Origin of the sequence: Rheinheimera sp. SA_1 (assembly GCF_001669775.1) — a bacterium.
Taxonomy (GTDB): domain Bacteria; phylum Pseudomonadota; class Gammaproteobacteria; order Enterobacterales; family Alteromonadaceae; genus Pararheinheimera.
The window spans coordinates 1-57,671 of the sequence record NZ_LXWK01000016.1 but is presented as its reverse complement, the minus strand read 5'-3'; the positions used below and the strand labels follow the sequence as shown (position 1 = coordinate 57,671).

Below are 57,671 nucleotides of genomic sequence, written 5' to 3'. Positions count from 1 at the left end.
GGCTTGCGCATATCGGCATCAATCAACAGAATTTTTTCCAGCTGACCAAAAGCAAAAGCAATATTGCTGGAAACGGTCGACTTGCCTTCTTCCGGAATAGAAGAAGTTACTTCAATGATTTGCAGCGGTTTATCCAGCGCCAGCAATGAAATACTGGTGCGGATACTGCGGATAGACTCACTGAATTGTCGCTGCTCGGCATTAAAAAACATGGTGTTAATGTCTTTTAACGCCATTTTTCCAGGCACTTTTGGCACTACACCCAACGCACGTTGTTGCAGTACCTGCTCAACGTCATTGGTAGTTTTGATGGTGTCGTTTAAAGACTCCATCACAAATGCCACAATGACCCCAAAACCGAGCGCCGCAATAAAGGCCAGGATCACTATCAATTTGCGTTTTGGCTTCATCGGCTCGGTGGCCGGCATAGCGCGGTCAGTAAAGCGGGCAATGGCAGAGTTAAAATCACCGGCCACTTCAGTTTCTTTTTGCCGTGCCATAAAGGTATCAAACAGCTGGCGATTGGTTTCGACTTCACGCTGCAGACGCTGGTATTCGGTCTCTTTGCCGCTTAAATCCTGATACTGTACTTTAGCGCGGGCCATTTCGGTTTCCAGTGATTGTAAATTTTCAGAAGCGGTTTGCGCTTCATTTTCAATACCGGAAATTAATTTACGAATTTGGTCGCGCAAATTGTCCTGCACTGTCGTCAGCTCCGATTTTGCTGCCAACAGTTTTGGATGCTTAGGACCATAAATTTTGCTGAGCTCGGACACTTTACGCTCGGCTGAAATCACTTCTTTTTTGACGTTTTGCACCCCTGGGTGCGCGGTGATTTCCGGTAAGGATTCCAACCGGTCAATTTTGTCGGTGCCGTATTGCGAGATCACCCGGATAAAACCATCAACCTGGGCTTTTTTCGCCCGCGACTGGGTAATTTCCACGCCGAGCCGCTCCAGCTCCTGACTACCCAAACTACGCACCCCCGCCACATCAATCAGGCCTTCGCGAACCCGGAATTGTTGCAACGCCAGCTCAGACTCATCCAGACGTAACCGCAGTTCGCCTAAACGCCCGCCTAACCAGGCATTGGCTTTTTGGGTGATGCCCATTTTGGCTTCAAGCTGGCTCTCGATATAAGCATCACCTACCGCATTGGCAACAGCAGCGGCCAGCTTGGCATCATGCGATTCGAAAGTAATGTTTACCAGCTGAGTTTTTCGCACCGGATCAATACTTAATTTCGCGACGAATTTTTCTACCAGCTTTTCTTTAATCCGGGCAGCTTTGTCTTCTTCCGACAATAAATCTGCGGCGTCATCCGGTAAAAACGGCAGTTGTTTTTTCAGTTCAGTCATCAGCGATGTTTCAGCGATAAAATCACTGTGCTTGCCAAGTTGCAGGCGTTCAATCACGGTTTCAGCGATACTGCGCGATTTAAGGATCTCAAATTGCGTCAGGTAATATTCCTGCTGCGCCGAATTCATGCCGTACACTTCTTCAATTTTCACCGCTTTGGCTTGCTGCGCTTCGATCAACAAGGTGGCACGGGAACTGAACACCGGTTTGAGGTTCAGCACAATAAATACCGTCAGCGCAGAAACCAGCATTGCCAATAACAGAATGCGCCATTTAGCCCTATTGATGACTGAAAAATACTTTCTCAGATCAATGACTTCTTCATTCACCTGACCGACGCCCTGAGGTTCAACAGCTAAAGACATTAGAAAAATCTCTGTTCTATGGTAATGGTGTCACCGGCACTAATCCGACTCGCTAACGAGCCGGTTTGTGTATTGCTTTTATCACCTTCGCGGGAAATAAAAATTTTATCGCGCGATGCCCGCTCGGTCATCCCGCCAGCTAATGCAATGGCCTGGTTGACCGTCATACCCGGCTGATACGGATATCCGCCGGGCTGTTTCACTTCACCGTGAATGTAGAATGGCCGGTATTGCACAATTCCGACAAACACATTGGGCTCGACAAAATAATCGCCTTTAAGTCCTTGATATACATGCTGTTCAACTTGTTTGATGGTCATGCCGGTGACTTTGATAGTCCCCAAAAATGGATAGTTCACCGTGCCACTATCAGTCAGTTGCGTTTCCAGTTTCAGCTCATCTTCACCAAAAACCTGGATCACAATCACATCACCAGGCCCAAGCGTATAGTTGTCCGCTTCCTGCGCCTGGGCACAAGTTGCGGCAAACCAAAACAACAAAATCGTCAGCAGGTACTTCATGGCTTATCCTCAGAGCGTAAATTCAGCATTTAAACCAATGACATTACGGTCAAATTCAATCACACCCAAGGTTGAGGTACGATCTTCAATATTGGCAAAGGCTTTAATTTTTACCCAGCGCAGTAATTGTTTATTCAGCTCCAGCGTCAGTACTTTGCCGGTATCTTTACGATTCGACAAGTTGTACTCGTTGGTCTGATATTCGTAAGCAATTTTGCTGTCCCAGCTGTCACTCCACTGGTGATTCCAGCCTAGGCCATACGTGGTTTCGATGATGTAATCGCCTAATACGTTAACAGCATCAACATCTTTTGCCCGACGACCGGTGGCAATATCAAAGCCTGAATAAGTCAGTGGCTGCCACACCAAAATCGCTTCCCAGGCAAAACCGCTGAAATCTTCCCGTTGCGAGCGGTCAAAGTTTTTGTCCTGATAACCAAGTTTCAGCTCACCCGAAGTGATGCTGCTGATTTCCCACTCAACGCCGACGCGGTAGTTATTGTCGGTGTTATTCCGATCACCACTTAAATCCAGCACTTTAAAATCAATTTCAGCAGTCGTTGCCGAAGCGACCAGCTTAATCGAGCCATTGGTCTGATATAAAAATGCACCACCGAATAAGGTTGAATCGTAATCACGATATTGGGTGACATCGCGGAAGTTATCGTATTTTTTGTTGTAGAATCTTGAATTTACGCGAATTTTACCAGTTGAGCTTGGTGCGCCATACATGTACTCACCATCAAATAACTGGCTGTTGTACTTCGTCACGTCATCAAGCAATAAACCACGGCCTTCGGATACACCGGTACCACGGTCTTCATGTAACCAGCTGCTGTTGGCTTTTAATTTAAAATTGTGGTGGCTGGCCGGAGAAATACGCGCCTCACCTTCCAAATAACCATCGGTAAAATCATCAAGATGGCTGCTGAAGTAACGGGCATTATTTAATGCCGCTGTCACAGTGTAACTATCGGCACCATCGACCAGTGTTGCTTTCAGCGCTGGTGCTATGGTGTTGACCCAACTGTTAATTTCATTTGTGCTTGACCGGACAACGTTGTCGTCATGCTTCAGACCAACCTGCAAACTTGGCACCAGGTCAATTCCCGATGAAGTTTTAATAACACCAGAAGCCGGTGCTGTTGACTGCGCAGCAACCGATGCTACAGAAGTGAGTAATGCTGTGCTGATAATAACGCCTTGTGCAAATTTCATAGATATCCCTTTGTTTTCAGTACACATTTTTCCCACCAAAGCCTTTGAATAATGTTTTGATAATTATTTTCACATCCCACCACAACGACCAATTGCGAATGTAATGCAAATCAAACTCGACCCTCTTTTCCATTTTGTCGAGCGTATCGGTTTCGCCACGCCAGCCATTAATTTGCGCCCAACCGGTAATACCTGGTTTGACTTTATGACGCAGCATGTAAAAAGCGACCCGATTCCGGTAATGTTCATTGTGAGCAACTGCATGAGGTCGTGGTCCGACGACCGACATTTCTCCGCGCAAAACATTAAAAAATTGCGGTAGTTCATCCAGGGATGTCCGGCGCAAGAAGGCACCCAGTGGTGTAATTCGTTGATCACCTTTGGTTGCTTGTACTACGTTATCAGAATTTTCAAGCACTTTCATGCTTCGAAACTTGTAAACGCCAATTTGTTTGCCATCTAATCCGTACCGATCTTGTTTAAAAATAGCCGGACCTTTTGAGGTCAGTCGTACCGCTATGGCAATCAATATCAATATCGGCGCTAATAACAACAAAGCCGTTGCACTGAACAGAATGTCAAAGGTACGTTTCAGATAGGTTTGCACGCCATAATGCGGCGATTCAAACACGCTGATGGCGTCAATATCGCCAACGTTGCTTAATCGGCCGTGCATCATATTAATAATGAGTAATTCAGGAACGAGGTAGACATTCAGCGTGGTATCGCCCAGTTGCTGTACGATCTGCTGGATACGCCGATCGGCACTCAAAGGTAAACAGATATAGAGGCGGCTGATAATGCCGGATTGCGCCGTGATCACTGAGTCGTTGACGGTTCCCAACAACAAAGCCCGGAATTCTTCAGGAAAACGATCCGGTTCCCGGTCATCAAAAAAGCCAATACATTCAAAGCCAAGCTCAGGGTGGGTTTTGATTTCCTGGTAAAGTTCGATGCCCCGCGGCGTCAGGCCGACAATCGCGACCCGTTGCAGGTTAATACCGTTTTCTAATTGAATTTTACGGATTGTCCGGTAGATCAGCCGCCAGCCCAGCATCAACGTCGCTGAACCAACAAACCACAGGCCAATTACAACGCGGGAATAAACAGCACCGGATTTAAATAAGAACAACACGCTTAGCATCAATGCAAAAGAAATGCAGAGGATGATCAACACCAGCCATAACATTTTACCAAAACGGCCGACCCGCCAGAACCGGTATAAATCCAGAGCTTCAGCGATATAAGAAAACACCACAATTTGCGACAGTAATAACAGAAGGTCGTTTTTATCAAAACCACGACGGTAAAATTCACTGCTGACAATCAGCACTAAGATCAGAATACAGAGGTCGAACAGACGATGTAAAAAAGCAAAACCGTTCCCGGTCACTTCGAGGGTGCTGGATTTATTCAAACGTTATCTCTTCCATGAATAACAATTACATATACAAGACTTTGAGTCACGGCGCGATGATACCTGCAGTTGGTTGATGATTCCAGCGCTTATCTCACCATAATTCAACGACAATGGCGAGCCAGGTTGGCATTGTTGTAATATAACACCAATAATTTGCTAATGTTTGCCGCAGTTTCTGTGGTTGTGGCTACAGTCACACCTCGTCTGCCTGGGAGTACCAAAACTCGTGATTGACCAAAGCCCCCGCCGTTTTTTCCGGATATTATCGCTGATAGCGTTGCTGCAACTGTTTGGCCTTAGCGTTACAGCTTGTAGCTCGCAGCCAACACCGGCTCCGTCTGATGCAACCAATCCACCCGCGACCATGGCATCTGCAGAACCTGGTTCAGAAGCCGAATTACCAACCATTGTTGTTGAAAGCTCAGGCTTAGTTTGTCAGGCTGACGGTACTTTTCTGACCATCAATGATTCTGGCAACAGCGCCACGGTTTATCAACTGAACGCCAGTGGCGATGTGCTTGCCAACTACAGGATGGATGCGATCAATCTGGACTGGGAAGCGTTGACGCTGCATCAGGGTGAATTGTGGATAGGCGATATCGGCAACAACAGTGGCGCCCGCCAGGGAGGTGACTTGTACCGGGCGTCGTTAAACTTAGGCAATGACCAACTGAATCCAACCCGCAAAACCAGTTTTGTCTATCCGGATCTGCCACTGCCACCATTACAGCTGTATCAACATGATTTTGATGCCGAGGCTTTAGTCAGCGCCGGGCAGCAACTGTTGCTTTTTAACAAAGCCTGGCAAAGTGCCCACAGCACCGTCTATCAGTTAACAGCCGATACCAGCGCTGGCAACACCAAAGCAGTGAAAATAGCCACAGTCGACGGCCTGCCGGGCGTGATCACCGGCGGTGCATTCAGTCAGGAGCAGCAATTATTTGTGTTAACCGGTTACGCCAGATTTCGCGAAAACGTGCTGAACATGGCTTTATACAATGATTACCGGCCATTTCTGGCGGTGTTGGACCGGCAGTTTAAACTGCAAAAAGTTATACCTGTGCCACAAGGCGGCCAATTGGAAGCAATTTGCATTGATCCCCAACAACAAATTTGGTTAACCCAGGAAAAATCTAAGCGTCGCCCGGCATTATTATGGCGTTGGGGCAGTATGGCGCAATTGAAACAGCAGATTAACAGTAAATCTTCACAATTTAATTGATGCTTTTATCCAATTCACTGGTTACTATAAATGTGCAGTACGGGGAAAAGTAATGTAGTCAGGTGACAGGACGTCATATTCGTCAGTTTTGTTTACATCCCGAAAAATGGCACTAAGCATCGCCATATATAAATCAATGAGTTACATGTGCTGGCATAATTATTGCCAGTAAACTATTAGTGAAGTTTCAGATGCCATGGGAGTGTCGATGTTGAATAAAAGTTTGTTAAAATCAGTGGTATTGCTGGCTGGTTTAATGTCAGTTCAGGCAAATGCTTCTTTGATTACCAACGGTAGCTTCGAGCAAGCACCTGCAGGCACTTCAATCACCTTCGGTGGTGAACAACCTGCTCTCTCTTTCGGCGATTTAGCCACTAAACCACAAGATTTCAGCTGGGGCGTTTTTTCTGGATTACCAGGCTGGTCACACATCGCAGGTTACGGTCCAGGTGTTGAAGTTCATCACAATGGCACCCTGAGCTCAGCTGGCGGTACTATCAACAATAACGCTGCTGACGGTGAACACTACCTGGAGATGGATACCCACTTCGGTTACAAAACACCAGGCAACAGCAACACCGGTATTTTCCAGTTACTCACTGGTTTAAATGTTGGTCAAACCTACGAATTATCTTTTTGGTATCGCGCTCGTGATACCGCCAGCAACAACAACGGTCTGAATGTGTATTGGAAAGCCAATGGTTCTGTCATCGACAAAACTAACGCTGACTACACCTACGACTACAGTGCTGGTGAAAACAACAACGCTAACTGGGTGAAATACAAACAAAAAGTAGTCGCCACTTCAACAGAAATGCTGATTGGTTTTGGCGGTGCTGGTGAACAAGTATACAACCCGTCGAAAAACACCACTGCTGGTGGTAACGGTAAAGGCGCTTTACTCGACATGGTAGAACTGGTTGAAGTTCCGGCGCCAGCCACTATCGCGCTGTTTGGCTTAGCAGGTCTTGCTCTGCTGTCACGCCGCCGTAAAGTTTAACTTGTAACATGTACAAAAAAACCGTCGTTAGACGGTTTTTTTTCGTTTAAAAATCAATGACCCAGATATCTTAGGGCATGCATCCAACCGTAGGGCGCGACTCGCCGAAGGCAGTCCACCATTCAACAACAACTGAATTTATATCGAACAATGGCGCACTACCGCTAATGCGGTGAGTGACGCCCTACTCTTAAATACCGGTATGGTATTGTTTTAAAGATAAAAATGCGTAGGGCGTTACTCACCGCGTCAGCGGTAGTACGCCGATTGCCTACTTTTTGCTGCTACGTTTAAGCCGTCAACAACGCCGCAAGCTCAGCTGTTTTTTGCTGCATCAACGTTATATCGCCACGGCTTTCCACATTTAGCCGCACCAAAGGTTCGGTATTCGAGCTACGCAAATTAAACCGCCAGTCACCAAACTCCAGACTGATGCCATCAGTGTGATCTACAACTGAAGCCTGCGGCTGGTACAACGCCAGAATTTTTTCCAGCATCAACTTCGGCTCGGCAATAGTGAAGTTAATTTCACCGGAGGAAGGGAAAGCCGCGATCCGTTGTTGTACTAACTCGGACAAAGCTAAGCCTTTGACACACATCAATTCTGCCACCAGCAACCATGGGATCATGCCGCTATCGCAGTAAGCAAAATCACGGAAGTAATGGTGCGCGCTCATTTCGCCACCATACACAGCATCCTCGAGGCGCATCCGCTCTTTAATAAAAGCATGACCGGTTTTCGACTGCACAGCCTGACCGCCCGCTTGTTGCACTAAATCGACAGTATTCCAGGTTAAACGTGGATCATGGATGATCCGCGCGCCCGGGTTTTTCTGCAAAAATGCTTCGGCCAGCAAGCCAACGATGTAATAACCTTCGATAAAACCGCCCTTTTCATCAAACAAAAAGCAGCGGTCAAAATCGCCGTCCCATGCCACACCAAAATCGGCATGATGGGCCAATACCGCCGCCGCCGTGTCTGCACGGTTTTCAGGTAACAAGGGGTTTGGGATCCCATTTGGAAAGGTCGCATCCGGCTGATGATGTACTTTAATAAATTCAACCGGTAACGTCACTGCGGCAAAGGCTTGCTCTAATGCATCGACCACATGGCCTGCAGCACCATTACCGGAATTCACCACAATTTTAAGTGGTTTGAAATTTAACGGATTAATGTAGCCCATCAAATGTTCAGTAAATTCCGCCAACACCGATTGCTGACGATAACTGCCGCGTTTTGCCACTGTTTTAAAGTTGCCAGCTTCGGCCAGTTTTTGGATATCAAACAGGCCGGTATCACCGCTGATCGGGCGCGAGCCTTGTTGCACCAGCTTCATACCGTTGTAATCTAAAGGATTGTGGCTGGCAGTCACTTCAATACCGCCACAGACATTTAAATGAAAGGTACCGAAATACACTTCTTCAGTGCCGGTCATGCCAAGGTCAATCACATCAACACCGGCATCCATCAAACCATCGGCCAGCGCCAGTTTTAGTGCTTCGGACGTTTCGCGCACATCACCGCCCACCACCACCGTTTTGGCCTGCAAAAATTCACCAAAAGCACGGCCAATGCGGTACGCCACGTCGTTATCAAGCTGTTCGCCTAATTTGCCGCGGATATCGTAGGCTTTTACACAGCTAATTTTGCGGTACATGTTCTCTTCCATTAATAGCGCTCTGCCATGAATTACGCTCTGCCATAACGGTCTTCAAACCGCACAATATCGTCTTCACCTAAATACGAACCGGATTGAACTTCAATCAGTTCCAGCGGCACTTTGCCCGGATTTTCCAGCGCATGCACTGCCGTAATTGGAATATACACCGACTGGTTTTCGGTCAGGTATTGATCAACACCATCAATACTGACTTTGGCGGTCCCGGACACTACAATCCAGTGTTCAGCCCGGTGATGGTGCATTTGCACTGATAATTTCGCGCCCGGTTTCACCGTAATACGTTTGACCTGAAAGCGTTCGCCCTGATCCACTGAATCGTATTTACCCCAAGGGCGGTACACTTCGCGGTGGAACGTTACTTCCGGCCGACCCGCGGCTTTAAGCTGATTGACAATAGCTTTGACGTTTTGCGCTTGATCTTTATGCGCCACCAACACCGCATCTTTGGTGCTGATCACCACTAAGTCTGACACGCCAACAGTTGCAATCAGTTGCTGCTCGGAGCGCACAAAACAGTTCTGGCTGTTTTCAGTCAGCACATCCCCTTGTAATACATTGCCATTGGCGTCTTTGTCCGCCACTTCCCATAAAGCGGCAAAACCACCGACATCATTCCAACCCGCGTCCAGCGGCACCACGACCACGGAATCGGTCGCTTGGGCTGTCAGTGGTTCCATGATGGCGTAATCGATAGAATCGTCCGGGCAGGCCATAAACGCGGCTTTATTAATCCGGATAAAATCTAAGTCCGGCGTTTGTTCGGTCAGCGCCGCGACACAGGCCTGATAAATATCCGGCCGAAATGCCTGCAACTGCTGTAAATAAGCCGAAGCTTTAAACATAAACATGCCGCTGTTCCAGTAATATTCACCGGTTTGCAGATATTGTTCGGCCGTTGCTGCATTGGGTTTTTCCACAAACGACTGCACATAATAAGCATCAGCGGCGCTGCCACCACGGCGAATATAGCCATAGCCGGTTTCGGCGTGGGTGGGCACGATACCAAAAGTCACCAGCTTGCCGCTGTTGGCAAAATTCTCTGCTTGTAACACCGCCGATTGAAATGCTGCAGTGTCATTAATGACATGATCAGCCGCCAACACCAGTAATAACGGGTCATCGCCCTGTTGTACTGCTTTTAATGCAGCCAGCGCGATGGCCGGTGCGGTGTTGCGACCGACCGGTTCCAATAATATGGCTGCATCATTAATATGCAGTTGTCTGAGCTGTTCGGCGGCGATAAAACGATGATCTTCATTACAAATGAGTAATGGCGCGCTATGCGCAATGCCTTTGAGGCGCAGCAATGTTTGCTGCAGCATGGAATGAGCGCCGGTTAGCGCCAGAAATTGTTTTGGATAATTGCCGCGCGACAGCGGCCACAAACGAGTCCCTGATCCACCAGCCATAATTACGGGCATGAACATTAGTAAAGTCCTGTTTCAGCATAAGTTCTAAGGCGTTAGTCTGACCAAGGGGCCAAGGCATGTCAACTGTGGTTTTTGGGAACTTCCCGCAGCCCTGCCGCCAGGCAACCACTTGGATGAAGCACATAAACTCAGCGCTGGCGGGTAGGTAAAAACAACAGCTGCCATAAACAATACCAAACCAACACCGCCAGGCTCCAGCCAGTCATCGACATCTGAAAATCCGACCAGGTAGCGCTACGAAACGGCAACAACGATTGCATGGTTTCATCAACCGCATACAGCAGCGCTACCAGCACAAAAAAGCCTATTTGGTAGCGACGTTGCCGGCGATACAACCGCATTAACCAGCCGATCCCCAGCGGTAATAAAAAGCCCAGCGTAAAATGCATCGGCTCGTCACTGCCAATCCAGGCCTCAATGGTTAACAGCAACGGTGCACCGGCCAACAAATACTTTGCGCCCCATAACCCAAGCATCAGACAGAGCACTATCCACACCAGCACGTCCACCAGCAAGCGCACCGTATTGATCCAGTATTTTTTTCGGTTATCCGCCAAGGGTGTTCCTTTTTTCTCGCTAACACTCATAAAAACTGCATCATTGAAGTTCTGCGGTTCGTAACTGTTGTTGTAATCGCAGCAGCAACCATCCCAACATTAATTCGCCGGCGAGCACGCCAATTAAACTTGCCACGGGTCCCGCCAGCCACCAGCTTACCAGCACCGCCGGAACGGTCAGTATGGCTGACGCATATGTCACCCGCGCCAAAGGTGCAAATTGATTAGCGGCCTGTAGCAATGCGGTCAGCGGCGCACGTAATGCCCTTAACAATGCGATCAGACTCCACAAAAATAACGCATCGCGAAAATCGGTGTTACCTGAAGTATCCGGCCATAACCAGACAGGTGCCCAGTGAAAAATGACCAACAGCACCAGCAAATTCAGCAGAAAAGCGCCAATGGCGGTGCGTCGCAAGATGTTGGCCAGTTGTTGGATCCCAGCGTAATTTTTCGCCGCCAGCGCCTTGACCAACAACGGACGTTCGCTTTGTTGCAGACTGCTAAGCACCACTGTCAAAGGCCGGAAAAACAACATTGCCGCCGCCAATGGTGCAAATGCATTGCTACCGGAAAGGGCAATCACCAGATAACAGTGAAAATTTGCGGTGGCTTCAACCGTCAGCACACCAAACAAAGCGGGTTTCCCCTGCTGGGTAAAACCTTGTTGCACTGCGCGCCAATCAGCAGTCGTGCGCAGCACATTGCGAAAACCTGCGACAAATGGCTGCAGTGCAACAACGGACGCCATCAGTAATAGCCAGCCGACATTTTGCAGTGTGACACGTTCAAACCACCACAGCAGCGCCGCCGCGAAAAACACCAACAGACTTAAGAACAAATCGGAACGCAGCAGCACCCTGACCTCACGGTTTTGCCATTCGCTGCGGCCATACCAGCGTAATAACTGCAGCCAGCTTGCCACAGCCAGACTCAGACTCAGCCAGCAATCTTCAGTGACGTGCCACAAATAACCTGCCTGAAGCAGCGCAATCAGACTGTTGATTAATAGCGCCAGCAGCAAAAACCCTTTAAGGGCAGCCGGCAATACCAGTTTGGACTCTGTGCCGGTATTCGCCGCGGTTGCGTCAGCTACATGAGCCGAGCCTGGCGTATTCATCAGAATTAATAACGGCGCTGCAACCAACGCATTTTGCAGCGCCATGCCAAAAGCCTGCAACACCAACATAAACGCAAAAATGCCGTACTGACCGGCAGGTGCCAGCTGCAACAACAAATAGGCTAACAAGAACGAAGATGCTGCCAACAACAGCGTGGCGACCAGTTGCTGGTGACGAAGGTTCAGCCAGTTCAGCACGAGGCACCACGCGCGACGTCATCAGGTCTGCTGCTGGCGTCCATCACAGCTTCCTCAACGGCGTAAATCCGGTTGATGCTGCAAAAACCACTGATAGGTTTCCGTTAAACCTTGTTGTAAGGAAATTGCAGGTTGCCAGCCCAGTGCCTGTATTTTGCTGATATCCAGCAGTTTTTGCGGTGTCCCTTCAGGTTTGTCAGCATCAAACCGCAACTCTCCCTGATATCCAACCACTTGGGCAAGCAAAGTCGCCAGATCGCTGATCCGCAGGTCTTCACCACAACCAATATTGATATAACGTTGCCGTTCGCTGGTTAATAGCTGATAGGCTGCCGGGCTTTGTTGCATCACTTGCCAGACTGCAGTTGCCAAATCATCAACATGCAAAAACTCGCGGCGCACCTGGCCACTACCCCAAATATCGACACTGGCGGCATTCGACTGCACAGCCTGATGTAACCGGAACATCAACCCGGGCACCACATGACTGTGCTCTGGATTAAAATTATCCCAGGGGCCATATAAGTTGGTCGGCATCACCGCACGAAAATCAACACCATACTGACGGTAGTAGCTTTCACAGAGTTTGATACCGGCAATTTTGGCGATGGCATAAGGCTCATTCGTTGGTTCCAGCGCACCGGTTAATAGTGCTTGTTCCGTCATTGGCTGCGCCGCCAATTTTGGATAAATGCAGCTAGAACCCAGCATCATCAATTGCTGCACACCGGATTGCCAGGCACTGTGGATCAGGTTCGATTCAATCATTAAATTTTGATAAATAAACTCGGCCGGTAATTGCTGATTCGCAGCAATACCGCCAACTTTAGCCGCAGCAATAATGACCCAATCCGGTCGCACCTTGGCAAAAAACTGTTCTACATCGGCCTGACGGGTTAAGTCCAGTTCGGCTTTGCTACGAACGAGTACTTCGATACCGGGTTGATTAAGCAGCAACCGGTGCAGTGCCCTGCCGACCATGCCGAGATGTCCGGCCAGATAAATACGCAAGGGTGACAACGGCTCAGGCATGGTCATGACCGTACCCATGCTGTTGTAAAAACTGCTGTTTTTTTGCTTCTTGCCAATCCGCCAGCATCATTTGCTGACACAACTCGCTGAAGCTACAGCTGGGCTGCCAGCCTAGTTGGCGCTGCGCCTTACTGGCATCACCTTGCAGCGCATCAACTTCTGCCGGCCGGAAATACCTGGGGTCAACCCGCACAATAATGGCATTTTGCTGCAGGTTTGGCGTTTTGGCCGGGTCAAATCCCACCACCCGCGCAACTTCATCTACGCCGCTTCCGGAAAACTGCAGTTCAATACCCAGCACGCTAGCTGCCTGACAAACAAACTCACGCACCGAATGTTGCTCGCCGGTCGCAATCACATAATCTTCGGCCTGACTTTGTTGCAACATGGCCCAGACCATTTCCATATAGTCCCGCGCATGACCCCAATCACGTTTGGCATCGAGGTTGCCAAGATATAGACATGGCTGTAACCCGGTCGCGATTGCGGCCAGTGCTCTGGTAATTTTACGGGTGACAAAGGTTTCGCCCCGACGTGGCGATTCATGATTAAATAAAATGCCGTTACAGGCATATAAACCATAAGATTCGCGGTAATTTACCGTGATCCAATAGGCATATAATTTGGCGACAGCATAAGGGGAACGTGGATAAAAAGCGGTGGTTTCAGATTGCAGTGGGCTTTGCACCAGCCCATACAATTCGGAAGTCGACGCCTGAAAAAACCGCGTGCTTGTCGTAAGACCGGCCTGGCGAATGGCCTCAAGTAAGCGTAACGTGCCAAGCGCATCGACATCGGCGGTATACTCCGGTGCTTCAAACGACACTGCAACATGGCTTTGCGCCGCCAGATGATACACTTCATCCGGGCGAATTTTAGCGACCAGCGCCGTCAGGTTGCAGCCATCGGTCATATCGCCATAATGTAAAATCAGCCGTGGAGATGGATCATGCGGATCCTGATAAATATGGTCAATGCGGCTGGTGTTTAACGAGGATGACCGACGTTTGATGCCATGCACAATATAATTTTTTGCCAGCAAAATTTCTGCCAGATAAGACCCATCCTGGCCAGTGATCCCGGTAATTAAAGCGACCTTTTGTTGCATCTGTTCCCTTGCCTGTGGTTGATATTAGTTGCCGGACAGCCGGCTGATGATACTGCGGAAGTACTGCACGCCAAAGCGTAATATAAACCTGGGATTGTGTTTTAAATAGCGGCCAGACAATCTGCGCGGCTCATGCAACAACCGGAACAACCATTCCAGCCCCAGCAACTGCATCAGCCTTGGTGCATGTGCTTTGCGCCCGGCGATAAAATCAAAAGCTGCGCCGACGCCAAGCATCACTGCCGACAGCTGTGACTGATGGGCGGCCATCCACCATTCCTGTTTTGGACAGCCCAAACCAACCAATAAAATATCGACACGGGCATCTTCGATCAGCGCGACTTGTTGTTGATCTTCGGCAGCGGTTAATGGGCGAAACGGTGGCGGATAAGCATACACAATCTGCAATTCCGGAAATTGCCGCAGTAGCCGTACTTTTAACTGAGCCAGGACCGCATCGTCCTGACCGCCATAAATCCCCAATCGCAAACCTTGTTGCTGCATGCTCAGGCAAAGTGCCATCACTAAATCCAGCCCCCGCACCTGTTTGGCTTGAGTTGCACCCAGCAATCGCTGCGCCCAAAACACCGGACGACCATCCGCAAGCACCAGCGCTGCTTGTTTCAGCACCCGGCTAAAAGTCGGATCATCAATGGCTTCCATGCACATATGCACATTGGCGAGGCAGATATACCCCCCTTGCCGCTGCTGCGCCCGCTGCACAACGGCCGCCACCGCCTGCGGCACCGAACTTATCTGGACCTGGCAGTCAACAATGGCAATCTGCTGTAAATTTTCGTTAACCACCCACTACTTTTCCTTGTTCCGCCAGCACTTGCTGATAACAGGCCAACAGCGCCTGCTGATTGTGCTGCGGTAAATAGTACGTCTTATACAGTTGCTGTGCTTGTTGTGACATTTGCAGCAACAACCCTGGGTTATTCAATAATGCCTGAACTTTCATGCAAAAATCGGCAGCGTTTCCGGCAGCAAAAACCTGACCGGCGCTGCCTGGCTCAGGCTCATGCCCCAATTTCTCTGCATTGTGCCTCGGCCACAGCAGTTCCGGCAAGCCACCGATGTCGCTGACCAGACAAGGGGTGCCATGGGAAAACGCTTCAATCACCACATTGCCAAAGGTTTCCGCCACTAACGACGGGACCAGTAACAATGTTGCCCGCTGATAAAGCCCACCTAACGCGGATTGCGGTTGTGCGCCTAAAAAACGCACCCAAGGATTAGGCTTATACCCTGACCACTGCGCTGCCTGTTGTTCGCTAACCCCGACAATCCATAGCGGATAAGCCAGTTGTTGCCAGGCATCCAGTAAAAAATACAGCCCTTTTGCCGCATCGGCACGTCCAACAAATAATGCGTAACCGGCAGTTGCGGCCTTGTTGCCAACGCCGCTAACTTGGTCGTTAGCAATATGGTTATCAGCAATGTCTGGGGCTACCGAATGTGGTTTTAGCTGCAGCAGCTGCTTATTAAAACCGGCCTGTAATAACGCATTGACGACAAATTGCGACGGGCATAGCAGCCGCGCACAGAGCTTATAAGTGCCAAACCACTGATGGAGTTGTATGTTTACCAGCAGCAACGCTGTGGCGAAACGGGAGTTTCGATACACAGGCTGCCCCAGATACCGCCAAGGGCATGTTCCTACATCCGCCAGACTTTGAATACAACCGGATGGATGACACCAGCGAAAGTTATGCACGGTCAAAACCAACGGCACACCGAGCGCGTGTGCCGTCTGAATAAGCGCCGGCGACAACAACGGAAACGTGTTATGCAGATGAATAATATCCACCGGTTGTGCCTGCAATCTGGCACGTAGCTGTTGTTGCGCTTGCCGGTTCCAGCATAAATCAATGGCAAACTGCAGCTTCGACCACCAATGGCTGTGCGTTGGGATCGAAGCGCTGTCGACGTACCAGGTTTGCAGCGCCACCCCGGCTTGTTGCAGCAACAAGGCTTCATTTTGCACCACCACATCTTCACCACCAGGTTGCTGGTAAAAGTTATGGATCTGCAGCACCCGCAGCGGCCGCGACGAGACCGAAGCGGCTGACATCGCCAGATCTGGCGCAGGAACGGTGCTGATTGCTGCGGTATCGTCGCCCTCTCGCAACGCTTGGCGCACACCAGCGGCAAACGCCTGTACCATCGCCGGTAAACTGTATGTTGCCGCGCTTTGTGCAGCACCTTGCGCCAAATGGGCTAATTCCGCCGGTGTTTGCAACAGTTGCAGCACCCGTGCCGCTAATCCTTTTTCTTCAATGATCAAGCCATTGCTGCCGTGTTCCAGATACGCCAACTCCGGGCTATGACCACTAAAATTAGTCGTGACCAGTGGCAATCCGGCAGCAAATGCATCCAGCACGGCCAGCCCTAACAAACCTGGATGCAACACCAAATCGGCTTGTGCATAAGCCGCGGCTTTGTCGTCGCCAAAACAGGGGCCGCGGTAATCCAGCCAGGGTGGTGTTGGCCCGTTTAGCAACAAATTACGATCCGGCCCATCGCCAAGCACGATCAACCGCTTTAGCAGTTTGTGGTCGGCCAGAACCCGGGCTGTTTGCAACAACAACGGAATTTTCTTATCCGGATATAAAGCGCCACAAAACAATAAGGTAAAACCCGGGCTGTCGTCGAAAGGCAGTTGTTGGCGCATTTGTAAACGCAGCGTGCGTACTTGCGCGGCAAAAGCAGCGGTGTCGATGCTGTTATTCAGCACCGTGATCCGATGCGCGGCCACACCTTGCGTTTGTGCATAACGTGCCACCGGTGCGGTGTACGCAAAAAAGCCATCGGCATGGCGCAACAGCGTTTTTTTATAGCGCTCTTTTAGCGAAGACCAAATACCTGCCGGTGCCTGATGATTAAAACCATGGCCCCAAAAAATCAGCTTCGGGCTTGGCCGAAGCAGCCGTCGCAGCAACAGCAGGTAATTCAGCAGATGGCGATTAGCTTGCTCGACAATCACCAGATCAAATTCCGTTACCTGCGGCACCTGTTGCCACACCAGTGGCCCAAACTGACGTAGTGGGACCAGCTGTGCATAACTCCCTGGCGGTGCAGTGACATTGTCAGCTTTGGCGACATCGGCTGCTTGTGGCAAGCTAAAACACAGGGTGAGTTCAATGCCATCCGCGGCCAGTTGCTCAGCTAATTGCTGATAAAAAGCCAGTCGATATTGCTTCAATACCTGCTGGATAATCAGCAGTCGCCTGGTTGGCGTTGGATTGAGGTTCATCAGGCTGCCCTTCGCTGGCGCAGCCGTAGCCATAATGCCGGAAACAATTGGCGCCCCCACGACTTCAGCCATAACAACGGCCATACCCAGCCACCATGACAACGTACAAAATATCGCCACTCGGCGTCAGGCGGCAGCACATTGGGTCGTTGCATCATCAGAAGGCGCTGCGCCAACGGCAGAGTTTCATCAAATACCGAGCCTATTTTTGGGTTCACCGCACATTCGCCATAAAAACCCGGCGCGACATAGGTGGCAAAACCGGCTTGTTGCAGACGCAAACCATAGTCAAAATCACCCAGGCCATGGCTGAAATGTTCTGATAACACCCCAATCTTTTGTACCGCCGCTTGTGGGATCAGGCATAAATTGCCATTGATAAATGTACATAGCTGCGGCTGCGGGGTTGGCAGCATGACCGGGCCAAACGCCAGCGGATTCAAGCGCGACTTTCGCTGTCGGCCACCGTAGCTGGGAACAGGTTGCTGGTTAGAACCAGATGTGGCGGAAGCTGTTGTAGCCGAAGATGGCGCCGCCATAGACCCAATCAAGGCACCGGCAGTTGGCGTAGACCGCAGATAGTTTTGCAGCAGACGGTAAATTGCATCCGGCGCTAAACTGACATCATCATTGAGCCAGAGGTAAAAATCGAATGGCGGTGTTGTTGCAGAATGGCTCAGCGCCTGCAGCCAAACCCGGCGCATACCGCTGTTCCAATATAAATCGGCATGGCCACGACTTAATTGCACCCAGGGAAATTGGGCAGCTACAGCTGCAAAAGTGCCGTCGTTGCCGTTATCCAGCAAATAGACAGTGCACTCTGCAGCTACTGCGGGTTGATTGTCATGCGACGAATGCACAGAACATTGCACAGAACATTGCACAGAAAAATGTAATTGCGACGCCAACATTTGCAGGCATTGTAGGGTTTTCTGCTGCCGGTTAAAACAGGTGATTAGAACCGCAATCCGCAGCACCGCACTCATGCTTGATCCTTGACCCAGCCAACGACTTTGGCGGGCACTCCAGCAGCAATAGCACCAGCTGGAATATCCGAACTGACCAACGCATTCGCAGCAATCACCGCACCAGCACCGATAGTAACCCCTTTGAGTACAACCACATTCATGCCAAGCCAGACATCGTCGCCAATCAGCACCGGCGCAGTAGCTCCAGGCTCTCCGGCAGCACGCAATGTGGCATCCAGCGGATGATGGTCACCGTCACAAATCAGCACATTGGCGCCACAAAGTACCCGGTCACCAAGCTCAATGCGCTGCTGCGCTATTAACGTGGCGCCGCTAAAGCCGCAGTGGTCGCCAATCTGAATGTGGGCATTTTTGCCAGCCGATAACGCACAAGGCCCTGCTTGCAGCAACGGATTCGACATTTTTATGGAACGAAAAGTGGCGTGACGACCAATCTGAATTTGCCCCAACGGATGTCGGCGCAGTTGTAATAAACCAAAATAGCGGGCACCGCTACCGACTTTAGTCCGCCACCACCAACAGCGCAGCACCATCAGCGGCCAGCAACACCATGGCAGCAACGCCAGCAGGCATTGATGCACGGCATAAGGCAGCCAGTCGCGGATATTGGATAAAGATAAAGATGCTTTCAACAGCAGTTCCCTGTGTGGTGTGACAGCGATTATTGATGATACATCATAAGGTTGCAATCAAAGGTCTACTATCGCATTAAAGCGCGCAGACTGTCACCATGAACTGTATCGCAGTCACTGTTCACACCACATTTGGTTCCTTTAAGAACCAGAATTGCTGCCTCCTTTAAACAGACTGATGTTGTTAAAAATAACCGGAATAATACCCAGCATAGTCGCCATCAGCGCCATCAATGATTGTAAAGAATCGGTCGCGGTATAAGCTAACAACCCAAGCAAGAGTAATAGCCCGATAAACAGCGGGATCCGTGCATATTTCCACAAGCTTTCTGACACTTCGCGCATCCAGCGCCGCACAGTATCAGGATCTTCCGCAGTGGCGATAAAACGGGAAAAACTTTCGTTGACGATATGCCAGCCTTGATCGTAAAAAATATAACCACGCCGCACTAAATGCTCCAACGGCACCGAATTCCGTGGATTCGGCAAGTCTCCATTAATCATACTAATCAGCAGTACTTTTTCTTTAATGGTGCACAACTGCCACTTAGCTTCATAACGGGTGGCTGCTGTGGAGTTAAAGAAATCGATAATTTGTTCTTTGGTCCAGTGTTTGTTGATTGAAGCGTAAACCATTGGCAGTGGGTCGAGAACAGTACTGTCACTATCTTTGTCATCGAACAGTTTTTTCAGATTTTTATATTCCAGACTGAATTTCTGCCAGCATTTGGCCAATTCTGCACAGTAGTTGTTTGAAGTTTTAACAGTTAACTTAAGCTGTTTTTCCAAATCAGGATCTTTAACTGCGCAGTGATAAGCCAAAAACTGAATCGCAACATGTTCCAACTCCGGCCAGCTATTTGCTTCATACCAAAGCACATCTGTGGGTTTCTCCAACTGAGGTTTATGCCGTAATTTCGGCACCCAGTCATAAATTTTGATAAAGCGTACAAAAAATTTCACCCAAGCATCACGCTCAGCGGCGTCAGCTTGTTGTTCAAGCGGAAATTTTTCATCATAGGCTATTGGCTGCGTCAAACGGTATAGCGGCGACATTTCCATCATCAATACCAGATTGACCTTACCATTGCTGACCAGTTGTTGTAGTTTTTTCAACACCTTCAATCGCAAAGCTTTATTCCAAATCAACGGCTCGAAACCGGTTAACACCATTGTCGGCATTTTATCCGCTTGTGCACTTGAGTCGCTGGTTTTATTGGGCAGTAACAGATCACAAACATCAACTGGACTAATACCGGCAATCAGGCATTCGTCTTTGCGTTTGCCCGTATCATCTGCTGTCTGTATATTGTTCGGGTGATAACTAACTAAAGTTTGCGCAGCAACTGAAGGGCGAATCAGCTGCAGGTAAACAGCCTTACCCGAACCGCCTTGATGTGGGTACAATATTCTGCACAGTGCATCAGCAGCCTGATATTTGGAAGCTTTGATGTTTTCTGGATTAATCCTGAAGTTTTCAACCCGATCAAGACCCATCATCCGGCGACATAGCCAATAGCGGATTAGCAACAGCAGCAGTAGCAATGCGAGCATTGTTGCTACACCAGTCCAGAACACTTGTGTGCCTGAAGCAACATTCAATATTTTACTAATGTCTGCTCGATTTTCTCTTTGATGTTTCTTTTCGGCGGGATTTTGTTGCAACGCCCAAATATGACTAAACAACGGCAATTTAACATCTGTCAGCGCCCACGGGATTTTGCCAAAAAATACGTTGTTTGCAGCATTGCTATTAAACATTATTGCAGCATTTTCAAATATTTCAGTCTTTATGTTGCTGCCATTTCTTTGATCGTCGCATCGATCTTTATCGATACTTGCAAAAAGCATCGTTGGATAACAATTTACAGTGGCCTTTTGTAATACTTCATTTTTATCCGTTTGGGTGAAGATTTCAGTATCATAAAATTCATCAATATACTCACGCATTTCTATTTGCCGCTCAGTTAAAGAATGCTCCAAATATTGCTGATTCAGCTCGGACTGACGAAACACCAAATACTCAGACGACTGATAGGAAAACACCGCAGAAGGAATGCCACAGAAATTCAACAGAAGCAATAAAATGAACATTGAATACACCAACAATGGGTGCCGAAAAATGAAATCAGGCTGGCCTTTGCTGTATGAAAATGCATCCGAAATAGTTTTGTTTTTAATATTAGCTCCTGCTGACTTCGCCGTTGGCTTGATGGCTATATTCTCTTGTTTTCGTACTGGTTCAGCCCATTTCTTGCTACTTGCAACCCAGAAATAACTAAAACCAATCATCCATGCAGTGATTACCGTAAACAAAAGTAAATCTGATGCAAACAAGAACAAAATAGCAGCAAGGATCAAGTTAATCATGAGAGCAACAATAGCATATGAATAAATACCGCCCCGGTCCGCGCGAAACCATATGAGGCTATTTACCTTATGTTGCAGCCGGAGAGGCAACACCCGCCAAATGATATAAACTAGCAACAAGTAGAAAAAACTCAAAGTCCAGGACGAAAACGCGCTAAGCAGATTTAGCAATCGATATGGGCTCTTGTCATACATGACGACTAAAGTCCATGGCACGTTTTCAGCAATCGCACCTAAGTGAAAAACAGTGTCTTTCCCTTTATATTGGGTTTCAAATTTTTTTGATTGGTCATGTTTTGATTTGACTAAATTTTGCAAATGCAAGTCATTATCAGTATCAGCGAATATATTATCAATTTTGCTTAACCATTCGTCTGAATGATACAACACTTCGCCGCTATCACTATCAAACACCAAAAAGCGGAAATCTTTAGGCATTACAGTCAAAAATAATGTTTTTAACTGGCCGCCAAAAATAATAATTTCCTCCTTATCAGTTCCGTCGTTTTTTGAATATATTTTTTCAAACTGCGGCATGCCAACCCAGGTATTTAGCCGCAAATCGATTTTATTTCGTAATCGTTCTACAAAAAATGTGTTGCGGCAATCTTTATTTTCATCAAACTTTTCATCAAACTTTTCATCAAACTTTTCATCAAGCGGCCAATGCCATCCAGTACAATTGGCAGAATGAGTCACATAATGCCTATCACTTACACTGTAGACGTTTTTCCGTTTCTGAACTTTTGTAGCAATAGCTCCTAATTTGTCTACCTTTTTGCCATCTCTGCCTATTTCATATAATCCTTCAATAAAGTCTATCTGAGCACCTGAATAGGAAAATAAACAATCTATTTGATTTGCCGTACCAAACATGTTGCAACGCTGTTCATTATCAAAACTGTCGTCACTTTTGTTTTTTATATTTATATCATTTACGAAATTACCTGACCTTGACTTTAATTCTTGCAATCTGTTTTTAGCATTGCCTTCCCAAACTTTAAGCTCATAACTGAAAGATGATTTTATTTCATCAAATGCAGACTGAGCAACCTGATCAACAGAGGTTTTCACTCCGTTGTAAAATATATACTGAAATGCCGAAACGCTAACTAGCACAGAAATAATTGCCAATGACAGAGGAACTACTTTTAAATCGTTAGAACTAAAACCTTGCTGGGTTGATACAAGCCTAACTTTCAGCAAAGGCAAGAGCGCTATTACCCCAATTAGAAATAATGAAAAAACAAGCACAAGACTGTTGCTGACCGAAAGTTTATCTCCTAGCATCGCCGATCTAGACTGAAAACCAATCAAATAAAGTATTTCTGTTCCAGATGACGCATCATCGGCGATGCCGGCCCATGGCTGCAGGAATATTCTATATTCAGTACCCGCAATAGCAGTATCGATAAAACCACTTCCTCCTTGATTTTTTATAGGTGGAATATCATGTACCGAAATTTTATCTTTGTGGCTTGCTTGAGACAGTGCGAAATCGCGCAAGACTTGCTCAACCTGTTCAAATCGCAGACCATGCAGTGAAGAATCGCTCAATAAACTCTCGGTTTTATGTAACACCGTTCCGGTGCTGTCTACAAAAAGAATGAGCGGTATAAGATTAGAGCTTTTTAATATTTCTGAAAATTTCCTCGGTTTAATATCGTCACCAATGATGCCAGACTGAATGTATCTCTCACGTTTATTCAAGCATGCTTTAACGTTTTTAAGACACGCCGAATGCGTTGCTTTCCCTGATTCAGAAGATCCATCACCGCCTGAAGAATCATCGTCAGCAGAACCACTTTCTTTACCCCCTTTAGAACCTCGACATCGATGAATGCCACTTACACTATCACTTATATTGTCGTGTTCAAAAATACATTTCATGACATCATTTAAGATATCCACGTTGTAAGAAAATTCGAAATGTACAGTGTCGGAAATTTCACGCCTTAATTTCGATTCCAAATTATTTTTTGCATTATATAATTCATCCAATTTATCAATTAACACTGAGCTACAATCTTGACCTTTGCACTCTAATATTTGACTGCTTAGAAACTTTTTTTCAATTGACTGTCTAGACTTTTCAACTTCTTTCAGCTGAGAATCGTATTCAAATACAAGACCATAATTTGCCTGACTGTAAATTTTGTAAGCATCATAAGCCGCCTCCAAAGACTGCTTATTCTGCTCCAATGATTCAACATAACGATTGAGCTCGCGAAAATGCAGTTGGTTTTGGTAATGCTCGTTTTGCTGGATTTTCAGAAAGTAGAAGAGTGCCGCGACTGCTAGTGCGGCAAGCAGACTGATAAACAACACCAGTAGCCCGGTTAGTCTGTTGCCTTTAACGTCCATTGTTGCCACCTTGGTGCTGTGGTTTAGTTGTACCTGAAAGAGCTTAGAACTAAATATACAATTTTCAAGTCAGCGCATTTTTATACCGCCAGCTGCCGGCTTGCACCTAAACCAGGCGAAATACCACCGGTCAGCAGCCTCTGGTTTGTGCTATTGCTGCCATTAGCAATAACCCTGCTCTTTGGCCTATGCTTTGACCTGCTGCCATTTATCAGAGCGAGGCCACGATGCTGTACCCGTAGCATCCCATGTAATTGATCACAGCTAAGGAGCACAGCAATGGACATCCCAAGTTTTATCGTTTCCGCACTGCCTGCTGTGCTTGGCGCTGTCGGCGCCTGGTTTTTGGTGAACGAAGTGAATCATGCACATCAGTTTGAAGAGATAAGCCGCGAGCTTAACGACATTGAGCGGTTGCAGACGCTGTCCCGCAGCAATCCGCGTGAGTTCTGGCTGCGCTCGGCAATGATTTCATTTAAATGTGATCGTGCCAAAGCCGAAGAACTTGCCAGCGCGCTCAGTGACGCCGACATTGATGCCGCCATTGCTAAAAACAATGATTTATGGGAGCGGCAGATCAGCGCGGGACTTGAGCGCTGGAATAGCAAAACGGTGCGCAGCCAGTTGCAAAAACGGCGCCGCATGTTATGGCTGGGCTTTTGGTTGCTAATGGCGTCGGCGGCAGCTCAGGTACTGTTTGCGCTGTTAAAGCTATTTTGCTGCTAGCAGTGCTCGCGCTGATTTATCAGCAAAGCTCAAAACAACACGTTCGTTAAGACATTCAGCAAGCCAGCGCCCTTATATTTAACGGTAGCGTAACGGCCGGTTAAATATTAATATGCAGTCTACTTTATTTGCCCGGTGCCATGGTGCATCCCTGCGCAGTTCTGCAACGGAGATGGAAGGTTTTGGAATTAATCAATTACCTGAATAGCTACTTTTTAACCACGCAACAGCTCCTTGAACAGGCTAAAGTGTCGACAGACCAGCTGGCACATTTTCAGCGTCAGGGCGTCATGCCTCAATGTTCATACAAATTAAATCTGCAGCTAAGCAGCGATTCATTTTTTGGTTTGCACTCCGAACAGCAAACAATTGAATATTATGCAAAAGGTTATGTGTCCTGGCTGGCAGTTCTGCAAAGTGAGCCTGCCGTCGATGCCGTCTTTGCGATATTTTCTGACCGTTACCGCCACACTATTGAGCAGCTTAAAACTCAGGGCCACCGTACCGAAAATACCAAATTAACTTCAGAATTTGCCAGTCATCTCCAACAGGAATGGCTACACTTCCTGGCCGGGATCTATGGGTTATGCACCAAAACCGGTTTGCCTGAAGATATCGCCGCCAAGGAATTTGCCGTTATTCAAATTAATGAACTGACAGCCCTGACTGAGCTGTCTGCGGCACAACGTGACAGACTTACCGCCGCTGTCGATTTACTGGATGCCGCCAGTTCTTTGTTTGCACCGCATGAAAGGTTAAAGAGCTCACGTCATCGTTTAGTAAACGAGGTTCGCCGCACCTATAAACTACAAAATGCCCATTAATAGACCAAGCTCCAGGCAAATTGCCCGCTACGGTTTAGAGCTTTTAACATCAGAACTTTTATGACAAGGACTTCACCGATGAAAATACAAACAGCATTAGATATCACAGCGCTGGAAACTTTTAAGAAAATGGAAAAAATCGCGGTGTTAGAGCGAAAAATGCAACGCCTCAGTTACGCACCAGCCAGCGCCACTGCAATCATGGCCTTGTATTGTTTAACTTTATTGCTGCTGGATCATGTAACGATAACGCCGCCACTGCTGCTTGGCTTTGTAGGTATTCTCGGTAGCATGATACTGGCCAGCAACAAACGTATCGAACTGCTGCAGCAGTGGACGGAGCTAAAAATTGCAGAAGCGCAGCAATAGCGAAACCGGCAAGCCCGCCGCTGGGCTTGCCGCAAGTCAGCTATAGCAGCAGTTAACACCAGTCATCTAAACCACCCTCTAAACCAGCCATCAACGCCAGTCATCAACTCAGCCATCAAACTAGCCGTCTCAACTTGCAGCTCCCTAAACCGAACAGCCAGCCGGTGCCTCAGCGGTTTTTGTCTGGAAACCGTGTATATTTTTCAGTCAACAACTACAAAAAAACTTACATTAATGCGTCAATATTTTTTACACTCAATATTCATCAATGATAATATTTCAATTAAATCAACAGCATAAAGTTTGGCACACCTCGTGCAATATCCAGCTATCGAAGTCATCAATTACTGGAAGTACCCAATGAAAAATTTACTGAAACTGGCCATGTTAGCAACCTCTTTATTCGCTGGTTCTGCATTTGCAGCACCAATTGCCAATGGCCCGGTTGATGCTGACGCCTTTGTTACCTTTAAAGGTTACGATCTGGCATGGGCATCACCTTGTGGTTCTGGTTTGTTTGGTTCTACTTGCAGTGCCATCGACATGAGTGTTCAGGCAGCTTACGGCTGGAAAGTAATGACGTTTGATTTGTTCCAAAGCCTTGGTTTTGACTACAGCGTATTTGAAGTGAACTACAGCTCTGGTAATACCGAAAGCTACAATGGTAAAAACTACGCCAAAGCCAGCAAATGGTTTAACGGTACTTACAGCCACATCGATGTAGTTAACGGTGAACAAGGTGCATGGTCGTTCGCAGACGTCAACAACAGCGATGACTGGTACTTCGAAACTATGGTTTATCGTACTGATGCAGTGACCAGCAGCGTCCCAACGCCAGCTCCAATCGCATTATTGGGCCTGGGTCTGTTAGGCCTGGTGTTACGTCGCAAAGCTAAATAACTGAAAAAGGGTTCGGAGCTCATTAGCTCCGAACCTTGTTACATTTTCACTTAAACTTTTCTTTTAACAACAACCAGGCAAAAGCGCTGTTGGTCAGCAAATACCGCTTCCACATCCGGCCGGGTTCCTGCAATACGCGATACAGCCATTCGAAACCAGCATTTTGCATCCATAACGGTGCGCGACTGACTTTTCCGGCAACCACATCAAAAGTACCGCCAACACCCATCACAAAATCGACACCTAATTGATCACGCCATTTGTTGATGAAGTTCTCTTTTTTTGGCGAGGTAATAGCCACAAACAACAAACGCGCGCCAGAAGCACGGATCAAATCAACCACCGCCTGCTCATCATCCCAGAAATAACCATGATGAAAACCAGCCAGTTTTAAGCCAGCGTTTTGTGCCAGTATCACTTCAGCCGTTTTACTGACCACTTCGTCAGTGGCGCCCAGTAAAAATACCGGATAAGCATTACGGTTACTCAGCATCAGCAGCTGGTGGAACAAATCAACGCCTGCCACCCGCTCGGGTACCTGATGGCCGCAAAAACGGGCGCCCCACACCACGCCCATGCCGTCGATATTGACGATATCGCAGGCTTTCACCGAATCTGCCAACACTGTATCGGATTGCATATGTACCAATTTGGCCACATTCACCACCACATGCTGGGTAAATTGGCGCTGTTCGATATTCTGTTCAATACAGGCGACAGTTTCGCGCATGCTGCTGCTGTGCATTTCGGTATTCAGGAAACAGATCGATGGCATATTGTTATTCATGCTGCACCGCCAGCTGTGCACTGAAAAATGCAAAAGAGTAATACACCCAGGCTTGCGTCCAGCGGATATAATTGATTTTGTTACTAAAACCCGGTTGTTTCTGATAATAAAACTGTGCCGTTCCGGCGATATGCATTTCCCGCAACGACCAGTCGATCACCTTTGCCGCTAACGCCAAATCATCCGCTTGCCCGCCGACCCGCACCAGCGTAAACACCGCTTGTGCCACCGAATGCATATCTAACGGAAATCTGTTGTTGTGGTAATACTTAGCCGTGCCATCGGCTTCAAAAAACTGCTTTTTGTAGTACGTCAGGCCACTTTGGATCGCCAGCGCAAACTCGTTGGTGCCAAGTGCATTGCCCAGCAGATGTAACGCTTCCAGGTTATAGCCGGTATGAAAACCATCAATAAACTGATGATGATGGCGCGAGCCATAAACCCAGCTGCCGTCATCGGCTTGTTCGCGGACACTTTGCCAGGCCACCTGCAACGCCAAATCTGCATATTGTTGATTGCCAGTCTGACTTGCCACCACCGCCACCCAGGCTGCGCCCCACAAACTGGCGTTATGCACAAACGCCGTTTCGCCCGGAATGTAGGCAAAAAACGCCCGGCCATCGTGTTCGGTGTATAAGGTTTTCACAATAAAGTGCGCTGCATCAAACGCCACTTCACGATACTGCGGCTTTTCGACCACCTGACTCAGCGCATACAAGGCCTGCGCAACATAGATGGTGGTAATGACATTAGGTTTGCCCTTAGGCACAAAAAACGCCCGCGCATTCCAGTCAAAATGATAACCCCAGCAGGCATGCTGCCATTGTTGTTGATCACTTTGTTGAGTCAGCAGCCAGTCTGCCAACTCGGTTGCTTGTTGCAGATAATGCGCCTCACTGGAACGGGCATAATCCTGCAATAAGCCCAGAATAAACAACGCCACGCCCTTCGGATTACGCCCTTTGGGTATTCCACACAACGGCCGCAAATTGATTGGCGAGCGTTTATGCAACTGGATCCACGCCAAACCAAACAAGCCCTTTTTCAGCGCTGGCACCCACTTAAAAATAACGCTGTTTAAACCATCAAAGGGGTCGTAACCGGCGAAATTGTTGCTTTTGGCGTCGCGTAGAATCGCCCGATATATTTCAGAAACCGCGGATATTGCATCCTGCATTAAAGCTTGATCAGCCATTAGATATTTCCATATAGAGTTGGTCCCATAACGGCATAATCGCGTCACAGCTAAAATTCTGCTCATATTTATGTTTAGCTTGCGAACTGAGCTGTTGCGCCAAAGTTTGATTAATTAATACACTTATTAAAGCTTGCGACAATGCCGAGATATCACCGGCAGGCACCAGCAAACCTTCTTGACCATGTGTAATTGCATCGGGTATACCACCAACAGTAGTCGCGACTATCGGTATCCCACAAGCCATGGCTTCAATGATCCCGACAGGAAAACCTTCGTTGTAGCTGGGCAACACGAAGGCGGTGCTGCTAGAGAGTAATTGAAACTTTCTTTCGCTACCTATCCAGCCTGCAAATTCAACATGAGACAGAATTCCAGCACTTTCAGCCTGTAGACGAAAACGATCAAGATCACCATCACCACCTAAAATAATTTTCAAATCTGGTACCAGCTTAATTACCTCAGGCAACGCTTCTATCAAATCATGAACACCTTTTCTTTCACCTAACCTACCGAGAAACAACAACGTTGGCGTGCTGTTCAGCTGACGAGGCAAAGTGACTGAAGGGCCAGGGTTGTATACGATCTTTAACTTCTTAACTGCAGGAAATGTATGCGATACCCAGTGAAACCACTTATCGCCCAACACCACCACCAAATCGGCAAGATAAAACAACTTTGCAACTTTTTGCTGTTTTACAGGCGAACACTCGCTCTCGTAAAACTGATCAAACTGAGCACCATGCAAATGCAACAAAATACGAAAACCTAGGAAACTAGCCCATTTCGCTAGCAAGGCTTTACGGCTAAAGCTTCCTCGCGAGGCAAGATGTATATGGGCAAATCCAGGAACACCAGTAAGCCTTAAAGCGAAAATTCTAAAAAATGCCGCCAGAAAGATTAACAATAAACCAATTTTTGTCGCAGATTTATGACTTGCAACAAACTGGATCTGCCAATTTTTGGCAAGAGGTTGTTCCAACATCGTTTGCTCGACGGCTGCAATACCGCCTTGACCCTTGGGATCAGTGCCTATCATCAAATTGATTTTTTTTGAGTTGTTACTATTCATCCGTAGCGATGTTCCTTCGACTTGGTGTCTCATTTAAAACCCAGCGATATTTACCGGCTGCTGTTTTTGCAATGTCTTCAACCAGCACAATTTCGGCATTCACTTTATCACTAACTAATTCTCGAAGATTTTGAATTACCTTGTTTCCATCTTGCTCGCCATAGTCAGCCGCAGGAACTACCCTAACGACCCATTTATCATCGGCAATTTGTGCGACTTGGGACTTTTTAATGTTGTTGACGCCTTTGAAAGCAAAAGTAATCAGTGAAGGACTTACTGGCCTGTGATCTGTGTCGTAAAGGATATCTTCAAACTTACCAGAAATTGGTTCAATCATTGGATAATGAGATCCACATTGGCATGTCCCCGGTTTCCATTTTGTACGATCAGATAATTTGTAACGAATCAGTGGCATTTCTTCGTTATGAAAGGTTGTACCCACAATATATCCTTCATCGGACGTCGGATTATTGTCTTCATCTAAAATCTCAACGAAAGAATAATCTGTGTTGACGTGCAGATTCCTAAATTTGCACTCAGTTGCCATAGCAACTCTTTCCGCCATACCATAAAAATCAACCACTCGACCAAGCTGCTTTTCAATCAACTCACGTTGATAGTCATATAACATTTCGGACGCTGTAAAAACATAATCGACTGATACCCGAATATTCTGTTCTGCAGCGTATTTGGCCAACTGAAAAGCCATCGAAGGATACGCCTGCAAAATTTTTGGCTGATATTGTTGAATAATTTTTGCAAACCGGGCAAACGTATCTTCATTTAAGTGTTTTGACGATAGGAGCAGCTGCTTATCCATCGGATTAAACATCCAATAAACACCGGTCTCAGCATCCGTCGCAATTTGGTCCCCACGTAATGTTGCGCGTTTTACCAGTTGATCAGCTGCGCAAATATCTAGCCAATGTCTTTTTACAAAAGCGTTTTCCCAGGCAATCGAGTTATATGAGCGAAATATATCCAGAGGAGATCCGGTGGTTCCGCTGGTTTTACCAACAATCTGAAAAGTTCGTTTTATTCCAGCATTTGGGTAATACAACTCTCGTTCCTGCAACAAATCATTTTTAGTTAACACTGGATAATGTGAACTAACATATTGTTTAACAGATCCGTGTGGCAATGGGATATTTTGGTAAGCTGGTATTTTCTTTTTTGCTGCATACAATGTTTTAAGCAGCAATTTTTCCTGCAGTTTTTCAAAGTTTTCAACAGAAAGCTGTGAATTATCTCGTAATTTATTGATCCTTCCTTTTACGCCGAATACATCAAGAAGAAAATATCTAAAGGTGTACTTGATTTTTTTAAACAATGACATTGCGCAGCTCTACTTAATATCTAGAAAAAATCATTCATATATCGTTTTAAAAATTTCCATTTAAAAAATCGTACAGTCTGTTGAAAACTAGTGATTTGTTACAAGATTAGAATTTCATAAAATATTTTTTTTAATTTTCAGTAATAATCTTTTGGATCGATGTTTTGTCTAATTATTTTTGCAGGGACTCCTGCAACTACACAATTAGCTGGTACATCGGTGATCACAACAGCATTTGCACCAACAACTACATTATTGCCAATCCTAACGGAACCCAAAATCTTTGCCCCAGTCGCAATATAAACGTTGTCGCCTATTACTGGCACATCGGCACTTTTCGAACGACCTCCTATTGTTACATTTGAACCGATCATACAATTGTTACCTATTATGCTCCTCTTGTGGATAACAACAGCGATTCCTCCATAGCCGAAAGCTGTACCCGTTCCAATTGAAGTCTCCGAGTAAACAGCACAGTTATGTACGAGCCGGATCAGGACGTCAATAATCTTAGGTAAAACAGGAATCCTTTTTTTATATAAAAAATTACCTATCCGATAAAGCTTCATACGTTCCTCGGAGTTTGAAAAATGCGCTGACAGTAAGTTCGGGTTAATATCGTCTTTATTACACTGCTGAGCATGTACAACAAAATAATCATGTAACTTATTTGTAAATTAGTACTAGAACAAAAAAACAGAAACAACAATAGTGCATATGGCGCTAAGCCAAAAATATTTATTTTGAGTAACAACGAAAAATTATTATTGACCATCAACACATTCGAATACGGCAATGTCAGCTGAGTTAATTGCAGTGAAGAAAAAAGTAAAAAATACAGCCAAAAATCACGAATATCGATGGTTAAAAACGCTATAAATGCGCACAAAAAAATGAATGACAGGTAAACCAACGTAGTAAAAAATGTTTTGCCAGCAATAGATGCGAGATCCCCACCATTCCTCATCAACGGAATATTTTTTTCGGCCATATAACGGGGAACCAGCATGAATAAATTCGCAGCGCTGAATATAACTGCTAAATAAGGCGAAATATCAGATTGCAACAATGAAACCAAAGTAAGTGGTAATAAATATGCAATTAAGCTCGAAGAGGAGTTCGATATACATGCGGATGTATAATTTTTAATGAACTCGAAAGGTTTTACTCCGCCAAAAAACGAAGCTCCTCGCTGCTTAGCAATAATGCTACCGAATATGGGCAAACCAAAACAAATCGAAAAAAATAGAATCATAGAAACTGGATCGGAGTATTGATAACGATCAGCAAAAAAAACAAGTAGAAACAGTAACGTAGATATAACGCCGCAAATAAATACTTGCTGAAAAGACCTGCTATTGGCCAATTCTCGCCTAGCTATCTCGTAACCACCAACGAAAAAAACTGAAACCAGTAAAGCAATAAATAAATTAACATCAAACCTTATGGCCAGCTCGTTCTGAAAAACTACGACGATACCGCATGCTGTGAGTGAAAAGAACATTAGCCAAACTAGCTTCGCCAATCCGGTCAGAGAAAATTTTTGAGCAGTCATCATTGAGGCTAACGGCATAACTCCCAAAGAAACGCAAATTAAAACTATAAAGTAGTAGGTATTAAACTCTTGAACGAAAGCAACTGGAAATAATAGCGTAATAAGAAATACCGCGAATATTTTGTACCCTCCGGAAAATGAAGCTGAGAAAAATACAAAAAAATTCTCAATAATTTTTGGATTCATCTCGATGCACTCTTAAGGCAAGATCCATAAAACAAGAAGAATACAAAGGCTATTGAAAATGCATCGTTCAGTACTGGTGCGGATAGACTATTTATTAGTATAAAAACTATTGCGAACAACGAATATACAGAAGATAAGTTTTTTCTTTCCGTCGCCTTTCGGAGAAAAAACAAAAAACCAAAGAAGTATAAAAACGTACCAATATATCCTGACTCTGCAATTACTTTTGGCCAGAATGTATCTGTTAGAAAAAATCCAAAATTAAAATACCACTCATGGCTGATTAAATACTTATAAAAAAACACAGAGTCATAATCTACTGCAGCTCTACCGCCAAATGAACCTAAACCAGCTCCAAATGGAAAATAGTCAGTAGAAATATCTAATGCAGATTGCATAAAAATCGCACGCGGTGCTAAATCAATCGACCCGCTTATCAAGCCCAACTCAACTAACCATTTTTCAATCTCTGCTGAAGATAAAATTAATACAACGATTAAGACAGCTAATACGGCGATTAAAGTTATTGGTTTTACGTAACGAGTCCCAGAATAAAAAAAATACACCGCAACACAGGATATCAAACATGAAACTATTTCACCGCGAGAAAGTGACACGAAAAGCAAAAGTATAGCCGTGAAGAAAAAGCCCCAGTCGGCAGCAATAAGTTTTTTCTCGATCATTAACTTTGATGCAAAAAAACCAATTGCCAAAGAGCAGAATACCGCATAAATACCGGTAAACCAAAATGCACCAGCAGCCCTCGAGTATTCACTTCCATCAGCACCATACACAAGACCAAAATGAGATCCGTTAGCAAAAATCACATCATAACTATTGCTAAAGAGGAACTGCCAAAGCACAAATGGAACGTTTATTAAAATAATTGCTTTTATAAGTTTTTCAAATCTCGTGACAGCAAAATCATCATAACAAAGACAAAGAAGCACAATTATTATAAATGGCTTTAAATCTAGTGAAAACTGTAGCAAAAACTGATTTAAGACGACTACACCAAAAATTGACGAAACAATAGATATCAATAGATAAGCACCAAACATCATAAATGGCTGGCGTAATGACTTTATTCTGTAAATCAACATTTTATGAAATAATAAGAAGAATAGTACAGAAGACAGAACAGCGAGTTCATCGATCTGAGCAACCCAGCCGCCTGGCTCTATAAATGATAATTTCATTAAAAAATTCTGAATCAAAAAAATACAGAGTATTAATATTGAAATTGTTGAACTTCGTCTTAATATCAATTTATGTCCAAAATTATGCTATTTATAATGTTCAGTGCAAAGTACGAAAAATTATAATTATTCAGAAGAAAAATCGAGATACCAATCCACAAACTTCTGCATCCCATCTATTAACGAAGTCGCTGGCTTAAACCCAACCGCGTGCTGCAATAAACTCACATCGGCATAAGTCTGATACACGTCCCCTGCTTGCATCGGCAGATAATTTTTCTGCGCTTTGACGCCAGCGGCATTTTCGATGGCGCTGATAAAATCTTCCAGTGCTACCGGCTGGTTATTGCCGATGTTATATAAGGCGTAATAAGGGTTACTGTTCAGCTGTGTTGGGTAATTTGGACTTGCCGGAACCAGATCCTGAATACGCAAAACACCTTCAACGATATCATCAATATAGGTAAAGTCGCGCATCAGCTTGCCGTGGTTGTACACATCAATAGCCTGGCCTTCCAGAATGGCTTTGGTAAATTTCCAGGGCGCCATATCGGGTCTGCCCCAGGGGCCGTATACGGTGAAAAACCGCAAACCGGTGGTTGGCAGCTGATATAAATGGCTGTAGGTGTGTGCCATCAGCTCGTTCGATTTTTTGGTGGCGGCGTACAGTGAAATGGGTGTGTCGACCGGGTCGGTTTCGCTAAACGGCACTTTTTGCTGGTTGCCATAGACTGAGCTGGAGCTGGCGTACACCAGATGCTCAACTTTGTGATGGCGGCAACCTTCTAAAATGGTCATCATGCCAGTCAGGTTAGAGTCGACGTAAGCCATTGGATTATCAATGGAATAACGCACACCGGCTTGAGCGCCGAGGTGAATGACCCTTTGGAATTTTTCAGTGGCGAATAAGTTGGCGATACCGTCGCGATCAGCCAAATCGAGTTTAATAAACCGAAACAATTCAGTGCTATTGGTTGGTGCAAGCTGTTGCTGAATACGTTGCAGCCGCGCCAGTTTTAACGCCGGATCATAGTAGTCGTTCAGGTTGTCGATCCCCACCACCTGATGGCCTTGCAGTGCCAGCTCTTCAGCCACTTTACTGCCAATAAAACCTGCGGCGCCTGTTACCAGAAACTTCATTGTTTATCCTTTACCGAACTCGTCGGTTTACAGTGTTGAGCGCTGATCGTAGGGCTGTCCGATGGCGCTGCGCTTATCGGACCTACGGCGGTTACCTTGCAGTTCGTCGATTGAACCGCCAGTGTAAACGCCTTGTTTTGCATCATGTCAGATAGCGCTGCGCTTATCGGACCTACAGGGTATCGAATGACTGTGAGCTGCGCTCTACTTAGCCAATAGCTGCAACAGCCGCTCTTTGTACTGCGCACCAAAACCGGAATTTAACGCGTATTCGGCATTCGCCAGCGCGTAACCCAGTTTGTTGCCACAATCGTGAGATTTGCCTTTGATATGATAGGCTTCCAGCACTTCTAATAACCGCAGTTGATGCAGCGCGTCGGTTAGCTGAATTTCATCACCGGCGCCTGGTGGCGTAAATTCCAGTAAATCCCAGATGGTTGGCGACAGCACGTAACGGCCGGTAATAGCGAAGTTACTTGGCGCATCATCAATATCCGGTTTTTCGACCATGTCGGTAATGCAGGCACTTTCACCCTGGTGCAGCGAAATGCCATCAACATCCACAATACCGTATTGATTCACCAGTTCTGCCGGCACCGGCTCCACCATCACCTGGCTATGACCGGATTCGTTGTAACGCCGGATCATCGCCGATAAGTTGTCTTTTTTCAGGTTACTTTGGTACTGATCAACAATCACGTCCGGCAATAACACCGCAAAAGGATGGTTTCGCACCACCGGCCGCGCGCACAAAATGGCATGGCCCAGGCCCAAAGCCTGTGGCTGACGCACGGAAATCACGGTGACGTTTTTTGGTGTGATATTGCGAACTTCTTCCAGTAACTGACGTTTTACCCGTTTTTCCAGCGCAGCTTCAAGTTCGAAACTGGTGTCAAAATGGTTTTCAATCATGTTTTTTGAAGAGTGAGTCACCAGCACAATTTCGGTGATCCCAGCCGCAACGGCTTCCTGGACCACATACTGGATCAGCGGTTTGTCGACCACCGTCAGCATTTCTTTGGGCATGGCTTTGGTGGCGGGTAACATCCGGGTGCCAAGTCCAGCCACCGGAATAACGGCCCGGGTGACTTTCAGACTGTCATCGGTACGTTTGCCATAATGAGATTCTTGTGAAGCTTTATGAACCATCAATAACATCCTGTTCCATAGTGGAAGTGAAGATTAACTGATGGAACCGCACCTTTTTGCATCTTTGCCCTGAGCGGTGTCGCTAAGAGAGCTATTGGCAAAGTGGCGTTGCAGTTCCATCTACAATATATATGCCCTGTTGGCATCGGTGCGACTTGTGAACTGCGCCCCGTTTTCCCCCTTGGAATAGCTGGCATTTATAACTTTTTTGGGGTTTTTATGCAAACGACAATCAGTAATTATTTCGAAATGAGTGTCGCGCAACCGCTGATGCCAGATAAGTTTTACCCATATAACCTGTACATCTGCATCATAATTGTAGGGCGCTACTCGCCGCGTTAGCGGCAGTACGCCAGAGCGTGATTTGACATGGCGCGGCTTGATGGCGGACTAGCCTGCGGCTGAGTCGCGCCCTACTTTTTTACAGCGCAGTTGGCAGTCCGCTATTTTACGATGTTTGATGATTTTCAAACACTTGTGTTAATCTCGGCTGCCGGAAGTACGCTTGCCCAGCGCGCTGCTGCTTCGAGGGCGGTATTCAACAGTGATCTATAACCAAAATCATTGAAGATGCAGGATGGCCACGGTGGAACCGCGACAAGTGAGCGAGTCCCCAGGAGCATAGTTGTCCTATGTGACTGGGTCGGACTGACGCTTCAGCGAGAGCGCGAAGTCAACACCCCTGCAACTTCAAGGATGACGGGTATATGCCGGAGTCTATGAATTTTAAACCTTTTTTGTGGTTGGTCACGGCAGGCTGTTGTTTAACGGTCAGTGCCAATTACACCGATACCACCTTCAGCGCCACGTTTTTTACTGACGTGCAGCAACGTTACGGCGAGGACGCGGTTACGCGCTTTACCTCGTGGCGAGATCTGATTGTAGAGGGCAGCACCGAAGCAGACTGGGAGCGCATCCATCTGGCAAATCAGTTTTTTAACCGGCAAGTGGCCTACAGCGCCGATTCAGAACACTGGAATAAAACCGATTATTGGGCAACGCCAGTAGAAACTTTAGGCACCGGCGCCGGTGACTGTGAAGATTACGCCCTGGCCAAATATTTTACGTTGCGCGCCATGGGCGTCAGCGATGAAAAACTGCGGCTGATGTACGTGCGGGCGCTCAGTGTCAACGAGCCGCATATGGTGCTGGTGTATTTTGAAGAGCCTGAAGCCATGCCCTATGTGCTGGATAATATGGATCAAGAGATTAAATTAGCGGAGTACCGCACCGACTTACGACCGATTTATAGCTTTAATGCCAGTGGTTTATGGCTGGCGAAAGCCAACGGCCTGGGGCGACGGGTAAAAGACAGTAGTGGCATTTCCAACTGGACGGCAGTGCTTGAAAAGATTGAACAGGGTTATTAGCAATCGACTGACGGGCGAAATTCCAACGGCTACGGGCTGGGTGCGCCGACCCTGCAGCCGCTCTGGCACTCGTTAGCACCAACCAAAACAAGACAAAAAAAGGTAGTTGTGATGACAAACTCTCAAAACGTTGCTAAACCCGCCAGCAACAGCTTGTTTAAACACGGGGTCGCCTTAAGTACGCAGCTCAGTGTGCTACTGATTTTATTGGCCATTATTACATTCGCGGCCACTGTGCTGGTCAGTACCGGCAATATGCGCAGTTATCTGGACAACCAACTGGCGCGCTCGGCGCAGGATACCGCCAACAGCCTTGGTTTATCGATTTCCCCTTATTTATCCGGTGATGACAAGATTCTGGCTGACACCATGATTTCCGCCATTTTTGACTCGGGCTCTTATCTCGCTATCAGTTTTAGCAACGCCAAAAAAGAACTGGTATTCGACCGCAATAACCCGGAGCAAGTGCAAGGTGTCCCCGCCTGGTTTATTCAGCTATTTCCGCTGCATCCGCCGGTGATGAATTCTGAAGTAAACGACGGCTGGCGGATTGCCGGGGTGTTAAAAGTACAGGCGCACCCAGGTTTTGCCTACAGCAGTTTGTGGGATCACACCAAAGCGGTATTCTGGACCAGTTTACTGTTGTGTCTTGGCGCGTTAATGGCGGTGCACTGGTTATTGCTTGTGGTGTTACAACCATTAAAAGACATTGAAAAGCAAGCAGAAATGCTGGCAGAAAAACGCTTTGAATTTTTAAGTTATCTGCCAATGACCAAAGAGCTGCGCGCTGTGGTGTATGCGCTGAATCATATGGTTGGAAACGTTAAACGTAGTTTCACTGAACTGACCGATCGCGCCGAACAGCTGAACCAGCAGGCTTATATTGACAGCCTGACCGCCCTGCCCAATCGTCGTGCGCTGGTGCAATCTTATTTAAGTTTACAGGCCGGGCCAGACGACGAAGGCAATGTGCCTTATCTGGCGTTGGTGGCACTGCCATCGTTAAAAGATGTCAATGACAACCAGGGTTATGCCGCTGGTGATCAATACGTCGAAAAAGCCAGCAGCCTGCTGCAGGCGCAGATCCGCAATTTACAGCATGCCCAACTGTTCCGGTTGTCGGGTTCGGAATTTGCCATTCTGGCGACGCTTGGTACCACCAGTTCGCAGGAATTTGCGATGCATGTGCGTCAAGCCTTTGAAATTGCTAACACTGAACAATATCCACATGGGTTTGCCAGTATTGCCTTACTGCCGGTGGCGCCACACGATGATTTAAGCGCCAGCTTAAGCCGGCTGGATGGTTTGCAGGCGAAACAACAGGCCGAGCCATCACCGGCGCTGGCATTGCAACTTGAACCTGTGGTGACCGGTAAATCACGCTCCGACTGGCAGGAAATTCTGCATCATTTCACCCGCTCGGTGGTTTCCGATACCGCTGCCGGTTTCAGTAACACTGAATTGCATATTTCCGCGGACATGGAGCGGATGTTTGAAATGGAAGTACAGCCGGTATATCAGCAGCAACAGTTGTTGTATGTCGAAACCTTCATCAAGTTTTGCGCGGACGGTGAACAACTGGCGTCATCGGATGTATTTGCGATGGCCGACCGGCTTGGTGTGTCATTGCTGCTGGATAAAGCGCTGGTCACTTACATTTTAAGCCGTCTGCAGAATTTTAAAGGCCAGACATTTGCCATCAATTTAAGTAAAAGCGCCATGCACGACAGCCAGTTTACCCGCTGGTTATGCAATACCATCCGCGCGAACCAGCACCAGTTACCAAAATTAGTGTTTGAAGTGAACGAACAGGCAACCTTAGGCGCCATCGCTTCGGCCGGTGAATTCTTCAATGCGGTGAAAGCTGCTGGCGCGTTAATTACCATCGAAAGGTTTGGCGCCAGTTTCAGCTCATTCCGCTATTTGCAGGGGCTGAATATCGATTACATCAAAATTGATGGCAGTTATATCCGGGCGCTACAACAGGCCGACACCCGCTTTTTTGTCGAGACCATGACCCATATTTGTCATGGCATTGGCATCCGGGTGATAGCACCCCATGTCGAGAATCTGGAGATCGCCGATATTTGTCTGGCAATTCATATTGATGCGCTGCAAGGACGTGGATTGCACGCGCCAATAAATTTCACCTTAGTTTCTGAAAATTTTGGCTGTAATTTCGACAAAACTCGGATACACTCACAAAAGTTTTAGTTGTAATCAATGTTCGTTGTGCGGGGAATGCATATGAAATACTTAAAAATCGCTCTGGTAGCAGCTGCAGTTCAGTTGTTGGTACCGACGGTGTCAGCGCAGGAAGCCAATGCTGAAGTCGCAACGATGTTCGCAACAGCTCAATCCCAAGGTCAATCTTTGACCGAATTCGTGGGACAAATTACTAATTTAAAAACCTGTAATCCTAAACTCGCTGAGAAAGTGGTTGAGTTTGCGTTGGATCAGGCCAAAGACGACCCAATTCTGGTCGAAGAAATTTTGCGTTCTGTAGCAAACTCTTGTGTTGATCAGGACACCACCACTGCCTACGCTATCGCAGCCGGTATTGACCCAACACTGGTGTCAAATGCTTTAGGTACTGCAACAGCCGCTGGTGGACCAGCAGGTGGCGGTGCTGCGCCGGTCGTCACAGCAACCCCTCCAGGCACCACTGGTGCTGGCGGCGGTACTGGCAGCGGTCAGACTACTGAGCTCGCTTCAGGCAACTAAGCCTTTGCAGCAACTAAATTATCAAGCCCCTTTTCTGGGGCTTTTTGTTGCGTTTTTTCTGCTATTCCAATAACTTAGATTTTATTTTTCAGGCGATTTTTCTTCATGCTGCAACTGAAATTCGGTTCGATTATTTTCGCCTTGCTTTGTGTGGTGCTGCTCTGGGCACCGATCCCGGTGGGCAGTAATCGCCCCTGGGCCTGGTCTTTATTGGAACTGATGATTGGTGTGGTGTTTTTACTGCATCTGGCCAATAGTTGTCGAAGCATGGGCCCGGCATTATGGCACCGTTGGTTCTGGCCGTTGTTATTGCCAATTCTGCTGCTACAACTGTATTTATTGTTGCAGATGTCCGGTTACCTGCCGTTCCTGCACAGCATCGATCCAAAACAAACCGAAATTATGCTGATCAAAGGGCTGTTTTTCCTGATGTGGATACAGCTGGTCTGTATTTACACCAATACCGCGTTCCGGCTGCGGATGCTGGTGTTGATGATGGTACTGTCGGGTTTTGTGCAGGCGTTTTATGGTTCGGTGCTGAATTTAGCTGAAGTCGCCAATTCGCCGTTATTTGCCGTGAACGAAGCGGGTCGTGCCCGCGGTAGCTTTGTCTATCAGAACCATTTTGCGAATTATCTGGCGTTGTGTCTGGCGATGGCGCTCGGTTTGTTGTTGTCAGAATTATCCAGCCAGCCACCGCAATGGCGGTTCAAAGCGATGCTGCGAGATTTTGTCACCAGCTTGCTGAGCAGCAAACTGATGTTGCGACTGGCGATTATTGTGATGGTAATTGGCCTGGTGCTTAGTCGCTCCCGGATGGGCAATGCGGCCTTTTTCAGTAGTCTGGCGCTGGTATCGTTACTGGCGCTGTTTTTCTACAAAAGGCCACCGGCTTTGCTGAAACCTTTGGTGATCAGCATTTTATTACTCGATATGCTGATTATCGGTTCGATGTTCGGGCTGGAAAAACTGCAACAACGTTTTGTGGAAACCTCGTTTGCCTCGGAAGCGCGGGACGAAGTGGTGATCGACAGCCTGCCAATTTTGCAACAGTACGGTTGGCAAGGCTCGGGTGGCGGCACTTTTTACACCGTGTTTCCGGCTTACCAGCCGAAGGTGTATTCCGGTTTTTATGACCATGCCCACAATGACTATCTGCAATTTGCCATCGAAGTTGGCATTCCAATGACGCTGCTGCTTGGGCTGATGTTGCTGTGGAGTTTATGGCAAAACCTGCAGGTAATGCGGACAAGCGACCACAAACTACATCGTGGCCTGGCGTTTGGCTGCGCCATGGCAACAGTGCATATGTTAATCCACTGCACCGTCGATTTTAATCTGCAAGCACCCGCCACTGCCATGCTTTACCTGACAATCCTGGCGATTGGCCAGCGTCTGTATAGCATGCGTTTTGAAAAAGTCCGCCGCAATTAACATTCGGGGTCAGAGTCAATTGTTAACAGTCCTCTGTTAACAATTGACTCTGACCCCAGATGTTACCAACTTCTACAAATTAATGGCAGGCTCGGCGCCAAGTCCTGGGCCATAAACGATGGCGTTCAGCAACAACCGCTCGGTGCCTTTGGTGCCACCACGTACCACCGGTTGTCCGGCGAACATAATGATCTGACCGTTACCTTTACTCTCACGGGTCAGATAGGCGGTATTGGTCACGCGCTGCGCCGCTTCCGGCCATAACAAGCCACTCATCCGCACCCGCACATCCTGACCCGCCGGCAATGTCGACCAGCCGAGTTTACGGGTGACTGCCGATTTGTTCTCGGTCATCACGCCAATCCGCACCACTGCTTCTGAAGCGTCGTCAGACATCAACAGCGGATGATTGCTAAACAGCAACGGTAACTGCGGTTCAGTGCCAAAGCTGAGCCAGTGTTGCTGATCAACGCGTCCCGCCAGAAAGGCCCCAGACGGCATAAAATTACCCGACCATTGCTCCCAGGTTTTCAGCTGCTCTTTATCCAGCCCTTTCACCTCGGGTTTAGTCAGCCACGGCAACTCAATTGTTTCCGGCACCACATAACTCTGCACCGCCGCTTTATTGGCTAAGGTGGTTTGACTGGCCAGCCACTCACGTTGCAGCGATAAATCGTATTTGGCCGCATCGCCGATGGCAGCCGCTAACGGTTTCACCGTCGACATTTCCCCCGCCAGCACTTGAGCGGTCGCGCCGTCGATGCTGATCAGCGTACCACCCGCTTCCACCCAGGTGTTAAGCGCCGCCAGCTGGCCTTTGTCCAGTTTGGCGCTCATATGCGGTAGCACTATCACGTTGTATTGACGTAAATCGTTGCGCAGCAGGCTGGCTAAATCCAAATGACTGTGGCGAATGCCCAAATGAGTATCGACCATATGCCAGATGGCGCCAAAATCCAGTTGACTGACCCCGCCCTGGCCAACAATCGCCAGTTTTGGTGCCTGCAGTAATTCGAAATGGGAACCGCCAATATCCGGCAAATCACCATCGCCCAAACCTTGCGCCAGACTTTGCAAATCAGTGTTTACATCCTTAGCGGCTGTCGCAACCTTAGCGGCCAGATCCGCCAGATTGGGGTTGTCACTTTTCAGCACCGCAATGGTACCGCGGTTAAAAATCAATTTTCCAAGCACCCCGGCTTTATTAATCAGCCGCACCTGTACGCCTTGCTCCATCAGTCGCGCTGCAAAGCCAACCGAAGCGTCATCATCACCATTGACCAACCAACCCAGGTTGCTTTGATTTGCAGCATCGTTTGCGTCACTTGCCACCATCAGCGGATGCGGCGTGAAATCCTGCAAGCTTTGTGTGATGTCCTGACCCACTTCCCAGGCGTTTAACCCCAGCATCATCGTCAGGTTCCAGGCGGTGTTGTCATACATCACCGAGCTGCCATCGCGCAAGGTACGCTGATATTCTTCCAGCAACACTTCATCTTTGATGGTGGCGTTAAATTCCAGAATGGCATTTAGTAGCCGCGCTTCCGGCTGGCGGGCGCGGATCACTAAGGCGCCTTTGGGCAACGTTTTTTCACTAAATTGTTGCCCCAGCTGATCGGTCACCTGCCGTACGCTGATCGCAGCGCTGGTTTGTTGTACTTCAATATTCTGTGCCTGTAACAAAGACACAAAATGCTCCAGCCGTTTACGGTTGGCGGTGGGTAAAATCACATAACTTTTATCGGCATATGGGCTGTCGCTCGACGTCACCAATTGCCGGTCTTTGACAAAATCGCGGTAAATGTCTTTGCTGTGCGCCGCCAGCGTTTCCAGGTTACTCAGTGAACTTTGCAGCTGATGATGCACCGACTGCGCGTAGGTGCGGATGATGCCATTTTCCAGCCGGATCCCATCTTCAGCGGTACGCGCCTGCTCATACAAAATATGCACCGCGCCGCGGTATTCAGCGTAGTTGGAATAACCCGGATAGAGATTTTCGAACCATTCACCGGTGTAATAAGTCCATTTTTGCTGATCAAAACCGGCGGCCTGATCTTTGGCAAACACTTTGCCCCACTTGTGCTTACTTTGCGGAATATTGCTGTTAATTGGCTCGCGTGATGGCCCGAACAAAAAGGTATCGCTGCTGCCCATCTCGTGACCATCAATCATCAGCTGCGGATACCACTGGTTAATCAGCGCCACCCGACCGCGGGTTTCCGGCGCTTGCAGCAGGTAAAAATCGCGGTTTAAGTCGTAATAATAATGATTAGAGCGACCATAAGGCCACACGCCGGCATGCAACATCGACTGACCGTCGACATTTGGCGCGGTGCCACGGTGTTGCTCCAGCATCTTGCTAAAACGGGCGCGGCCATCCGGGTTCATCATCGGGTCGACCAGCACCACCATATTGTCCAGCAGCTGAGTCACTTTTGGGTCATCAGCAGCAATCAGCTGATAAATCAACGCCAATGCCGCATCAGCGCCGGACGATTCGTTACCGTGAATGGAATAGGCCATCCAGGCTATTGCCGGTAATTCATTGATAATTTGGTCGATCTGACCAGAAGATTGCCCCTCTGGTTTTGCCAGTAGTTGCACTTTTTGTTGAATGTCCGGCAATTTCGCCAGATTTTTCGGGCTGGAAATGGCCAGTAAATGTAGCGGTCGCCCTTCATAACTGGTGGCGTATTGCTGATAGACAATTTTGTCACTTTCCTTGGCCCACAACGCGACCAGCTGATTGATTTGCTCTGGCGTGGCGGTTTGTTTACCCACCGGAAAACCAAGTACCTGCTCTGGTGGTGTGATCGCCGGATTTACTTTAGCCGGCGTCAGTGCCAGCGGATAATCCAGCGCTGGCGCTGCGGTTGGTTTCATCAGTACTGCGGCCTGCGCGCTCAACGTCAGCATGCCGCCCACGACCGCCGTGCACAACAGGCTGGTTTTGAGCAGATGGCGGCTAAGACGATTTTTATTTTTTGGCAGATTCATCGTTGTTTATGTCCCTGTAACCAGCTGAAATACGCCTACCAGCGCCCGGATAATGTCGGAAGCACGCTGTAGGTGAAATAGGTGATGAGGCAGCTGACAAATCATCAGCAACCAGCACAAAGTTGTACAGAAACTGGCCATGGCTGTACAGCCGAAAATCGATGATTGCGACTGAAGGTTATTTATTGGAGGTTAGTTACGCTGGTTAAATAGAAAAAAGGCTTTGGAAACTTTTTGCGCAGCAGTGTTATAACCCGTTGCAGCAAGCAACAAAGCGACTGATTCGGCGGTACACCAACCCTGCTGGCGCTGATTGCGGCGCAGTAAATATTGCGAAGGTTGACTGCTTTGCAGGCTTAACGTCGGTAATGCCTGCAAATAGGGGCTTTGCCGGTACATTTTGTGCGCCAGCTGCCAGGTGGCATCCAACAGCACAAAACCGCGAATGTTTTGAAGTGCAATTACATTGTTGTTCTGGCTGAACAAGCTCCCGGCAGCAGGCGAATTGGTAGTGATGACAGCTACGTTATTATCAGGGGCTGGGTCAGTGTCGGTTTCGGTGTCAGCATTTAACACCATTGCTTCAGGCGTCGGATACAACAACATCAGTTGCCCGGCTTCAGCCATCTGCAGCAGCTGCGCATCCGGTGCGACTCTGGACCACGCCAGCCGCTGCACCACAAGAGCCGGCTCAGTGGCGAGCGCTGGAGCCACCAAAGTACCGGTATTACTGAGTTTGGAAAATTCGGTGGCGTGGGTTAATAAAATGAGTTGCAGCGGTTGTTGTGCTGATTGAAACTTTTGCAGTGATGCGGAGGTAATTTCTGCCACAAAATTACCGTGGCAGCAACGGCAGTACTGTATGAGGTGCCTGATTAAACCGGATCTCACCCTGTAACTCGGTCGCGTCCGCCAGCAACACCTGACATTGCAGCAATTCACAGTGAATGCGCCCGGCAAGCTCAGCTGGCGCAGCTTCCAACACGACTTCGCGTTCAAACTGTAAGGTAACGCCGGTCATTTCTGGTAGAAAATACTTGCCAAGACCCGCCAGGTCTTTTAATAAACCATCAAATTGTTGATGCATTTTGACCAGTTGTTGCCACTTGATACCGGCATCCAACGGCAACTTACTACGTAACCGAAAATTTAAATCACAGGCTTTGGCCGCGGGCGGTTGTTGCAGCTGGATCAACGCTTTACGGCTATTTAACAGTTCAGAATACGGCAATATCAACTCACCATTATTGGCAATGGTGAGTGGCTCGTCGCTGATATCGGTGGTGATGCGGGCCGAAGCCACATCGCAGGGCAAGCTGGTGGCTTGTTGCTGCAGCATAAAAGCCAGCGTGATGTCACTGTACTCGACTTTTTCGCTTTTTTTCAGCCTGGAATAAAAACCATCATAGTTAAATAGGGTATCCGCAGCGACCGGCACTATTAAGAAACAACAAAAAACAACACCTGCCCACACTGCCAATCCACGCATTAACTTTCATCCATAAATTTTGAATTGCTAACGATCATCGTCTGAATTTCTAATACGTACTGATCACCACGCTCAGAATACCGCTTTAAGCCATGCGCCAGTTTCTGCGCACTCACGGCTTGTTCCAGCTGGCGTACTTCTGCCCGGATAGCCCGTAAATCGTCGTACACATAAAAGGTGTTCAGGTTGTAAAAATAGGCATTGACGCTGGCCGCGATATCCGGAAATTTCGCCACTTCGTGATATTTTCCAGCGCCACGTTTGGATGGTACAAAACCACAACCGGCTTTAAAGCACCATTGCCCAAAAAAATTAAAACCTTCGATGGCAAATCGACTGGATCCCCAGCCCGATTCTTTGGCAGCCTGGTTTAACACCAGCCCGTCCGGGATTTCATCAACCCGCAGCAATAACTCTTTTAAGCCGGTGGCATCTGCTTCCGGATAATCCACTTTAAATTCATCGAATAAACTGTACACAAAGGCGAATTCTTCCAGTGTGAACTGATGCCCTTGGTTTTGTTGCTGTTGCAGCGAGAGTAACTGCTGCCGGATTTTATGCAAACGGCCATTTTCGCGGTTGATAAACGGCTGCAGATAATCGAAAAATGCTTCTTTGCGTTCAGCGGTATCTTTAATTGCGGCGAAATCAGGAACCGGTTCTAAAGCCGGCATCCGATGCGGATAGGTTACTCGTGCTAACAGCTTTTTTTGATCGGCGGAATTAAGCGCCGACAATTTGCTCGGCATTTGCCACGGCGCCAGTTCATGCGCTTCAGCAATCGGATCTTCCTGCAAAAATGGATAAGCAATGGCCGCTAAAATAACCAGCAGCGCCAGGGTTTTGGCTATAACGGTAAACCACAATTTCATCGTTAACTTTCCTGAGAGTGTTGGCTCAGTGGGCAGCGCGCAAATGCCCTTCATCCTTGAAGTTGCAGGGTTGTTGCCTTCGTTCACTCGCCCCAGTCACATAGAACAGCTATGCTCCTGGGGTCTCGCTCACTTGTCGCCTACCTGCATCTTCAATGATTTTGGGCATCATAATTCGCGCCGACAACTGTGGTCGGACTGAAAATCTTCAGATTGGCTATTTTAACCACTAAAACTGGCATTTTCGACTAAAACTTACCGGATAGTTCAAAACAGTCTAAGCAGGTTTTCGTATCTTATTGTTTTTAATGAAAATAAATTATGGCCTGGATTATGCTATCCGACCTTGTATCTCAAACCAAGGAACAGATAACATGAAAAATTTAGTCTTAGTCACCTCCTTCTGCTGTCTGATGAGTTTTCCACTACTGGCCAGCGAAAAAGAATTAACCCAGCAATTTGAGTCCGCCGAACTTTCTCAATTACAAATCAATACCGGTGTCGGTGATATTACTGTCGAAGTGACTGATGCCAGCCACATCAGTGTTGATGTCAAAGTCCGTGGCAGCAAAAGCTGGTTCTTTGGCCGCAAAGATGTTAGCGATGCCAGCCTCGAAAGCAGTATCGAAAATGGCGTATTAAGCCTGGAAGTCCCGCTGGATGACACCGAACAAACCTGGATAGTAAAAGTACCGCGGCAGCTGGCGGTTGATTTACAACTAGGTGTGGGCAGTATCAACATGGACGGCAATGCCGGCAATATTGACGCAGATATCGGCGTAGGTTCATTTTCTGCGAAATTAGCAGTTCCGGAATTTAAAAATATCGAATTAAGTGCAGGCGTTGGTGATGTCAGTCTGCAAACCGTCAAAGGCAAAACTGCCCGTAGCCATCTGGTGGGTGCTGAGCTTGAATATGCAGGCCCGGGCGAACATGCGATGGCAGTGACGGTCGGTGTCGGTGATGCGACGGTTAAAAATAGCGCACTGTAAGGCAGACGTTTACTGTACCTTGTGTGAAGTCGCTTCCTGTTCAGTAAATGCTTGTTAAGTTACTTGTTTTGTCAGTACTGGTGTTGATGCAGATACCAGTACTTTCAACAACCTACCCCATTCACTTTCCTAACAATCTCAACCACTACAGCCTTGTACTAACGGCTAAGATCCACAGCTATCCACTGAATATCAGTCCGCCACAATCTGGCCAGTTCTGTTTTTAAATCAAAAAAGCTGGTCATCGGCAAATTACGGCCACTGACACAATGCTGAGTAAAGCGGTGACAATTGTTGTGAATGAGGTCGTAATCCTGCACCGTGAAAATTTGCTGGATAGCACGCTCGGCACATCCTTCCCCCACTAAAATCTGACCTTGTCTGTCACAAGCGACCAACAAATGTTTGCCGGATCGGTTATCAAAAAAACGATTGATGGAAATGGCGCGTACCAGACCAGAACCCTGCAACTCGACAATCTGGCCTTCGCCAATATAAATACCGGTATGTTCAAATAAATGAAAAATCTCACAAACGACGACGGCGCCAGCAGGTACAGCAGATAATTGCCACATATTGAAATTTTTTTGCTGAATTTCCCCCAGTATGATTGCAAAACTTGGTTGGCTGTGTAAAAAGGTGTAAGAAAGTTTTTCTCATTAAGATGTCCAGACGGATGTCGAATTTAATCTTTACCCAAAATCATTGACGTTTCAGCGAGGCGTCAAGGATGGCGGGTACACTACGGAGGCAGTAAGGTAAGCGGCATGAAACCAATTGAGCGCTCGAAAAAACTAGACGGTGTATGTTATGACATTCGTGGACCGGTTGCCCGGGAAGCGAAACGGATGGAAGAAGAAGGCCATCGCATTTTAAAGCTCAATATTGGAAATCCCGCCCCCTTCGGTTTTGAAGCGCCGGACGAAATCCTCAAACATGTGATCCACAATCTGCCGACAGCCCAGGGCTACACCGACTCGCAAGGTATCTACCCTGCGAGGGTCGCTGTCGCCCAGTATTATCAGCAACGCGGCATTTTGGGCGCTGAAGCTGATGACGTATATATTGGCAACGGCGTATCAGAGCTGATTCTGATGTCACTGCAGGCGTTGTTGGACTACGGTGATGAAGTCTTGATCCCGTCCCCTGATTATCCACTATGGACGGCAGCGGTGAATTTGGCCGGCGGCAAAGCGGTGCATTATCGTTGTGATGAACAAGCTGACTGGTTTCCCGATACCGCAGATATTCGCAGCAAAATTAACAGCCGTACCAAAGCGCTGGTGCTGATCAACCCGAATAACCCTACCGGCGCTGTCTACAACGATGCGATGTTGCTGGATTTGCTGCAAATCGCCCGTGAACATAATCTGGTGGTGTTGTCGGATGAAATTTACGACAAAATTTTATACGACGGTGCGACGCATACCGCCACGGCATCGCTGGCTGACGATTTGGTCTTGCTGACTTTTGGTGGTTTATCCAAGAATTACCGTATCGCTGGTTTTCGCGTTGGCTGGTTGTTTATCTCCGGTGCCAAACAGGCAGCGCGCCACTACATCGAAGGCCTGAATATTCTGGCATCGATGCGGCTTTGCGCCAATGTGCCTTGTCAGCATGCAGTGCAAACAGCATTGGGTGGCTATCAGAGCATCAACGAGTTGATTATTCCCGGTGGCCGCTTGTACGATCAGATGGATTTAGCCCATCGGCTGGTGAACAATATTGAAGGTTTAAGCTGCGTGCGGCCCAAAGGCGCCATGTACTTATTCCCGAAAATTGACCGGAAAATTTTTCCAATCAAAGACGATGAGCTGATGGTGCTGGATTTCCTGCGTCAGTATAAAGTGCTGTTAGTGCATGGCCGCGCTTTTAACTGGCCGGAGCCGGATCACTTCCGCATTGTGTTTCTGCCGCATAAAGAGCAGCTGGAACAGGCGATTGGCAAGCTGGCACAGTTTTTACCAGGTTATCGCCAGTTATAACACTCTAATGTGAGACCGGCAAAAATGCGCTGATGCCTTAGCGACGATTGGCACAGCGCAAAGGATACAACAGGAAATTTGATGACAGAACCGCTCCATAGCCACTTTTTCGCCCATTTGTTCCGGATGAAACTTATCCACCGCTGGCCGTTGATGCGTAACGTCAATACCGAAAACGTGGCGGAGCATAGTCATCAGGTGGCGATGGTCGCGCATATGTTGGCGGTGATCGGCCAACAGATGTTCAGTAAAAACCTCAATCCGGAACGGATTGCCACCTTAGCGCTGTACCACGATGCCAGCGAAGTGATCACCGGCGATTTGCCAACGCCGGTGAAATACTTTAATCCGCAGATCGCGATTGAATATAAAAAGATTGAAGCTATTGCCGAGCAACGGTTGCTGGATTTATTACCCAAGGCGCTGCAGCAGGTTTATCAGGAATTTTTACTTTCGACCGCTTATACCGAGGAAGAAAAGCTGTTGGTTAAAGCCGCCGATCATCTGTGTGCTTATGTGAAAACCATCGAAGAAATTTCTGCTGGAAATCATGAATTTACCATCGCCAAACGACGACTGGAAAAAATCCTGTTGAACTACCCACAACCCGAGGTTAAGTATTTTCTCGAGACCTTCACTGCCAGTTTTGCTTTGTCACTGGATGAAATCAGTCAGGACGAACCGCAGTAAACGGCACGTCCTTCGCTGTTGATATTGAGCCAATCGGCCACAAATTTTAGATGTTTCAGTTAGTGGCGATGCGGTACCGCATGGTCATGGTCATGGTCATGGTCGGCATGTTGAGCGTCCGCACCGGTATTCACCAGGTTTTTATCATCACGACAGGCTTCGTCCGGTACTTCAAATTCAACCGTGGTGTGGGCCAGCTGAAACGGCTGTAGTAATTCGCGAATTTGTTCCTTATGCCGGCGCAACAAAGCACTGTCGGCTTCAGCTTTCAGCACCAGATGCACCGTCAGCACGTGTTGTTCGCCATCAAGCGACCACAAATGCAAATGATGGATCTCTTTGACAAAATCGAGACTCGACAGTTTGTCGGTCACATCTTTCGTCAAATGTGGATCCGGGCTAATTTGCAAAAATAATTGCAGGGTTTTCTTCAGATTTCGCCAGACATTGAGCAGAATAAAGCAGGTAAAACCAATACTGAGCACCGGATCAATCCAGGCCCAACCGGTCAGATATAACAAAATACTACCGATCAGTACTGCCGCCCAGCCGAGCACATCTTCCAGTAAATGCCAGCTTAGCACCTGCTCGTTTTGGGTTTTGCCAAAACGAAGTTTGTAAACTGCCGCGCCGTTGACGATCACTCCCAACACCGCCAGCGCGATCATCCCCTCCGCCATCGGTAATTGTGGTGACCATAACCTTGGAATGGCTTCGGTTAAAATCCACAAGGAACCCACTACCAGAATGACACTATTGACGAGGGCGCTTAACAGCGACCAGCGCCGAAAACCATAACTGTATTTAGGTGTTGCTGCTTTATTGGCGACTTTACTCGCCAGCCAGGCAAAACCAATCGCCAGACAATCACCCAGATCGTGCATGGCATCGGCCATAATTGCGACGCTATTGGTCAGGTAACCACCGATAAATTCAATAATGGTAAAACAGAAGTTCAGCCAGAATGCGACTGCGATATTGCCACTTTCATGGGAATGCGTGTGGCCGTGTGCATGATGAGAATGGCCGTGGTGATCGTGCGGCATAGGTCTACCTGAAATATTCAATATTCCCCTTAACTTAGCCAGTTCCACCGACACAGGCAAGGGAAAAAGTCCGGTTGCCTGACAAATGCGCAACAACGCAAAAAATCCTTGTGCAATCCTTGTGTTCTCGCGGGCTGCTGGTTAGTCTGACCGCATCTTACATGCTGGAGTATCGCGGGTGTTGTTGTCAGATTTCAGAAAGGTTGCAAAAACAGTGTTGAGGCCACAACAGGCCGTGTTGCGTCTGCAGCTGCCGTCAGCTTCAGCAGGTCATGTTGCAAGCCGCGTGCTACTTGGCACATTGCTGCTGTGTTTGACGGCGCCAAGCCATGCCCAACCGCAGTTTCAGGCGGTGCAACCAAAACTAGACGCTGGGATTTGGCCGGACAATAGCAAACAACTTTGTTTTGTCGCAGATGAAACGCTGAAGTATCTGGCAAAAGGTGCGGCATACGATACCGCAGCAATCCACGGTGGTAAATTGGCAGGCGCGACCACGCCACTACCGCGGGTGGTCGACACCTTAAAATATCTTTGTAAAATCAGTCAGGAAGACCAAGCCTCTGGCCAACCGTCGCGGCTAGCGAACGCGCAGTTTATTGCTCAACACTTTGAATTTGTGCGTTGGTTGCCCGATCTTACCGCCGCCGCTAAAGTTAATAAAAACAAACCTTTAGTACAAAATATTCCAAAAGATAAACTGCTGCTGACCAAGTACTACGTTCGTATTGCCGATGGTCGTTCGCAAAAAACCGCATTGCAAGATCAAGCTTTATACGGTTTGCCGTTTGACGAACAAAAGTTGCCACTCGACCAGGCCGATGCGCTTGGCAAAAAAATCACCCGTTTTCAGCTAGGGAAACAGGACATCGTCAAAGGCGCACTGGAGCAAAAACCGCTACGTGCCCCTGCTTTAATTTGGCTAAGCCGTGATGATTTAGAGGGTGCGTTGTTACAAGGGACCGCAGTGATCCCTGAAGGGAGTTCGTACCGCTACTTTAATGTGCACCGCAGTAACGGCATTGCTTATGACCGTCTGTTAAAACCAGAGCAACAACAACGGTATTGGTACTTCAAGCAGGTACAAAGCGTACTGGGCTATGGCAAAGATGCCGACTATAAAATTCCGATCGCGCCTGAAGTCACAGTCGCCGGTGATATTGTCAATCTGGGATTAGGTAAGCTAATCTTACTTTCCACAATTGAAGGCGGTAAAACTCACTATCGCCTGACAATTTTGGCCGATACCGGCGGCGCTTTTGCCAATAATCAGTTTCAGCTGGATTGGTTAAGTGGTTATTACCGCGACTGGGATCAATATTATCAAGCCAATAAACATCGCAATGACTACAGTACTGCCTGGTTACTGCTGAAAAAACAATAAGATATAGGATTATCATTCAAGATGCGGTTGTTGCTGGCTGTTGCCACTCTGATGATGAGCACCCAGGCTTTTGCCAGCCTGGACTATGCTGCCTGGGCAAAAAACAACCGGGATGGTAGCTGGACCCGCAGTGCCGAAACCGCTGTTGCTAATTCGCCACTGGTAAGATTAGTCCCGAAAGACATTCTCTATTTTTGCCCCGCTTATCCAAAACTACATGCTACAGAACGGCGCAAATTCTGGGTTGGCTTAATTTCAGCAATGGCCAAACCGGAAAGCAATTTTAAACCACAGCGGTTTTATCAGGAGAAATTCCGCGATGGTAAAGGCCGGCCGGTGATCTCACGTGGTTTATTACAAATATCCATTGAAAGTGCCAATCAGCAACGTTATGGCTGTGATATCCCCTATCCGGCAAAGCTGCATGATCCACGCATCAACCTGGCCTGTGGCGTAAAAATCCTCTCCAAATGGGTCAGCACGGATGGTGTTATCGCCAAACATTCGCAGGCGAGGATCCATAAAGGCGGCAGCCGCTACTGGTCGACATTACGTCCAAAAAGCGGTCATTTACGCGCTATCGCCGACTTTACCCGCAAACTGCCATTCTGTAATTAACAGCTCCTGCGAAGACCCATCACTGGTCGTAACATTCAGGTCGCGCCTCATCAGTAGCGGCCTGGATTTTCAGCTGCATGCCACTGACTCCTCTGTATTTTTTCATAAAGCTGCCACTGTTGTTGCTTGCGCATGACCGGGATAAACGCTCTATTTGTTTTTTAGCAACAATTATTTTTCAAAATAGGCATTCCAAATGTAAAGCGCACAGATCACAGTTGCATCAATAACTTTACATTGGCTAGCTACAGCATTTGGCGCGCTTTCAGCTCCGGAAAACAACCGTATCACTCACCACCCATCATTTGCAAATGCCAGCATCTATCTGATTTACATAAATTTATTTAACTATTTACTGTAAGGCATATTTGATTAGCTCGCTGGCTACTGTCAACTTCACGTTACTCTTGAGCAGATCTATTCGTTAAATTCTTTCATCCGTAAACCAGACAAGCTCAGATTGCTACATATTAGCAACCTCTTAAATTTCCATGTGTGTGATTTTAAATTAACCTGTTTTTTATCTTGGTTACATTGCATTTCATGATGTAGCTCAGATCATAAAACCATAAGTCAAAAGGGAAAACGCATGAACCATAAAAAAACGATGCTAGCGTTAACACTGGCACAACTCTTCACGGCGCCGATGTTGTTTGCGCAACAAAGCAATGAGCAAAGTACGGCTGAACCGATGGAATCCATCACTATCACTGGTTCGCGCATTAACCGCACCAGTGCACAAATGAGTACACCGACGACTATCGTTGATGCTGCAACCATTGAATTATCCGGTGCGAAAAACATTGGTGATCTGATCCATCAGCTACCAGCGCTCGCCAATGGTATCGGCGCGGTATCCTCCAGCGACGGTAACGGCGGGAATAAATCAGACGCCGGCCTGGAACTGGCAAATTTACGCGGACTGGGTTCTGTCCGTACGCTGGTGTTGGTCGACGGCCGCCGCCATGTACCTGGCTCTGCAAACGAATCGGCAGTTGATTTAAGTATGATCCCTGCCTCGTTGATTGAACGAATTGAAATCGTCACCGGTGGTGCATCAGCCATTTATGGTGCTGACGCTGTGACAGGCGTGGTCAATTTTATTTTAAAGAAAAATTTCACCGGTATTGAAGTTGATGTGTCTGCAGGTCAGACATCCAAAAGTGATGCCAAACAAAAGGATTTCAAACTGACCATCGGCGAAAATTTTGCCAATGACAAATTAAATACGACGCTGCATCTGAATTATTCAGACCGGGACGAGTTACCGATGTCGGCGCGTGGTTATGCAAATGCCAACCCGGCATTCGCCCGATTAGGTAGTGCCAAGCCGAATGATGGCATCAGTGATACCGTCTGGCACCGGGATCAACGCTTTCAGGCTCTCAGTCGCGAGGGTCTGATCTATTTGCCAAACGCAAAGTGGGTGTTAGCAGGAACTCCGTTTGATATTATCAACAATCCACTGCCGCCTACATTTGGCGGTGATCCTTTTGGATTAGGTTACGATACTTTTACTATTGACCGCGACAACGGCAAATTCCGGCCATTCGTTAGCGGGACCAACTGTCAAATCGTCCCTTGTGATGGCGGCGATGGTTTTCAAACTCCCGAGACCAACAGCTTGCTCACCCCAAGTACGCGTTATCTAATGGATTTCAGTAGTCATTATGAAGTGAGTGATCAACATTCACTGTATTTTGATGCGAAGTACGGCAAAGTTGAAGCTGCGGCGGCCGGTCAGGCCAGCGTATTTCATGACGACAATTTCGGGCCATTAATTCCACTGAGAATCGACAATCCATTTGTACCAGCCGAACTTAAGCAACTGATGACAGCTCGCGGTATCAATGTGGCTGCGCTTGCTGTTGTTGGACGCCCGCTTCGCACTGACAATACCCGGGAAACGATGCAGTTCACTTTTGGCAGCAAGGGACTCATCGGTCAATATAGCTATGACACCTTCTTTCAACATGGTGAAGTCGAGAGTGAGTTAGTCAGCCAGGATACGCTGATGAGCCGCTATTACGAAGCACTCGACGCAACAACCGATGCCTCAGGAAAAGCAATTTGCCGCAGCCGCAACAGCAGCTGTTCACCATGGAACGCCATGTATAATCAGGTGTCACCAGAAGCATTGGCCTATGTTGGCGTTGATTTACTCACGACGGAAAAAGTTGAACAAACTCTGGTTTCATACTCGATCAATGGTGATCTTGCTGAACTGGACGCCGGTATTATTGGATTTGCCGCCGGTGTTGAGTACCGTAAAGAATCATCGCAGAGCACACCGGATATACTGGCACAGGCAATTGATGCCGATGGGGTTGGCTCAGGATTGGTCGGTAGCAGAACCGGCGCCACCAGAGCACAAAATAGTTATGTCAAACCAACTTCTGGCGAATATGACGTCAAAGAGTTGTTTGGTGAGCTGATTGTACCACTGCTGAGCGACTATACATTGATCGACAACCTTGAACTGGAAGCCGCTGCCCGGGTATCAAACCATAGTATTACCGGCACAGACAGTACCTATAAACTTGCATTGAACTGGGCGTTAACTGACAAGATCCGCACCCGTGCGACCTATTCACTCGCAGTCCGGGCGCCAAATATTGCAGAACTGTTTGCGCCAGACTCTATTAGTGGTGCGAGAATGACCGATCCATGTCATGCGGCCAACCGAAATGGTGGATTAAATCCAGCACAGCGCCAAGCCAACTGTTTAGCACTGGGCATCCCTGCTGACTTCATTTCAGAAGCTTCATTTGGTACCAGAAGCGTCCAGACTCGTGGCAATAGAGATTTAAAACCAGAAGAAGCAACAACTTATACTCTTGGCCTGGTCTGGCTGCCGTTTGACCGCTTTAACGTCGCGCTAGACTATTGGAATATTGAAATCGAAGATGCGATCACCAGTTTCGACGCTTCAGACGTTCTGAGTAACTGTGTCGACGGTGCAGCGCTTGATCCTAAATTTTGCAGCTCGGTATCTCGTCGGGCGGATGGCAATATCAACCTTGTTTCAGTCGCGAATATCAATGCGTCAAAATTCATTGCCAATGGTACCGACTTGGATCTGAGTTACAGCCTGCCACTTTCTGCCGGCTCGGTAGATACGTCGCTTGTATTAACTTATCTTGGTGAGCGCGAGTTCTGGCAAAATCCCGAGTTCCAAAGCAACGCCCTGAATGATGCAGGAACTTCCCGCTATCCACATGTTCGGGCGCTATTACGGGCAGCCTATCGCACTGATACTTACACCATCGGTTGGACGATGAATTACGCCAGTAAATCAACTTTTAACAAAACAACCCTCAACGATGACGCTTACCCGGAATGGTTCGATAACAAAGTGGCGAGTTATGCTAAACACAATTTGTTCTTAAACTATAACATTAGCGACGACGTCAGCACTTACCTGAATATCGACAATATCGGCGATAAAAAACCGCAATATCTGCCAGGTATTAATCAGGGCACCTTAATTTACGACGCGGTTGGGCGCAGATTTAACCTGGGCGTTAAAGTGAAGTTTTAAATGATTAACTTAGTAGTAAGTTAATGGCTTTAAATAATGATGTATGACAAAAACGACTCATGGTGATGAAATCAGGGGTCGTTTTTTTTGGAATGAATGGATTCGACGATTATTTATAGGTAATCCTCCCATTTTTAACCGAAGTTAAAAGTAGAGTTTATGCAGCCATCAATGGCGGCTTTCCGCCATTGGCTTTGTGCGGTCGTTCATGATTGTAAAACCATAACCATTTTGTGGCATAGTCC

47 protein-coding genes (1 of these 47 running past the window's edge) are annotated in these 57,671 nt (G+C 47.5%); 16 read left to right on the top strand and 31 right to left on the bottom strand.

Features of this window, described 5'->3' with window-relative positions:
* The 4 genes in view from A5320_RS12305 to A5320_RS12290 are tightly spaced (at most 16 nt apart) and all read right to left on the bottom strand, a layout consistent with a single transcriptional unit that may run on beyond the window.
* Nucleotides 1-1,724: the 5' portion of a GumC family protein gene (locus tag A5320_RS12305; protein WP_068065106.1), read on the bottom strand. It extends 472 nt beyond the left edge of the window; only the first 1,724 of its 2,196 coding nucleotides appear in the window; its start codon is at nt 1,722-1,724; the stop codon falls past the left edge of the window.
* A complete protein-coding gene (locus A5320_RS12300; protein WP_068065103.1) occupies nt 1,724-2,245 on the bottom strand; it encodes a polysaccharide biosynthesis/export family protein in 522 nt (173 codons plus the stop codon). The genes A5320_RS12305 and A5320_RS12300 overlap by 1 nt, the downstream gene beginning before the upstream one ends.
* 9 nt (nt 2,246-2,254) lie before the next feature.
* Entirely contained in the window at nt 2,255-3,463 is a 1,209-nt protein-coding gene (locus A5320_RS12295; RefSeq protein WP_068065100.1) for an outer membrane beta-barrel protein, read from the bottom strand.
* 16 nt (nt 3,464-3,479) lie between these two features.
* The gene (locus A5320_RS12290; protein ID WP_068065099.1) at nt 3,480-4,880 is read right to left on the bottom strand and encodes an undecaprenyl-phosphate glucose phosphotransferase; all 1,401 of its coding nucleotides are present in this window, start codon (nt 4,878-4,880) and stop codon (nt 3,480-3,482) included.
* A 229-nt stretch (nt 4,881-5,109) separates the two neighbouring features.
* On the opposite strand from A5320_RS12290, the gene A5320_RS12285 reads away from it, so the two are divergent.
* On the top strand, nt 5,110-6,105 hold the full coding sequence (locus A5320_RS12285; RefSeq protein WP_068065098.1) for a hypothetical protein: 996 nt from the start codon (nt 5,110-5,112) through the stop codon (nt 6,103-6,105).
* Between the two features lie 208 nt (nt 6,106-6,313).
* The gene (locus tag A5320_RS12280; RefSeq protein ID WP_068065097.1) at nt 6,314-7,105 is read left to right on the top strand and encodes a PEP-CTERM sorting domain-containing protein; all 792 of its coding nucleotides are present in this window, start codon (nt 6,314-6,316) and stop codon (nt 7,103-7,105) included.
* A 290-nt stretch (nt 7,106-7,395) separates the two neighbouring features.
* Here the strand turns inward: A5320_RS12280 and A5320_RS12275 are convergent, their stop codons facing one another.
* The 11 genes from A5320_RS12275 to A5320_RS12225 form a co-directional block, all read right to left on the bottom strand.
* Nucleotides 7,396-8,763, bottom strand: coding sequence for a phosphomannomutase/phosphoglucomutase (locus A5320_RS12275; protein ID WP_068065094.1), 1,368 nt, complete (start codon nt 8,761-8,763; stop codon nt 7,396-7,398).
* A 32-nt stretch (nt 8,764-8,795) separates the two neighbouring features.
* The gene (locus tag A5320_RS12270) at nt 8,796-10,214 is read right to left on the bottom strand and encodes a mannose-1-phosphate guanylyltransferase/mannose-6-phosphate isomerase (RefSeq protein ID WP_068065091.1); all 1,419 of its coding nucleotides are present in this window, start codon (nt 10,212-10,214) and stop codon (nt 8,796-8,798) included.
* Nucleotides 10,215-10,345: 131 nt separating this feature from the next.
* Entirely contained in the window at nt 10,346-10,774 is a 429-nt protein-coding gene (locus A5320_RS12265) for a VanZ family protein (protein WP_068065088.1), read from the bottom strand.
* Nucleotides 10,775-10,814: 40 nt separating this feature from the next.
* Nucleotides 10,815-12,092, bottom strand: coding sequence for a hypothetical protein (locus A5320_RS12260; RefSeq protein WP_068065086.1), 1,278 nt, complete (start codon nt 12,090-12,092; stop codon nt 10,815-10,817).
* A 54-nt stretch (nt 12,093-12,146) separates the two neighbouring features.
* Nucleotides 12,147-13,130 carry a GDP-L-fucose synthase family protein gene (locus tag A5320_RS12255; protein ID WP_157605827.1) on the bottom strand — a complete coding sequence of 328 codons (984 nt, stop codon included), beginning with the start codon at nt 13,128-13,130 and terminating at the stop codon, nt 12,147-12,149.
* Nucleotides 13,117-14,232 carry a GDP-mannose 4,6-dehydratase gene (gmd, locus tag A5320_RS12250; RefSeq protein ID WP_068065084.1) on the bottom strand — a complete coding sequence of 372 codons (1,116 nt, stop codon included), beginning with the start codon at nt 14,230-14,232 and terminating at the stop codon, nt 13,117-13,119. The genes A5320_RS12255 and gmd overlap by 14 nt, the downstream gene beginning before the upstream one ends.
* 24 nt (nt 14,233-14,256) lie before the next feature.
* Nucleotides 14,257-15,039: a WecB/TagA/CpsF family glycosyltransferase gene (locus A5320_RS12245; RefSeq protein WP_197490102.1), complete on the bottom strand. Its 783-nt coding sequence runs from the start codon at nt 15,037-15,039 to the stop codon at nt 14,257-14,259.
* The gene (locus A5320_RS12240) at nt 15,032-17,575 is read right to left on the bottom strand and encodes a glycosyltransferase family 4 protein (protein ID WP_082971737.1); all 2,544 of its coding nucleotides are present in this window, start codon (nt 17,573-17,575) and stop codon (nt 15,032-15,034) included. Before A5320_RS12240 ends, A5320_RS12245 begins: the two co-directional genes overlap by 8 nt.
* Entirely contained in the window at nt 17,491-18,477 is a 987-nt protein-coding gene (locus A5320_RS12235; protein ID WP_068065074.1) for a glycosyltransferase family 2 protein, read from the bottom strand. The genes A5320_RS12240 and A5320_RS12235 overlap by 85 nt, the downstream gene beginning before the upstream one ends.
* Nucleotides 18,474-19,112: an acyltransferase gene (locus tag A5320_RS12230; protein ID WP_068065067.1), complete on the bottom strand. Its 639-nt coding sequence runs from the start codon at nt 19,110-19,112 to the stop codon at nt 18,474-18,476. Before A5320_RS12230 ends, A5320_RS12235 begins: the two co-directional genes overlap by 4 nt.
* Before the next feature lie 141 nt (nt 19,113-19,253).
* The gene (locus tag A5320_RS12225; RefSeq protein ID WP_068065062.1) at nt 19,254-23,846 is read right to left on the bottom strand and encodes a hypothetical protein; all 4,593 of its coding nucleotides are present in this window, start codon (nt 23,844-23,846) and stop codon (nt 19,254-19,256) included.
* A 279-nt stretch (nt 23,847-24,125) separates the two neighbouring features.
* Between A5320_RS12225 and A5320_RS12220 the strand changes: the two genes are divergently transcribed.
* The 4 genes from A5320_RS12220 to A5320_RS12205 all read left to right on the top strand — a co-directional run bounded on the left by A5320_RS12220 (nt 24,126) and on the right by A5320_RS12205 (nt 26,665).
* Entirely contained in the window at nt 24,126-24,572 is a 447-nt protein-coding gene (locus A5320_RS12220) for a hypothetical protein (RefSeq protein WP_068065061.1), read from the top strand.
* Nucleotides 24,573-24,754: 182 nt separating this feature from the next.
* Entirely contained in the window at nt 24,755-25,396 is a 642-nt protein-coding gene (locus A5320_RS12215) for a DUF6058 family natural product biosynthesis protein (protein WP_068065060.1), read from the top strand.
* A gap of 78 nt (nt 25,397-25,474) precedes the next feature.
* Nucleotides 25,475-25,765, top strand: a complete 291-nt coding sequence (locus A5320_RS12210; RefSeq protein WP_068065057.1) for a hypothetical protein — start codon at nt 25,475-25,477, stop codon at nt 25,763-25,765.
* Nucleotides 25,766-26,125: 360 nt separating this feature from the next.
* The gene (locus A5320_RS12205) at nt 26,126-26,665 is read left to right on the top strand and encodes a hypothetical protein (RefSeq protein ID WP_068065054.1); all 540 of its coding nucleotides are present in this window, start codon (nt 26,126-26,128) and stop codon (nt 26,663-26,665) included.
* A gap of 46 nt (nt 26,666-26,711) precedes the next feature.
* On the opposite strand, the gene A5320_RS12200 is transcribed toward A5320_RS12205, so the two are convergent.
* The 9 genes from A5320_RS12200 to galU form a co-directional block, all read right to left on the bottom strand.
* Nucleotides 26,712-27,452 carry a WecB/TagA/CpsF family glycosyltransferase gene (locus tag A5320_RS12200; protein WP_197490101.1) on the bottom strand — a complete coding sequence of 247 codons (741 nt, stop codon included), beginning with the start codon at nt 27,450-27,452 and terminating at the stop codon, nt 26,712-26,714.
* Complete coding sequence (locus A5320_RS12195; RefSeq protein WP_197490100.1) at nt 27,445-28,647, bottom strand: hypothetical protein; 1,203 nt, start codon at nt 28,645-28,647, stop codon at nt 27,445-27,447. Before A5320_RS12195 ends, A5320_RS12200 begins: the two co-directional genes overlap by 8 nt.
* A complete protein-coding gene (locus A5320_RS12190) occupies nt 28,640-29,719 on the bottom strand; it encodes a glycosyltransferase family 4 protein (protein ID WP_197490099.1) in 1,080 nt (359 codons plus the stop codon). Before A5320_RS12190 ends, A5320_RS12195 begins: the two co-directional genes overlap by 8 nt.
* Nucleotides 29,712-31,055 carry a phenylacetate--CoA ligase family protein gene (locus A5320_RS12185; protein ID WP_068065053.1) on the bottom strand — a complete coding sequence of 448 codons (1,344 nt, stop codon included), beginning with the start codon at nt 31,053-31,055 and terminating at the stop codon, nt 29,712-29,714. Before A5320_RS12185 ends, A5320_RS12190 begins: the two co-directional genes overlap by 8 nt.
* Before the next feature lie 137 nt (nt 31,056-31,192).
* On the bottom strand, nt 31,193-31,624 hold the full coding sequence (locus tag A5320_RS12180; protein ID WP_068065050.1) for a serine O-acetyltransferase: 432 nt from the start codon (nt 31,622-31,624) through the stop codon (nt 31,193-31,195).
* Nucleotides 31,621-32,796 (bottom strand): hypothetical protein, encoded by a 1,176-nt coding sequence (locus A5320_RS12175; RefSeq protein WP_068065048.1) that lies wholly within the window; start codon nt 32,794-32,796, stop codon nt 31,621-31,623. The genes A5320_RS12180 and A5320_RS12175 overlap by 4 nt, the downstream gene beginning before the upstream one ends.
* Nucleotides 32,793-33,995, bottom strand: a complete 1,203-nt coding sequence (locus A5320_RS12170) for an O-antigen ligase family protein (RefSeq protein ID WP_068065044.1) — start codon at nt 33,993-33,995, stop codon at nt 32,793-32,795. Before A5320_RS12170 ends, A5320_RS12175 begins: the two co-directional genes overlap by 4 nt.
* A gap of 126 nt (nt 33,996-34,121) precedes the next feature.
* Nucleotides 34,122-35,135, bottom strand: a complete 1,014-nt coding sequence (locus A5320_RS12165; RefSeq protein ID WP_068065040.1) for an NAD-dependent epimerase — start codon at nt 35,133-35,135, stop codon at nt 34,122-34,124.
* Between the two features lie 204 nt (nt 35,136-35,339).
* Nucleotides 35,340-36,284, bottom strand: a complete 945-nt coding sequence (galU, locus tag A5320_RS12160; protein ID WP_197490098.1) for a UTP--glucose-1-phosphate uridylyltransferase GalU — start codon at nt 36,282-36,284, stop codon at nt 35,340-35,342.
* Between the two features lie 719 nt (nt 36,285-37,003).
* Here galU and A5320_RS12155 point away from each other — a divergent pair.
* The 4 genes from A5320_RS12155 to A5320_RS12140 all read left to right on the top strand — a co-directional run bounded on the left by A5320_RS12155 (nt 37,004) and on the right by A5320_RS12140 (nt 41,812).
* Complete coding sequence (locus tag A5320_RS12155; protein ID WP_082971735.1) at nt 37,004-37,654, top strand: transglutaminase-like cysteine peptidase; 651 nt, start codon at nt 37,004-37,006, stop codon at nt 37,652-37,654.
* A 111-nt stretch (nt 37,655-37,765) separates the two neighbouring features.
* Nucleotides 37,766-39,868, top strand: a complete 2,103-nt coding sequence (locus A5320_RS12150) for a bifunctional diguanylate cyclase/phosphodiesterase (protein ID WP_068065035.1) — start codon at nt 37,766-37,768, stop codon at nt 39,866-39,868.
* A 33-nt stretch (nt 39,869-39,901) separates the two neighbouring features.
* Nucleotides 39,902-40,378: a hypothetical protein gene (locus tag A5320_RS12145; protein WP_068065033.1), complete on the top strand. Its 477-nt coding sequence runs from the start codon at nt 39,902-39,904 to the stop codon at nt 40,376-40,378.
* 105 nt (nt 40,379-40,483) lie between these two features.
* Complete coding sequence (locus A5320_RS12140; protein WP_068065031.1) at nt 40,484-41,812, top strand: O-antigen ligase family protein; 1,329 nt, start codon at nt 40,484-40,486, stop codon at nt 41,810-41,812.
* Between the two features lie 72 nt (nt 41,813-41,884).
* On the opposite strand, the gene A5320_RS12135 is transcribed toward A5320_RS12140, so the two are convergent.
* The 4 genes from A5320_RS12135 to A5320_RS12120 form a co-directional block, all read right to left on the bottom strand.
* Entirely contained in the window at nt 41,885-44,809 is a 2,925-nt protein-coding gene (locus A5320_RS12135) for a M14 family metallopeptidase (protein WP_082971734.1), read from the bottom strand.
* Between the two features lie 192 nt (nt 44,810-45,001).
* Nucleotides 45,002-45,640 (bottom strand): DTW domain-containing protein, encoded by a 639-nt coding sequence (locus A5320_RS12130; protein ID WP_068065028.1) that lies wholly within the window; start codon nt 45,638-45,640, stop codon nt 45,002-45,004.
* Nucleotides 45,641-45,644: 4 nt separating this feature from the next.
* Nucleotides 45,645-46,298 carry a DUF2987 domain-containing protein gene (locus A5320_RS12125; RefSeq protein WP_068065026.1) on the bottom strand — a complete coding sequence of 218 codons (654 nt, stop codon included), beginning with the start codon at nt 46,296-46,298 and terminating at the stop codon, nt 45,645-45,647.
* Entirely contained in the window at nt 46,298-47,170 is an 873-nt protein-coding gene (locus tag A5320_RS12120) for a glucosaminidase domain-containing protein (RefSeq protein WP_068065022.1), read from the bottom strand. Before A5320_RS12120 ends, A5320_RS12125 begins: the two co-directional genes overlap by 1 nt.
* Before the next feature lie 374 nt (nt 47,171-47,544).
* Between A5320_RS12120 and A5320_RS12115 the strand changes: the two genes are divergently transcribed.
* Nucleotides 47,545-48,162 (top strand): DUF4097 family beta strand repeat-containing protein, encoded by a 618-nt coding sequence (locus tag A5320_RS12115; RefSeq protein ID WP_068065019.1) that lies wholly within the window; start codon nt 47,545-47,547, stop codon nt 48,160-48,162.
* 158 nt (nt 48,163-48,320) lie between these two features.
* Here the strand turns inward: A5320_RS12115 and A5320_RS12110 are convergent, their stop codons facing one another.
* Nucleotides 48,321-48,737, bottom strand: coding sequence for a lecithin retinol acyltransferase family protein (locus A5320_RS12110; protein ID WP_068065017.1), 417 nt, complete (start codon nt 48,735-48,737; stop codon nt 48,321-48,323).
* Nucleotides 48,738-48,929: 192 nt separating this feature from the next.
* Here A5320_RS12110 and A5320_RS12105 point away from each other — a divergent pair, with 192 nt between their 5' ends.
* On the top strand, nt 48,930-50,147 hold the full coding sequence (locus tag A5320_RS12105) for a pyridoxal phosphate-dependent aminotransferase (RefSeq protein WP_068065014.1): 1,218 nt from the start codon (nt 48,930-48,932) through the stop codon (nt 50,145-50,147).
* Nucleotides 50,148-50,228: 81 nt separating this feature from the next.
* Nucleotides 50,229-50,837, top strand: coding sequence for a 5'-deoxynucleotidase (gene yfbR, locus A5320_RS12100; protein ID WP_068065013.1), 609 nt, complete (start codon nt 50,229-50,231; stop codon nt 50,835-50,837).
* 59 nt (nt 50,838-50,896) lie between these two features.
* Here yfbR and A5320_RS12095 read toward each other — a convergent pair whose 3' ends face one another.
* On the bottom strand, nt 50,897-51,883 hold the full coding sequence (locus A5320_RS12095; protein ID WP_082971731.1) for a cation diffusion facilitator family transporter: 987 nt from the start codon (nt 51,881-51,883) through the stop codon (nt 50,897-50,899).
* A gap of 214 nt (nt 51,884-52,097) precedes the next feature.
* Here A5320_RS12095 and A5320_RS12090 point away from each other — a divergent pair, with 214 nt between their 5' ends.
* The 3 genes from A5320_RS12090 (at nt 52,098) to A5320_RS12080 (ending at nt 57,426) form a co-directional block, all read left to right on the top strand.
* Nucleotides 52,098-53,267 (top strand): hypothetical protein, encoded by a 1,170-nt coding sequence (locus A5320_RS12090; RefSeq protein ID WP_157605825.1) that lies wholly within the window; start codon nt 52,098-52,100, stop codon nt 53,265-53,267.
* A 21-nt stretch (nt 53,268-53,288) separates the two neighbouring features.
* Entirely contained in the window at nt 53,289-53,885 is a 597-nt protein-coding gene (locus A5320_RS12085) for a transglycosylase SLT domain-containing protein (RefSeq protein WP_068065012.1), read from the top strand.
* A 589-nt stretch (nt 53,886-54,474) separates the two neighbouring features.
* Complete coding sequence (locus A5320_RS12080; protein ID WP_068065010.1) at nt 54,475-57,426, top strand: TonB-dependent receptor plug domain-containing protein; 2,952 nt, start codon at nt 54,475-54,477, stop codon at nt 57,424-57,426.
* 157 nt (nt 57,427-57,583) lie between these two features.
* Here A5320_RS12080 and A5320_RS21965 read toward each other — a convergent pair.
* Nucleotides 57,584-57,671: integrase core domain-containing protein (locus A5320_RS21965; RefSeq protein ID WP_147291831.1), on the bottom strand; the 88-nt coding region annotated here is incomplete at its 5' end.

Coding starts and splice junctions, on each gene's coding strand:
- A5320_RS12300 (WP_068065103.1), bottom strand. CDS start 2,245: ATGAAGTACCTGCTGACGATTTTGTTGTTTTGGTTTGCCGCAACTTGT.
- A5320_RS12295 (WP_068065100.1), bottom strand. CDS start 3,463: ATGAAATTTGCACAAGGCGTTATTATCAGCACAGCATTACTCACTTCT.
- A5320_RS12280 (WP_068065097.1), top strand. CDS start 6,314: ATGTTGAATAAAAGTTTGTTAAAATCAGTGGTATTGCTGGCTGGTTTA.
- A5320_RS12275 (WP_068065094.1), bottom strand. CDS start 8,763: ATGTACCGCAAAATTAGCTGTGTAAAAGCCTACGATATCCGCGGCAAA.
- A5320_RS12270 (WP_068065091.1), bottom strand. CDS start 10,214: ATGTTCATGCCCGTAATTATGGCTGGTGGATCAGGGACTCGTTTGTGG.
- A5320_RS12255 (WP_157605827.1), bottom strand. CDS start 13,130: ATGACCATGCCTGAGCCGTTGTCACCCTTGCGTATTTATCTGGCCGGA.
- gmd (WP_068065084.1), bottom strand. CDS start 14,232: ATGCAACAAAAGGTCGCTTTAATTACCGGGATCACTGGCCAGGATGGG.
- A5320_RS12240 (WP_082971737.1), bottom strand. CDS start 17,575: ATGGCCGTTGTTATGGCTGAAGTCGTGGGGGCGCCAATTGTTTCCGGC.
- A5320_RS12235 (WP_068065074.1), bottom strand. CDS start 18,477: ATGAGTGCGGTGCTGCGGATTGCGGTTCTAATCACCTGTTTTAACCGG.
- A5320_RS12225 (WP_068065062.1), bottom strand. CDS start 23,846: ATGGACGTTAAAGGCAACAGACTAACCGGGCTACTGGTGTTGTTTATC.
- A5320_RS12220 (WP_068065061.1), top strand. CDS start 24,126: ATGGACATCCCAAGTTTTATCGTTTCCGCACTGCCTGCTGTGCTTGGC.
- A5320_RS12210 (WP_068065057.1), top strand. CDS start 25,475: ATGAAAATACAAACAGCATTAGATATCACAGCGCTGGAAACTTTTAAG.
- A5320_RS12205 (WP_068065054.1), top strand. CDS start 26,126: ATGAAAAATTTACTGAAACTGGCCATGTTAGCAACCTCTTTATTCGCT.
- A5320_RS12200 (WP_197490101.1), bottom strand. CDS start 27,452: ATGAATAACAATATGCCATCGATCTGTTTCCTGAATACCGAAATGCAC.
- A5320_RS12195 (WP_197490100.1), bottom strand. CDS start 28,647: ATGGCTGATCAAGCTTTAATGCAGGATGCAATATCCGCGGTTTCTGAA.
- A5320_RS12190 (WP_197490099.1), bottom strand. CDS start 29,719: ATGAATAGTAACAACTCAAAAAAAATCAATTTGATGATAGGCACTGAT.
- A5320_RS12185 (WP_068065053.1), bottom strand. CDS start 31,055: ATGTCATTGTTTAAAAAAATCAAGTACACCTTTAGATATTTTCTTCTT.
- A5320_RS12180 (WP_068065050.1), bottom strand. CDS start 31,624: ATGAAGCTTTATCGGATAGGTAATTTTTTATATAAAAAAAGGATTCCT.
- A5320_RS12175 (WP_068065048.1), bottom strand. CDS start 32,796: ATGAATCCAAAAATTATTGAGAATTTTTTTGTATTTTTCTCAGCTTCA.
- A5320_RS12170 (WP_068065044.1), bottom strand. CDS start 33,995: ATGAAATTATCATTTATAGAGCCAGGCGGCTGGGTTGCTCAGATCGAT.
- A5320_RS12165 (WP_068065040.1), bottom strand. CDS start 35,135: ATGAAGTTTCTGGTAACAGGCGCCGCAGGTTTTATTGGCAGTAAAGTG.
- galU (WP_197490098.1), bottom strand. CDS start 36,284: ATGGTTCATAAAGCTTCACAAGAATCTCATTATGGCAAACGTACCGAT.
- A5320_RS12155 (WP_082971735.1), top strand. CDS start 37,004: ATGAATTTTAAACCTTTTTTGTGGTTGGTCACGGCAGGCTGTTGTTTA.
- A5320_RS12150 (WP_068065035.1), top strand. CDS start 37,766: ATGACAAACTCTCAAAACGTTGCTAAACCCGCCAGCAACAGCTTGTTT.
- A5320_RS12145 (WP_068065033.1), top strand. CDS start 39,902: ATGAAATACTTAAAAATCGCTCTGGTAGCAGCTGCAGTTCAGTTGTTG.
- A5320_RS12140 (WP_068065031.1), top strand. CDS start 40,484: ATGCTGCAACTGAAATTCGGTTCGATTATTTTCGCCTTGCTTTGTGTG.
- A5320_RS12135 (WP_082971734.1), bottom strand. CDS start 44,809: ATGAATCTGCCAAAAAATAAAAATCGTCTTAGCCGCCATCTGCTCAAA.
- A5320_RS12125 (WP_068065026.1), bottom strand. CDS start 46,298: ATGCGTGGATTGGCAGTGTGGGCAGGTGTTGTTTTTTGTTGTTTCTTA.
- A5320_RS12120 (WP_068065022.1), bottom strand. CDS start 47,170: ATGAAATTGTGGTTTACCGTTATAGCCAAAACCCTGGCGCTGCTGGTT.
- A5320_RS12115 (WP_068065019.1), top strand. CDS start 47,545: ATGAAAAATTTAGTCTTAGTCACCTCCTTCTGCTGTCTGATGAGTTTT.
- A5320_RS12110 (WP_068065017.1), bottom strand. CDS start 48,737: ATGTGGCAATTATCTGCTGTACCTGCTGGCGCCGTCGTCGTTTGTGAG.
- A5320_RS12105 (WP_068065014.1), top strand. CDS start 48,930: ATGAAACCAATTGAGCGCTCGAAAAAACTAGACGGTGTATGTTATGAC.
- yfbR (WP_068065013.1), top strand. CDS start 50,229: ATGACAGAACCGCTCCATAGCCACTTTTTCGCCCATTTGTTCCGGATG.
- A5320_RS12095 (WP_082971731.1), bottom strand. CDS start 51,883: ATGCCGCACGATCACCACGGCCATTCTCATCATGCACACGGCCACACG.
- A5320_RS12085 (WP_068065012.1), top strand. CDS start 53,289: ATGCGGTTGTTGCTGGCTGTTGCCACTCTGATGATGAGCACCCAGGCT.
- A5320_RS12080 (WP_068065010.1), top strand. CDS start 54,475: ATGAACCATAAAAAAACGATGCTAGCGTTAACACTGGCACAACTCTTC.